General features: G+C 73.4%; 40 protein-coding genes, 1 tRNA gene, 1 other RNA gene and 1 riboswitch (1 of these 43 running past the window's edge). Of the genes, 9 read left to right on the forward strand and 33 right to left on the reverse strand.

Annotation, left to right across the window (positions count from 1 at the left end):
• Window positions 1–133: 133 nt before the first annotated feature.
• Genes ACIPYS_RS36630 through ACIPYS_RS36640 form a run of 3 tightly spaced genes read right to left on the reverse strand, consistent with a single transcriptional unit; the run spans window position 134 to window position 4,751 of the window.
• Window positions 134–2,785 (reverse strand): rhomboid family intramembrane serine protease, encoded by a 2,652-nt coding sequence (locus ACIPYS_RS36630; RefSeq protein ID WP_400754451.1) that lies wholly within the window; start codon window positions 2,783–2,785, stop codon window positions 134–136.
• Complete coding sequence (locus ACIPYS_RS36635) at window positions 2,782–4,110, reverse strand: alpha/beta hydrolase family protein (protein ID WP_093861914.1); 1,329 nt, start codon at window positions 4,108–4,110, stop codon at window positions 2,782–2,784. Before ACIPYS_RS36635 ends, ACIPYS_RS36630 begins: the two co-directional genes overlap by 4 nt.
• Window positions 4,107–4,751 (reverse strand): class F sortase, encoded by a 645-nt coding sequence (locus ACIPYS_RS36640; protein ID WP_231977761.1) that lies wholly within the window; start codon window positions 4,749–4,751, stop codon window positions 4,107–4,109. The genes ACIPYS_RS36635 and ACIPYS_RS36640 overlap by 4 nt, the downstream gene beginning before the upstream one ends.
• 432 nt (window positions 4,752–5,183) lie before the next feature.
• On the opposite strand from ACIPYS_RS36640, the gene ACIPYS_RS36645 reads away from it, so the two are divergent.
• Window positions 5,184–6,428 carry a hypothetical protein gene (locus ACIPYS_RS36645; RefSeq protein ID WP_093861912.1) on the forward strand — a complete coding sequence of 415 codons (1,245 nt, stop codon included), beginning with the start codon at window positions 5,184–5,186 and terminating at the stop codon, window positions 6,426–6,428.
• 38 nt (window positions 6,429–6,466) lie between these two features.
• Here the strand turns inward: ACIPYS_RS36645 and ACIPYS_RS36650 are convergent, their stop codons facing one another.
• Window positions 6,467–7,906: an MFS transporter gene (locus tag ACIPYS_RS36650; protein ID WP_400754456.1), complete on the reverse strand. Its 1,440-nt coding sequence runs from the start codon at window positions 7,904–7,906 to the stop codon at window positions 6,467–6,469.
• Between the two features lie 139 nt (window positions 7,907–8,045).
• Window positions 8,046–8,360 carry a multidrug efflux SMR transporter gene (locus ACIPYS_RS36655; RefSeq protein ID WP_093861910.1) on the reverse strand — a complete coding sequence of 105 codons (315 nt, stop codon included), beginning with the start codon at window positions 8,358–8,360 and terminating at the stop codon, window positions 8,046–8,048.
• Between the two features lie 45 nt (window positions 8,361–8,405).
• A riboswitch (guanidine-III (ykkC-III) riboswitch) is annotated at window positions 8,406–8,470 on the reverse strand.
• Window positions 8,471–8,743: 273 nt separating this feature from the next.
• Here ACIPYS_RS36655 and ACIPYS_RS36660 point away from each other — a divergent pair.
• Window positions 8,744–8,818 (forward strand) — tRNA-Cys (locus ACIPYS_RS36660).
• Between the two features lie 207 nt (window positions 8,819–9,025).
• Here ACIPYS_RS36660 and ACIPYS_RS36665 read toward each other — a convergent pair.
• The 6 genes from ACIPYS_RS36665 to ACIPYS_RS36690 all read right to left on the reverse strand — a co-directional run bounded on the left by ACIPYS_RS36665 (window position 9,026) and on the right by ACIPYS_RS36690 (window position 16,477).
• On the reverse strand, window positions 9,026–11,353 hold the full coding sequence (locus tag ACIPYS_RS36665; protein ID WP_093861909.1) for a xanthine dehydrogenase family protein molybdopterin-binding subunit: 2,328 nt from the start codon (window positions 11,351–11,353) through the stop codon (window positions 9,026–9,028).
• Window positions 11,350–12,609, reverse strand: a complete 1,260-nt coding sequence (locus tag ACIPYS_RS36670) for a (2Fe-2S)-binding protein (RefSeq protein WP_400754461.1) — start codon at window positions 12,607–12,609, stop codon at window positions 11,350–11,352. The genes ACIPYS_RS36665 and ACIPYS_RS36670 overlap by 4 nt, the downstream gene beginning before the upstream one ends.
• Window positions 12,606–13,472, reverse strand: coding sequence for a xanthine dehydrogenase family protein subunit M (locus ACIPYS_RS36675; RefSeq protein ID WP_051742572.1), 867 nt, complete (start codon window positions 13,470–13,472; stop codon window positions 12,606–12,608). The genes ACIPYS_RS36670 and ACIPYS_RS36675 overlap by 4 nt, the downstream gene beginning before the upstream one ends.
• 346 nt (window positions 13,473–13,818) lie before the next feature.
• Window positions 13,819–15,429 (reverse strand): beta-N-acetylhexosaminidase, encoded by a 1,611-nt coding sequence (locus tag ACIPYS_RS36680; protein WP_400754464.1) that lies wholly within the window; start codon window positions 15,427–15,429, stop codon window positions 13,819–13,821.
• A 96-nt stretch (window positions 15,430–15,525) separates the two neighbouring features.
• Window positions 15,526–15,807, reverse strand: a complete 282-nt coding sequence (locus tag ACIPYS_RS36685; protein WP_030394272.1) for a DUF3039 domain-containing protein — start codon at window positions 15,805–15,807, stop codon at window positions 15,526–15,528.
• A gap of 85 nt (window positions 15,808–15,892) precedes the next feature.
• On the reverse strand, window positions 15,893–16,477 hold the full coding sequence (locus tag ACIPYS_RS36690; protein ID WP_030394273.1) for a YqgE/AlgH family protein: 585 nt from the start codon (window positions 16,475–16,477) through the stop codon (window positions 15,893–15,895).
• 318 nt (window positions 16,478–16,795) lie between these two features.
• On the opposite strand from ACIPYS_RS36690, the gene murA reads away from it, so the two are divergent.
• Entirely contained in the window at window positions 16,796–18,169 is a 1,374-nt protein-coding gene (murA, locus tag ACIPYS_RS36695; protein ID WP_093861906.1) for a UDP-N-acetylglucosamine 1-carboxyvinyltransferase, read from the forward strand.
• A 121-nt stretch (window positions 18,170–18,290) separates the two neighbouring features.
• Here murA and ACIPYS_RS36700 read toward each other — a convergent pair whose 3' ends face one another.
• The 8 genes from ACIPYS_RS36700 to ftsE all read right to left on the reverse strand — a co-directional run bounded on the left by ACIPYS_RS36700 (window position 18,291) and on the right by ftsE (window position 27,424).
• The gene (locus ACIPYS_RS36700) at window positions 18,291–18,572 is read right to left on the reverse strand and encodes an HU family DNA-binding protein (RefSeq protein WP_045938702.1); all 282 of its coding nucleotides are present in this window, start codon (window positions 18,570–18,572) and stop codon (window positions 18,291–18,293) included.
• Between the two features lie 558 nt (window positions 18,573–19,130).
• A complete protein-coding gene (locus ACIPYS_RS36705) occupies window positions 19,131–20,603 on the reverse strand; it encodes an NAD-dependent malic enzyme (RefSeq protein WP_093861905.1) in 1,473 nt (490 codons plus the stop codon).
• A 454-nt stretch (window positions 20,604–21,057) separates the two neighbouring features.
• Complete coding sequence (locus tag ACIPYS_RS36710) at window positions 21,058–23,358, reverse strand: UvrD-helicase domain-containing protein (protein ID WP_093861904.1); 2,301 nt, start codon at window positions 23,356–23,358, stop codon at window positions 21,058–21,060.
• Between the two features lie 128 nt (window positions 23,359–23,486).
• Window positions 23,487–23,868, reverse strand: a transfer-messenger RNA (tmRNA) gene (ssrA, locus tag ACIPYS_RS36715).
• Window positions 23,869–23,954: 86 nt separating this feature from the next.
• Window positions 23,955–24,431 (reverse strand): SsrA-binding protein SmpB, encoded by a 477-nt coding sequence (gene smpB, locus ACIPYS_RS36720; RefSeq protein ID WP_043474758.1) that lies wholly within the window; start codon window positions 24,429–24,431, stop codon window positions 23,955–23,957.
• A gap of 44 nt (window positions 24,432–24,475) precedes the next feature.
• Window positions 24,476–25,624, reverse strand: coding sequence for a S41 family peptidase (locus ACIPYS_RS36725; protein ID WP_093861903.1), 1,149 nt, complete (start codon window positions 25,622–25,624; stop codon window positions 24,476–24,478).
• A gap of 122 nt (window positions 25,625–25,746) precedes the next feature.
• The gene (ftsX, locus tag ACIPYS_RS36730) at window positions 25,747–26,658 is read right to left on the reverse strand and encodes a permease-like cell division protein FtsX (protein WP_093861902.1); all 912 of its coding nucleotides are present in this window, start codon (window positions 26,656–26,658) and stop codon (window positions 25,747–25,749) included.
• A 76-nt stretch (window positions 26,659–26,734) separates the two neighbouring features.
• Window positions 26,735–27,424, reverse strand: a complete 690-nt coding sequence (gene ftsE, locus ACIPYS_RS36735) for a cell division ATP-binding protein FtsE (protein WP_030394280.1) — start codon at window positions 27,422–27,424, stop codon at window positions 26,735–26,737.
• A 350-nt stretch (window positions 27,425–27,774) separates the two neighbouring features.
• On the opposite strand from ftsE, the gene ACIPYS_RS36740 reads away from it, so the two are divergent.
• On the forward strand, window positions 27,775–27,969 hold the full coding sequence (locus ACIPYS_RS36740; RefSeq protein WP_045938705.1) for a hypothetical protein: 195 nt from the start codon (window positions 27,775–27,777) through the stop codon (window positions 27,967–27,969).
• 151 nt (window positions 27,970–28,120) lie between these two features.
• Here ACIPYS_RS36740 and prfB read toward each other — a convergent pair whose 3' ends face one another.
• From prfB to ACIPYS_RS36755, 3 genes are all read right to left on the reverse strand, one after another.
• The gene (prfB, locus tag ACIPYS_RS36745; protein WP_093861901.1) at window positions 28,121–29,233 is read right to left on the reverse strand and encodes a peptide chain release factor 2; all 1,113 of its coding nucleotides are present in this window, start codon (window positions 29,231–29,233) and stop codon (window positions 28,121–28,123) included.
• Window positions 29,234–29,336: 103 nt separating this feature from the next.
• A complete protein-coding gene (locus ACIPYS_RS36750; protein ID WP_093861900.1) occupies window positions 29,337–30,596 on the reverse strand; it encodes a serine/threonine-protein kinase in 1,260 nt (419 codons plus the stop codon).
• Between the two features lie 225 nt (window positions 30,597–30,821).
• Window positions 30,822–32,813 (reverse strand): serine/threonine-protein kinase, encoded by a 1,992-nt coding sequence (locus ACIPYS_RS36755; RefSeq protein WP_400754475.1) that lies wholly within the window; start codon window positions 32,811–32,813, stop codon window positions 30,822–30,824.
• Between the two features lie 427 nt (window positions 32,814–33,240).
• Here ACIPYS_RS36755 and ACIPYS_RS36760 point away from each other — a divergent pair, with 427 nt between their 5' ends.
• Window positions 33,241–36,051, forward strand: coding sequence for an FtsK/SpoIIIE domain-containing protein (locus ACIPYS_RS36760; RefSeq protein ID WP_400754478.1), 2,811 nt, complete (start codon window positions 33,241–33,243; stop codon window positions 36,049–36,051).
• Between the two features lie 199 nt (window positions 36,052–36,250).
• Here ACIPYS_RS36760 and ACIPYS_RS36765 read toward each other — a convergent pair whose 3' ends face one another.
• The 7 genes from ACIPYS_RS36765 to ACIPYS_RS36795 all read right to left on the reverse strand — a co-directional run bounded on the left by ACIPYS_RS36765 (window position 36,251) and on the right by ACIPYS_RS36795 (window position 48,038).
• Window positions 36,251–37,339: a CU044_5270 family protein gene (locus tag ACIPYS_RS36765; RefSeq protein WP_400754481.1), complete on the reverse strand. Its 1,089-nt coding sequence runs from the start codon at window positions 37,337–37,339 to the stop codon at window positions 36,251–36,253.
• Complete coding sequence (locus ACIPYS_RS36770; protein WP_231977759.1) at window positions 37,336–37,965, reverse strand: RNA polymerase sigma factor; 630 nt, start codon at window positions 37,963–37,965, stop codon at window positions 37,336–37,338. The genes ACIPYS_RS36765 and ACIPYS_RS36770 overlap by 4 nt, the downstream gene beginning before the upstream one ends.
• A gap of 323 nt (window positions 37,966–38,288) precedes the next feature.
• Window positions 38,289–43,235 (reverse strand): NAD-glutamate dehydrogenase, encoded by a 4,947-nt coding sequence (locus tag ACIPYS_RS36775; RefSeq protein ID WP_093861896.1) that lies wholly within the window; start codon window positions 43,233–43,235, stop codon window positions 38,289–38,291.
• Between the two features lie 333 nt (window positions 43,236–43,568).
• Entirely contained in the window at window positions 43,569–45,194 is a 1,626-nt protein-coding gene (pruA, locus tag ACIPYS_RS36780; protein WP_400754518.1) for an L-glutamate gamma-semialdehyde dehydrogenase, read from the reverse strand.
• A gap of 247 nt (window positions 45,195–45,441) precedes the next feature.
• Window positions 45,442–46,098: an HAD family hydrolase gene (locus ACIPYS_RS36785; protein ID WP_286158582.1), complete on the reverse strand. Its 657-nt coding sequence runs from the start codon at window positions 46,096–46,098 to the stop codon at window positions 45,442–45,444.
• Between the two features lie 119 nt (window positions 46,099–46,217).
• Window positions 46,218–46,727 carry a DUF6912 family protein gene (locus tag ACIPYS_RS36790; RefSeq protein ID WP_030394295.1) on the reverse strand — a complete coding sequence of 170 codons (510 nt, stop codon included), beginning with the start codon at window positions 46,725–46,727 and terminating at the stop codon, window positions 46,218–46,220.
• A 174-nt stretch (window positions 46,728–46,901) separates the two neighbouring features.
• Entirely contained in the window at window positions 46,902–48,038 is a 1,137-nt protein-coding gene (locus ACIPYS_RS36795) for a patatin-like phospholipase family protein (RefSeq protein WP_400754487.1), read from the reverse strand.
• Window positions 48,039–48,437: 399 nt separating this feature from the next.
• Between ACIPYS_RS36795 and ACIPYS_RS36800 the strand changes: the two genes are divergently transcribed.
• Window positions 48,438–48,926 carry an Rv3235 family protein gene (locus ACIPYS_RS36800; RefSeq protein ID WP_400754490.1) on the forward strand — a complete coding sequence of 163 codons (489 nt, stop codon included), beginning with the start codon at window positions 48,438–48,440 and terminating at the stop codon, window positions 48,924–48,926.
• A 152-nt stretch (window positions 48,927–49,078) separates the two neighbouring features.
• On the opposite strand, the gene secA is transcribed toward ACIPYS_RS36800, so the two are convergent.
• A complete protein-coding gene (gene secA / locus ACIPYS_RS36805; RefSeq protein ID WP_093861892.1) occupies window positions 49,079–51,841 on the reverse strand; it encodes a preprotein translocase subunit SecA in 2,763 nt (920 codons plus the stop codon).
• Between the two features lie 251 nt (window positions 51,842–52,092).
• Here secA and ACIPYS_RS36810 point away from each other — a divergent pair, with 251 nt between their 5' ends.
• Both ACIPYS_RS36810 and ACIPYS_RS36815 read left to right on the forward strand, forming a co-directional pair.
• The gene (locus tag ACIPYS_RS36810; protein ID WP_400754495.1) at window positions 52,093–52,701 is read left to right on the forward strand and encodes a GNAT family N-acetyltransferase; all 609 of its coding nucleotides are present in this window, start codon (window positions 52,093–52,095) and stop codon (window positions 52,699–52,701) included.
• A gap of 123 nt (window positions 52,702–52,824) precedes the next feature.
• Window positions 52,825–54,039, forward strand: coding sequence for a winged helix-turn-helix domain-containing protein (locus ACIPYS_RS36815; protein WP_093861890.1), 1,215 nt, complete (start codon window positions 52,825–52,827; stop codon window positions 54,037–54,039).
• Window positions 54,040–54,118: 79 nt separating this feature from the next.
• Here the strand turns inward: ACIPYS_RS36815 and ACIPYS_RS36820 are convergent, their stop codons facing one another.
• Window positions 54,119–54,877: a response regulator transcription factor gene (locus tag ACIPYS_RS36820; protein ID WP_231977758.1), complete on the reverse strand. Its 759-nt coding sequence runs from the start codon at window positions 54,875–54,877 to the stop codon at window positions 54,119–54,121.
• 236 nt (window positions 54,878–55,113) lie between these two features.
• Window positions 55,114–55,809, reverse strand: a complete 696-nt coding sequence (gene hpf / locus ACIPYS_RS36825; RefSeq protein ID WP_093861889.1) for a ribosome hibernation-promoting factor, HPF/YfiA family — start codon at window positions 55,807–55,809, stop codon at window positions 55,114–55,116.
• Window positions 55,810–56,175: 366 nt separating this feature from the next.
• Between hpf and ACIPYS_RS36830 the strand changes: the two genes are divergently transcribed.
• A complete protein-coding gene (locus tag ACIPYS_RS36830) occupies window positions 56,176–56,943 on the forward strand; it encodes a ComF family protein (protein WP_400754500.1) in 768 nt (255 codons plus the stop codon).
• 85 nt (window positions 56,944–57,028) lie between these two features.
• Here ACIPYS_RS36830 and ACIPYS_RS36835 read toward each other — a convergent pair whose 3' ends face one another.
• Window positions 57,029–57,671, reverse strand: partial view of an LpqB family beta-propeller domain-containing protein gene (locus ACIPYS_RS36835; RefSeq protein ID WP_093861888.1) — the 3' end only. The gene runs 1,244 nt beyond the window's last position; the window shows 643 of its 1,887 coding nt (coding positions 1,245–1,887); its start codon lies beyond the right edge, outside the window — the gene reads right to left on this strand; the stop codon is at window positions 57,029–57,031.

A 57,671-nucleotide genomic window follows, 5' to 3' on the forward strand; every position in this document is an offset into this window, starting at 1 on the left:
TGACCCTGGCGCCCGCCCGCCCCCCCCCCCGGTGGCGGGCCGCCCGGGGGCGCCCGGGCGGGGGCCCCCGCCCGGCCGGGGGGCCCCCCCGGGGGGCGGGCCCCCCCGGCGTCCCGCGAGCACGGGCGTCCGGCTAGGAGGACAGCTTGCGCATCAGCCGCACACCCTGCGTCGGCGTGAGGTGCGGCAGGTACGCCTTGCCGATCGCCCGGGTGATGCTGGGCAGCGCCGCCGGGTCCGGGTACGCCATGTACATCGGCCGGTACTCCGGCTGGAACTTCGCCTTGAAGGCGAGCAGCGAGCGGAAGCCGTACACCGGCTCCAGCACCCGGCCCAGCCAGTCCAGGGTCTTCTGCAGCCCGGTGGGCGGCTCCTTCTCCGAGCGGGCCAGCGGCGCGCCGGAGAGCGAGAGGAACCGCGCGCCCTCCTGCTTGAAGCCCAGCGCGGCCGAGGCGATCAGGAACTCGGTGACGCCGCGGAAGCCGTCCGAGCGCCGCCGCATGAAGTCCAGCGTCCAGCCGACCGGCTCGCCGTCCTCGTAGACCGGCATCCAGCTGGTCAGGCCGTGCACGCTGCGGTCCTCGTCGATCGCGATCAGCAGCCGCACCGCCGGGTCGTCCAGCTCCTCGAGACCGCCGAGGGTGAAGCCCATCTCGGGCAGGCCCTTCTCGGAGACCCACTCCTCGGAGATGGCCCGGATCTGCTCCTTCAGCGCCAGCGGGGCCTCGTGGTACGACCACCACTCGGCGGTGATGCCCTGCTTGCCGGCCTTGTTGAGCGCGGTCCTGATGTCCTGCCACTTGCGGCCGGTGAAGGCGAGGTCGGGCAGGGCGACGACGGTGTCCTCGGCGACCTGGAGCGAGCGCCAGCCGAGCTCCCCGGCCGCGGCCCGGGTCTGCGGGGTGACGCTGTAGAAGCACGGCGTCCAGCCCCGGGCGTCGCAGTACCGGGCGAAGCCGGCCACCGCGCGGTCCCTGGCCGCCGGGTCACCGAAGGGGTCGCCGGTGGTCAGCGCCACGGTGTTCAGCACCCGGTAGGCGACGGCGGCCCGGCCCTCCTCGTCGAACCAGTAGTGGTTGCCGTCCCAGGTGGTGATGAAGGACAGCGTGCCGCCGCCGTGCTCGGTGAGCAGCGCCCGGGCCCGGGCGGCGTCCTCGGCGGCGACCTGGACCACCGGCCGGCGGAAGGTCAGCAGCAGCGCGGCCAGCGCGACCGCCCAGAAGCCGAGCCCGCAGTAGGTCTCCAGGGCGCGGGCGAACCTGCCGACCGCGATCGGGTAGTCCGGCAGCAGGTCGTTGTAGGCGGGCGGCAGGAACTGCGCCGGCAGCCCGTGGACCAGGCCGCGGAAGGTCGCGCCCGGCTCGAACTGCCCGGCGGCCAGGACGCCCAGCCCGGTGTAGGCGGCGGAGGCGACGACCAGCGCCCCGCCGACCACGGCGAACAGCCGGACGAGCACCGGGCGCGGCAGCCGCAGTGTGAAGCGCTTGCGGGTGGCCAGCAGCAGGCCGACGGTGACCATCGGCAGCAGCAGCGCCTCGACGAAGTACTGGAGGACGTCGCTCGAGCCGGTGCTGGTCTCCACGAACAGGACGACCAGCATCACGGTCCAGAGCAGCTCGGTGGCGACGGTGATCCGCCAGGCGAACCGCAGGCCGCGGCGCAGGCCCTCGGCGAGCACCAGCAGCAGGGCCGGGAAGAGCGTGGCCATCAGCCGGGCCGGGGTGTCGAAGATCCGCTGCACGGCGTGCGCGCGGGCGCAGTCGTGGGCCGAGACCGAGCAGAAGTCGGCGACCTCGTCCGGGGTGAGCCGGTGCGAGAGGTAGATCTCCGAGAAGGTGTTGAACGGGCCGGCCGCGTTGTCGTACAGCGAGGCGATCATCGGGCCGAGCGCCGCGGCGACCAGGCAGAGCGCGACCAGCACCCGGGTCTCGGTGTGGGAGGAGCGGTGCGAGCGCAGGTGCGGGCGGCGGCGGAACAGCAGTGCGCCGGCGGCCAGACCGACCAGCGCCCCGCTGAACCGCTGCACGCTCTGCAGGTGTCCCACGTACAGCGCCATCACCAGCGGCACCAGCAGCACCAGCAGGTGCAGCCGGCGGCGCCAGAGCACGGTGAGCCGGTATCCGAGCACGCCGGCCAGCGCGAACAGGCCGACGCCGGGGCCGACGGCGGTCTGGCCGGCTATGGAGACGGTCCACTGCTCGCCGAGCCGGGCACCGACCGCGACCACGACGGTCCCGGCCATGACGCCGACCAGCTGGCCGGCGACCAGCACCCCGACGGTGCGCAGCCGGCCGAGGCGGCGCTCGGCGGCCGGGCCGACCAGGAGCAGCAGCAGGCTGGTGAAGACGTAGGCACCGATGCCGGAGCACCAGAACAGCGAGGTGAGCGGCGTCCACCAGCGGCCCGCGTGGAGGGTCGGCCGCCCGATGCCGACGTGCTCCAGCAGGGCGTCCGACGGCCCCCGGGTGAGGCTGCCGGTGGCGGCGCCGACGGCCCACAGGCCGACCAGCAGCACCAGGGTGAGCGGGGCCTCGCCGAGCCGGGCGGCCAGCCGGGTGACGAGACCCGCGGCCGCGCGGACGGCCCGCTGCCGGGGCCTCGGCGCGGGCGCGCCGGGGCCCGGGGCGCCGCTGTCGGGCCCGCCGGAGTCGGCGGGCGCGGCGTCGGCGCGGCTGGATCCGGACCCGGTGCGGAAGGGCCGGGGCACGAGCAGGCGCGACGCTCCACCGCCGCGGCTCTGCTCCTGCTCGGCGGCGACTCCCGGGGAGGCGCCGAGCAGGGTCACCGGATCATCCCGGTCTGCTGTGCCAGCCAGGGCAGCTGGTCGGCGATGCCGGGCCGGAAGATGATCCAGCCGTGCCCGCCGGGCATGAGGTCGAACTTGGCCTGCATTCCCGCCTCCACGACCGCGCGGTACACCTTCTCCTGCTGCGGCCGGAACTCGTCGTCGTCGCGGCCGACCACGATGGCCCCCGCGGTGTCCGGGAACTTCTTCCGCGCCATCACCTGGAGCGGGTCGACAGCGGCGAACTTCGCCGCGTCGCCGTCGTAGGCCGCCTGGACGGTCTCCTCACGGGTGCCGAGGGTGGGCTCGTCCTGACCGGACATGTCGAGGAACGAGCCGTAGACCTCGGGCGCGTTGACGGCGAGCTGGAGCGCGCAGGTGCCACCCATCGAGGCACCGGCGATCACCCAGTTCTTGCGGCCCTCGGCCGTCTGGAGGTTGGCGTGCACCCAGGCCGGCACGTCCTCGGCCAGGAAGGTCTGGACCTTGGCGATCTTGGAATCGAGGCAGAGCGTGTTGTTCCAGGTCGAGCCCAGCTGGTCGACCATGACCACGATCGGGGCCAGCCCGTGGTGCTCGGCCGCGAAGGCGTCGAGGGAGTCGGCGATCTGGCCGCCGAACACCCAGTCGCCCGGAGTGCCCGGCTGGCCGGCCAGGAGCACGACCACCGGCAGCAGCGGCCTGGGGTTGGCCTGGTAGGCCGGCGGCAGGTACACGTACCCGTCGCGGGACTCGAAGCCGGACTTGGTGCCCGGAACCGCGACGGACGAGACGGTGCCCTTCGCCGGGAGGTCGGCCGGCGGCTGCCAGACCTCCTCCAGCACCTTGCCGGGCGGCCGGCCGATGGTGGCGGCGGCCTTCCCGGTGGTCAGCTCCTGGGTCTTCTCCAGCCACGGCGCGAGCATCACCCGGCCGGTCGGGTACTGGTCGAAGCCCCGGTTCACCTGGGAGGAGGCCATCAGCAGCACCAGGGCCCCGGCACCGACCGCCAGCAGCCGGCGGCGCAGCGTGCTGCCGCGCATCCGGAAGGCGACCAGGGAGAGCCCGAGCAGACCGACCGCGATCCACCAGGTGACGTAGTGCGGGGTCCCCTCGGGGAAGGGGTGCCACCAGTCGTCGACGGCGGTGTCGAGCAGCAGGCTGAGCGCCGCCGCCGTGACCAGGGCCGCGGGCAGCCGGAGGCGCCACCACCCGCGGGTGCGGGACCAGCAGGCGAGGAACAGCAGCGAACCCCAGCCGGCCAGCAGGACGGCGCGCGGGATCGGGCCGCGGGTCAGCGGCCAGTCGATCGGGTTCCAGCTCAGGGCGAGAGAGACGGTGGTCATACGTTCGTCCCCGAACGCCTGGTGTCGGCCAGGAAGCCGTAGGCGACGACGTTGCCGTCGTAGCCCCGCTCCTCGCTGTAGCCCCCGCCGCAGGTGATCACCCGCAGCTGGGCGTCGGCGGCCTGGCGGTACACCCGGTCGTCCGGGAAGTCCTTTCGGTCGTGCACTTCGATGGCGTAGAGCTGGTAGACCGCGGTGCGGCCGTCCTCGCGGAGGATCTCGATCCGGTCCCCGCGGTGCAGCGCGCCCAGGTCGTAGAAGACGGCGGGCCCGCTGTGGTTGTCGACGTGGCCGGCGATGATCGCCGTGCCCCGCTGGCCGGGGGCGGCACCGTCCCGGTACCAGCCGGCGAGGTTCCGGTCCTCCTCGGGAGGGGTCTGGAGGTGGCCGTCCCGGTCGAGGCCGAGGCCGGTGACCGGGGCGTCGAGCCGCACGGCCGGGATCCGGATCCTGGTCGGCCGGGAGGGCCCGAGCGGCGGCACCACGGAGACCGGCGCGAAGCCGGTGAGGGCCTGCCCGCTGCCGGGGGCCGGGGGGAGCACGACGTGACCGCCGTCGGTCAGCAGCCACGCACCCAGCACGAGCGCGGCGCCGACCGCCAGGGTACCCGGCCACGGGCTCCTGCTCTGCTGGGCGCCCACCGGCGCTCCCCTCTGCTGACGTCGTACGGTTGCCGGTTTCTGGGAGATGTCTGAGAACAATGCAACCGGATCGGACCTTATGCCACATCCATACGATGGTCGTACTCGCTCCCCCCGTTCGGCAGGGCCCGGGTGGCCCGACATGGTCCGAGCGAGTGAAGCGTCACCGTGACGCCACGCTCCGGTCACCTGGCGGACGCCCGATGTCGCGACAATCTCTTCATCTGACACTCAGGAACGTCATCCCGGTTGCATCCTTCGGGCGATGAGTTCCGACCGTTCGTGGTGAAGCACTGACCGCTTCCGATCACATGCCATGCTGACCCCGTTCACAGGCCTATCACCGCACTTGTCCCACCGGACCCCGGTCCGGCGGACGGTCGCGCGCCTGCCGTGCCCCGCCCCCGCGCACGCCCCACGAACGGAGTGACCATGGACGCCCTCTCCCGCCGCACCCTGCTGGCCGCGGGTGCCGCCGGCGCCGCCAGCCTCGCCGCGGGCTGCGCGAGCCGGACCGACCCCGACGGCGGACAGGCGACCACTCCGGCCCCGGTCCCGGCCACCCCGGCCGAGGACCACGCCGGCACCCCGACCGAGGCCGCCAAGCCCCCGGTCACCCTGATCGGCGACGGCTCCACCTCGGACACCGGCCCGCAGCCGAACCAGCCCACCCTCGAACCGCTGCGGCCCGGCCAGCGTCCGCCCCAGTTCGTCGTCTTCTCCTGGGACGGCGCCGCCGAGCTCGACAACGGCCTGTTCGCCCGCTTCCGCCGGCTCGCCCGGGAGCACAACGCGTCCATGACCTTCTTCCTCAGCGGCTCCTACCTGCTGCCCGAGGGGAAGAAGGACCTCTACCGCCCGCCGCAGCACAAGGTCGGCGCCTCCGACATCGGCTACCTCAGCGACCAGCACATCCACGACACCCTGGAGAACCTGCACGCCGCCTGGATGGAGGGGCACGAGATCGGCACCCACTTCAACGGCCACTTCTGCGGCCCCAACGGTGTCGGCCAGTGGTCCGCCGAGGAGTGGGACAGCGAGATCGAGCAGGCGATGGGCTTCGTCATGAACTGGCGGACCAACACCGGCTTCACCGACCTGCCGGCGCTGCCCTTCGACTACCGCAAGGAACTGATCGGCAGCCGCACCCCCTGCCTGGAGGGCCAGCGCAACCTGCTGCCCACCGCCGTCCGGCGCGGCTGGCGCTACGACAGCAGCGGCAACGGGACCCAGGTGTGGCCGCAGAAGATGCAGGGCGGCGCGCTCTGGGACCTCCCGCTGCAGTCCATCCCCTTCCCCGGTCACACCTTCCAGGTGCTGTCGATGGACTACAACATCATGTTCAACCAGTGCGGCAGCAACACCAAGGCGGACCCGGCGCTCCACCCCGGCTTCCAGACCCAGGCCCGGGAGTCCTACCTGATGGGCTTCGAGCGCGCCTACACCACCAACCGCGCCCCGTTCGTCATCGGCAACCACTTCGAGGAGTGGAACGGCGGCATCTACATGAACGCCGTCGAAGAGGTGATCAAGGCGATCGCCGGACGGCCCGAGGTGCGGATGGTGTCCTTCCGCCAGCTGGTCGACTGGCTGGACGCCCAGGACCCGGCGCTGCTCCGCAAGCTGCAGGGCCTCGCCCCCGGCCAGGCACCGGCCGGGGGCTGGGAGACCTTCTGAGTCTTCGCCCGCTCGCCTCCGGGGCGCTTTTCTCCGGCTCAGGCGGCCTTGCGGACCCGGCCGGAGACCAGGGCGCCGAGCAGCGCCACCCCGGTCATGGCCAGGAAGATCACCGTGAAGGCCCCGGTCGTCCCGGTGCCCGCGGCGCCGTCGTGGGCGGCGGCCACCGAGCCGCCGCCCAGCGCCGCGAACAGCACCCCGGCCAGCCCCACCAGCAGCACATTGCCCAGCGCGTCGCTCACCTGGAGCGAGGCCGAGTTGGCCCCGGCGTCCTCGGGCGTGGACAGCTTCATCATCAGCACGCTGATGCTGGCCACCGCCAGGCCCATGCCGATGCCACCGACACCCCAGGCCACCGCCGCCACCCAGGCCGGCACGGCCGGGACGAGCACCAGCGCCGCGCCCGCGATGGCGACCGCGGTCAGCACGAACCCGCCGCGGATCATCAGCGCCCGGTGGCGCTCCGCCCCCGGCCGGCCCTGGATCCAGGAGCCGAGCGCCCAGGACAGGCCGCCGCTGGTCAGGGTGAGACCCGCCAGCGTCGGCGAGAGCCCGCGCTCGGTCACCATCATCAGCGGGATGAACGCCTCGGCCGCGAAGAACGCCCCGGCCGCGACCCCGCGCAGCAGGATCACCGTCGGCAGTCCGCGCCCGGCCCGCAGCGTCCCGGCCGGCAGCAGCCCCAGCACCGCCGGGACCAGCAGGGCCGCACCCGCGACGGCCGGCAGCAGCCCGGGCAGGTCGCGCCGCTGGCCCGCGTACTGCAGCAGGCCCGCGCCCAGCGCGGCCATCGCGGCCAACCCGGTACGGCGGCGGTCGAACCCACCGCCCCGGAGCACCGGCTGCGCCTTCTCCGAGCGGCGCAGCGCCGGGCCCATCACCGCGAGCGGCAGCAGGATCAGCACCGGCACGGCGAGGAACACCCAGCGCCAGCCGAGGTGCTGGGTGACCGCCCCGGAGACCACCGGGCCGATGATCGAGGGCAGCACCCAGGCCGAGGAGAAGGCCGCGAAGACCGAGGGCCGCAGCCGTTCGGGGTACGCCCGGCCGACCACCACGTAGAGCGCGACGATCACCAGACCGCCGCCGAGGCCCTGGATCGCCCGGCCGCCCACGAAGATCCACATCCCGGGCGCCGCGCCGGCCACCAGCAGGCCGGCGCCGAACACCGCGATGCCGGTGAACAGCGGCTGCAGCGGCCCGCTGCGGTCGCACCACTGGCCGGAGACGACCAGCGCGAACAGGGTGGTGGTGAAGTAGCCGGAGAAGGCGAAGGCGTACAGCCCGAGCCCGTCGAGCTCACGGGCGGCGACCGGCATCGCGGTGTTGACGGCCGTCGCCTCGAAGGCGATCACCAGGACCACCGAGACGATGCCCAGGGTCAGCGCCCGGAAGCGGTCGCCCATGACCCCTCCGCCGGGGTCGGTCGATATCGGAACGGAGGCGGTGTCGGCCGACACGGGGGAGGCTGTGGTCATACGTATGATCGTAAGGCGCATCTGGCCCGATGGCCCCTGACCGTGGTCGGGAACCGCCTCGGCCTCCGGCCCTAGGACCGGAGGCCGAGAGAGCGGCGCGGGACCTCCGGGACAGCGCGACCCGGCCCGTTCGGGCAGCTCAGTGCAGCACCTTCAGGCCCACCACGCCGGAGACGATCAGGAGCAGGCAGCCGATCCGGGCCAGGGTCGCCGCGTCACCGAGCACGGTCATGCCGTAGAGCGCCGTACCCACCGCGCCGATGCCGACCCAGACCGCGTAGCCGGTGCCGATCGGGATCGAGCGCATCGCGTACGCCAGGCCGCCCATCGAGAGCGCCAGCGCCACCCCGAACACCACCGTCGGGACCAGGCGGGAGAAGCCCTTGGAAGACTCCAGGGCCACCGCCCACACCGTCTCCAGGACACCGGAAATGATCAGAACGAGCCAAGCCATGACGGTCGTACCTCCGCAGTCGGCAGCGGCACGGTTGCCGCTGTCACTGCGCCGTCTTGTCGTGACCGGGTACGACGCGCTCGTCCGGGGCGGCCGCGAGGACCACCTGTTCCCGACCGTAGCACACCCGGCCGGGAATCCCGCCACACAGAATTTACAAAGGGATATTGACGCTCCGCGCGCCGTTCGGCCAGACTGAATTCACCAACACGGCGAACGACGACAAGGAGTCGGACATGGACAGGAGGACGGCGGCCCTCGCGCCCCGCACCTGCACCACCGCTCCCCGCTGTTGTCGCGCCTGTCGCTGCTGCCGCTGCGCCTGAGCGCACCCGCAGTTCCAGCCGCACCACTGCTCCCGCCCCACCCAAGCCCCACCCCACGGCCGTGTGCCCGAGTGGATCAGGGAACCGCCTGCAAAGCGGTGTACACGGGTTCGATTCCCGTCATGGCCTCCACGAAGACGAATTGCCGGTCCGGCCCCGAAAAGGGCCGCCCGGCAATTCTTCGTGCTTTCCCGTCGCCGGGCTTCCCCCTCGCGCGCTTTCCCGTCGTCGTGCTTTTCCGTCGCGGGATTCGCGGGATTTCGCGTCGCCGGATTTTCCAGGAAAAGCGCCGGTCCGGGTGGTTCCGCGGAACCCGCGGAACCACCCGGCGGCACCGGCTCAGCCGGTGACGGCGTCCTCCGGGCGGATCGGCAGCCGGCCCACCGGCAGACCGGTCGCGGCCCGGACCGCCGCGGCCACCGCCGCCGGCGCGGTCACGGCCGGCACCGCGCTGACCGCCTTGGCCCCGAACGGAGCCACCACGTCACGCTCCTCCAGCAGGGCGGCGACCCGGATCTCCGGGGTGTCCAGCGCGGTCGGCAGCCGGTACCCGGTCAGCGAGGGGTTGGCCAGCACACCGCCCTCGGTCCGCAGGTCCTCCAGCAGCGCCAGCCCGACGCCCTGGGCGACCCCCGCCTCGATCCGGTCCTCGATCTGCCGCGGGTTCAGCGCCCGGCCGACGTCCTGGGCCACCGTCACCTCGACCACCCGGACCGCGCCCAGCTCGATGTCCACGTCCACCACCGCGCGCATCGCGCAGAACGCGATGGAGACGAAGGCGTCGCCCTGCCCGGCCTCGTCCAGCGGCTCGGTCGGGTGCGGGCGGCACTGCGCGGTCGCCCACAGCTCCTTGCCCTCCAGCGCCTCGGCCACCGGCATGCCGAGCACCCCGTCGTACGAGGTGATCTTGCCCTCGGCGATCTGCAGCAGCTCCACCGACATCCCGAAGTCGGCGGCGATGGGCTGGAGCAACTGGTGGCGAACCATCAGCGCGGCCCGCTCGACCGCACCGCCGGACACCCAGGTGTGCCGGCCCCGGGCCGACGGCCCGGCCACCGCCTGGTCGCTGTCGGCGGGCGCGATGTACACCTCGCTGACGCCCAGCACGCTCTGCACGATCTGCCGGGCCAGCGTGGCGAAGCCCTGGCCGGCGTCGACGGCGGAGCAGATCACCGTGGCGTGGTCGCCACTGACCCGCACCGTCGCGGTGGCGACCTCGTCCTCGCCCTCGGCGCCCAGCATGTGCACCATGCCCAGCGCGTAACCGATCCCGCGCCGCACCGCGGCCGGGTCGCCCGCGCCGCCGGGCCCGCCCGGCAGCAGCCATTCGGCGTCCGGGTCGTCCACCGGCAGCGCGGGCAGCGGCTCGGCGGCCACGGCGTCCAGCAGCGCGGCCACCGGCGCCGGGCAGGTGACGGCCTGCCCGGTGGGCAGCGGGTCCCCGGTCGCCATCACGTTGCGCCGGCGGACCTCCACCGGGTCCACGCCGATCCGGGCGGCCAGCTGGTCCAGCTGCGACTCGTAGGCGAAGCACGCCTGCAGCGCGCCCTCGCCGCGCATCCGGCCGGCCGGCGGGTTGTTGGTGCGCACCGCCCAGGCGTCCACGAAGACGTTGGGGCAGTTGTACGGGCCGACCGAGAAGGCGGTGGCGGCGGCCAGCGCCTCGGCCGAGACGTCCGCGTAGGCGCCGCCGTCCAGCAGGATCTGCGCCTCGACCTTCACCAGCGTGCCGTCGGCGTCCGCGTGGTGGCGGTAGCGCAGCAGCGCCGGGTGCCGCGAGGTGTGGGTGTGGAAGGACTCCTCGCGGGTCAGCGTCATCTTCACCGGACGGCCGGTGCGCAGCGCCAGCAGCGCCAGGGTGACCTGGAAGGAGAGGTCCTCGCGGTCGGAGGTGGCGCCGGGCACGCCGGTGACCACCAGCCGGACCCGGTCCGGCTCCAGGCCCAGGCAGGCCGCGGTGCGGTCCCGGTCGCCGTGCGGGTCGGTGGAGGAGAGGTGCAGCTCGACCCCGCCGTCCGGGCGCGGCACGGCGAGGCCGGCCTCGGCACCGAGCGGGGCAGGGTCCTGGCGGCCCACCTGGTACAGGCCCTCGACGATGATCTCGCCGGCCGCCTCCGGGTCGCCGGTGCGCAGCGGCAGATGGCGGAACAGGTTGCCGTCCGGGTGCAGCGGCGGGGCGGTGAAGGCCTGCTCGGGGTCGGTGACGGCCTCCAGCGGCTCGTACTCGACGACGATCAGACCGACCGCGAGCCGGGCGGTGTCGGGGTGGTCGGCGGCCACCGCGGCCACCGGCTCGCCGTGGTGGCGGACCACTCCGGCGGCCAGCACCGGGCGGTCGGCGACGATCGGCCCGGAGGGCGCGCCGTCCGGGCTGCCGTCCGGACCGGCCGGCAGGTCGGTGGCCGTGACCACCGCATGCACACCGGGCAGGGCCAGCGCGGCCGAGGTGTCGATGCCGAGGATCCGGGCGTGCGGGTGCGGCGAGCGCAGCACCGCGCCCCACAGCAGGCCCTCGGCCCACAGGTCGGCGGCGTACGGGTAGATGCCGAGCGCCTTGGGCAGGGCGTCGCTGCGCAGCGGGGAGCTGCCCAGCCCGAACGGCTCCGCCGCGCCGCCCGCGTCGCCGTCCTGCTGGAGTGCTGCGCCGATGTCGGTAGGCGACGTCATGATGCGTGGTCGTCCTCGGGGAGCCGGATGCCGTGGGCGGGGGTGGCGCCGTACGGGACGCCGGCCTGGGCGTTGCCCTCGGCCGGGGCACCGTGCGGGGGTGCGGGATCGTACGGCGTGCCGTGCGCGGGGGTGGCGGGGGTCTCGTAGACCGGGCCGTCGTACGCCGAGGCGGTGTCGTAGCCGGGCTGCTGCGGGTAGCCGCCCTGGTCGGGGTAGCCGGTCCCGGGCAGGTAGGTGCCGTGCGCCGGGGTCGCGCCGGGGTACGGCTGCTGCTCGGGGTAGCCCTGGGCGGGGTAGTACCCGGTTGACCCGTCGGCCTGCTGCGCCGGGACGTCCCGGACCGGGGCCAGCACCGTGGTGTCGTACACCCCGCTGTCGTAGCCGCCCGGCCCGTCGTAGCCGCCCCGGTCGCCGGGAGCAGCGGGGGCGCCGGGAGCACCGGGCCCGTCCGGGGTGCCGTACCCCGGGCCCGTTCCGGCGCCGGCCGCGGTCCCGGGCTGCTCCGTGCGCGGCTGGGGGACGTGCTCGATCCAGGCGTCCTCGGTGTAGACCGGCAGGTCGGCGGTCGGCGGTCCGGGGTCCGCGGGGGCCGCCGCGGGCACCTGCTCGGGAGCGGCCGCGGCGGGTGCGGCGGCCCGGTCCGCGGCGGTGGCCGCGGCCTCCTCGGCGGCCGCCTCCGCGGCCCCGGCCACCGCGGCCCGCGCGTCGGCGACGGTCTGCACGGCGGCCAGCGCGCCCCGGTAGCCGGTGCACCGGCAGAGGTTGCCGCACAGCGCCTGGCGCGCCTCGACCTCGGTGGGCCGGTGGTTGCGCTGGAGCAGGTCGTGCACGGCCATCGCCAGGCCGGGCACGCAGTAGCCGCACTGCACCGCACCGGACTCGGCCAGCGCCTGCTGGACGTCGCTGGCGCCGCCGCCGGCCGACAGTCCCTCGACGGTGTTGATCTCGCTGTCCTGGGCCAGCGCGGCGGGCACCAGGCAGCCGGCCACCAGCTGGCCGTCGACCTGGACCGAGCAGGCCCCGCACTCGCCCTGCTCGCAGCCGTCCTTGGCGCCGGCCAGGCCCAGCCGCTCGCGCAGCACGTAGAGCAGGCTCTCGCCGATCCAGGCGTCCGAGACCGGCCGTTCGAAGCCGTTGACCCGCAGGGTGTACGAGGTGGTCGGCCGCAGCTCCCGGCTGACCTGCGGCGCGTGGTCGTGCGCGTGGTCGAGCAGCCCCGCGTCCAGGGCCTCGATGGGGTGGTCTGTGGTCACTTGAGCGCCCTTCCCAGTGCCCGGCGGGCCAGCACGGCTACGGTACGCCGCAGACGGACGGCGGCCGCGCTCGGCCCCTCGGTGACGGCCTCCCAGGCACCCTCCGCGCCGTAGCCGTCGGGGACGCAGGCCGCGGCCACGTACTCGCCGAAGGCCGCGGTCGCGGCGGGGTCGATCTCCCGCGAACCGTCCCAGTCGATGCAGCCCGCCACCCAGGCCTCGGCCTCCAGGGGCCGCAGCGGCACCGGGGCGACGGCGCCGACGGCGCAGCGGACGGCGCGCCGGGCCGGGTCCAGGACGAGGGCGACGGAGGCGGTGGCGCGGGCCGGGCCGCTGCGGCCGGTGGCTTTGAGGAAGACCTGCGGGGCGTGCAGCAGCGGGACCCGCACCCAGGTGAGCAGTTCGCCGGGCCGCAGCGGGTCGAGTCCGGTCAACAGGTGGCTGACCGGGACCTCGCGGGTGGCGCCGGCCCGGGCCAGGGTGACGCTGGCCTCCAGCGCCGCGAGCACCGGCAGGGTGTCCCCGGCCGGGGCGGCGGTGGCGATGTTGCCGCCGAGGGTGCCGACGTTGCGGACCTGCGGGGGTCCGGCGGTGCGGGCGGCGTCGGCGAGCGCGGGGATCAGGGCGGCGAAGTCCGGGCGGTCCATCCGGGCGTGGGTCAGCCCGGCGCCGAGGACGGCGGTGCCGCCGTCCTCGTAGCGCCAGCCGCGGAGTTCGGTGATCCGGCCGAGGCCGACCAGCGAGGCGGGGCGGAGGCGTCCGGCGTTGACGGCCTCCATCAGGTCGGTGGCGCCGGCCACCGGCACCGCGGCCGGGTGAGCGGCCAGCGCTTCGACGGCCTCGTCGAGGGAGGCCGGCAGCATGATCGTCCGGTTCACCTGGGTCCCACCGTGCTCCACTTGCTCATCGATCGCCTGCCGCCCGCGGCCCCTGACCGGGGTGTCCGCTCCGGCAGCCCGGCCTGGCCCGTAGGGTACGGGCGATCGGGCCGGGTTGGGCAACTCTGGCACACAATGCTCGATGATCATTTCGGGACAGGCGAACGGTACTGCCCGATTGGGACCGATACCGGGCGGTATCCGCCCCGGTCCGGTTCGGACCGGGGCGGATGTTCATCTGTTCTTGACGTCCGACGGCCGCCCGGAAGTTCCCGCGGGCCGTCCGGCCCGGGCCGCGGGCGAGGTCCGGACCGGACCGGACGGGCCCGGCTCAGACCGCCGGCGGGGGCCCTTCGATCGGCCGGCCCACCACTCCCGGCCGGGTCTGCCACGGGTGCGGCCCGCCCGCCGGGCGGTACTCGACACCGAGCGCGTCCAGCACCTCCAGATGGCCGGCCAGCCGCTGTTCGAAGCCGGCGAAGTCGCGGGCGGCCGGGTCCGCGGGCAGCGCGGACCAGGCGACCTCGGCGAAGGCCGCGAGCCGGGGGAAGGCCCGGTAGTCGACGTCCCGGGCGCTGTCCATGAACTCGCTCCACAGGTTCGCCTGGGTGCCGATCACCCGGCGCGCCGCCTCCTCGTCCAGCTGGGCCGGCACCGGCTCGAACCGGTAGACGTCCTCCAGGGTGCGCACGAAGCCGACCGGGACCGGCTCCTGCTCCCCCGGCGCCTGCCGGTGGTCCAGGTAGACGTGCTGCTCGGGGCACATCACCACGTCGTGCCCGGCCTGCGCGGCGGCGATCCCGCCGCCGTAGCCGCGCCAGGAGGACACCGCGGCGCCCGGGGCGAGGCCGCCCTCCAGGATCTCGTCCCAGCCGATCAGCCGGCGGCCGCGCTCGGCCAGCCAGCGGTCGAAGTGCCGGATGATGTGGCTCTGCAGCTCGTCCTCGTTGCTCAGGCCCAGCTCGCGGATCCGCGCCTGCGCGGCCGCGCTGTCCTTCCACTGCTCCTTGGGGCACTCGTCGCCGCCGAGGTGGACGAACTCGGACGGGAAGATCTCCAGGACCTCCTCCAGCACGCCCTCGAAGAACCGCAGGGTGGCCTCGGAGGGGTTGAGCACGTTGTGGCTGACCCCCCAGTCGGTCCACACCCCGAGTGCCGCGGTGTCCACCACATCGGTGTTGCCCAGCTCGGGGTAGGCGGCCACGGCGGCCTGGGTGTGGCCCGGCAGGTCGATCTCGGGCACCACCGTGACGGCCCGTTCGGCCGCGTAGGCGACGATCTCGCGCAGGTCGTCCTGGGTGTAGAAGCCGCCGTGCGGGCGGTCGTCGCGGCGCCCGGCGGAGCGGTAGCCGACCATCGAGCGCTCGCGCCAGGACGCCCGCTCGGTGAGCCCGGGGTAGCGCTTGATCTCCACCCGCCAGCCCTGGTCGTCGGTCAGGTGCAGGTGCAGCACGTTGAGCTTGTGCGCGGACAGCTGGTCGACGAAGCGCAGCACGTCGGACTTGGGCAGGAAGTGCCGGGCGACGTCCAGCAGCGCACCGCGCCAGCCGAACCTCGGCTCGTCCGCGAGGTCGACACCGGGCAGCACCCAGCCGGACGGGCGCAGCGGCGCGCGCCGGTAGGCGTCCGGGCCGAGCAGCCGGCGCAGCGTCTGGGCACCCCAGAGCGCGCCGGCCGGACCGCCGGCGGTGACCACCGCGTGGCCGGGGCGCACCGAGAGCCGGTACGCCTCCCCGGCGAGCGCCGGGTCGAGGAGCAGTTCGACGCCCTCGCCGGGCCGCCCCGGGGCGAGCGGCAGGCCGGTGGCGGCGGTCAGCGAGGAACGCAGCCACCGTTCGGCCCCGGCCAGCTCGGGCGGCGCGGTCAGGGTGGTCGTCCGGTCGAGCGGGAAGTCCTGGTCCGGGAGGCGGACGGAACTCACGGGGGCAGGGATGAGGTCCATTGCGCCATCCTGCCCCGCCCCCGACCAGTGGCATAGACCACTCGGGAAACGCGGCACCATGCAAAACGGTGATGTGCGGAACGGGGGGACGCGGGGCTACTTGCCCTTGTCGCCGTCCCCGTCCTGCGGCTTGCCGATGCCGTCGTAGATCTCCTTGCACATCGGACAGACCGGGTACTTCTTCGGGTCGCGGCCGGGCACCCACACCTTGCCGCAGAGCGCCACCACGGGGGACCCGGAGAGCGCGCTCTCCATGATCTTGTCCTTCTGGACATAGTGCGCGAAGCGCTCGTGGTCGCCGTCCCCGTGGGACACCTGCGGGACGGGCTCGACCAGGGTGCCGGTGCCGAGGCCGCGCTCGGGCTCAAGAGTGCTCATGAGTGCCAAGTCTATGGGCGCCCCGGAGAAGCGGGCCAGTGTCGCGGCGGCGCCGTGACGGCGCACCGTCGGTTCCGGGCCGGATTCAGTTCAGGGTGGGATCGTCCGGATAGGTCGCCAGCAGCGCCAGCGGCCCGCGCTGGCGCCGCAGCACCGCCCGCCACAACCGCTCCGGCTCCGGGCTGGAGATGTCCCCCGGCTCGCAGTCCACCAGGTACCAGGCGCCGGTGGAGATCTCCGACTCCAGCTGCCCGGGCGCCCAGCCCGCGTAGCCGGCGAAGATCCGCAGCGCCCCCAGCTCCCCGGCCAGCACCTCGGGCGGCGCCTCGAGGTCCACCAGGCCGATCGCGCCGTGCACCCGGCGCCAGCCGAGCGGCTCCCCGGTGCCCGGCTCCCCCGGCGCCACCGCCAGGCCGAGCGCCGAGTCCAGCGCCACCGGACCGCCCTGGAACACCACCGCGGGCAGACCGACCAGCACCCCCCAGCCGTCCAGCACACTGCCGACCTCGACCGGCGTCGGCCGGTTCAGCACGACACCGAGCGCCCCCTCGGCATCGTGGTCGAGGAGGAGCACCACCGCCCGGGCGAAGTTCGGGTCGGTGAGCACGGGCGTCGCGACGAGCAGACGGCCGGTGTGGGACCGGCCTCCGTGCGAATGGGCCGCCGTCATGCCTCACATGATCCCGCAGAACCCCCGGCGGCGGCACCCGAAACGGCGACCGCACCGGCCACCCGGCCCTGCCCGGCCCGCCCGCCACGAACACCCGTACGGACGCACCGGCGCGCGCCCCGGGGCCCGGGGAGAGCACCATCACGGGAGAGGCTCACAGGAACCATCGGCACGACCACTACCATCTACTGATGGTGGACGCCCCTCCACGGTGCCGACTCGGTCACACCGGGGGCCCGACGCGCCCGTGAAACGCTCCACCGCCTGGCTCGTCGCCGAGCCCGCCCCACTCCTCTGGCACCCCGGATTGCGAGAACGATGACCGACGACGTCCTGCTGGTCCACGGCGGAAACCCGCTCGAAGGCGAGATCCGCGTCCGCGGTGCGAAGAACCTGGTCCCCAAGGCCATGGTCGCGGCCCTGCTCGGCCAGGGCCCCAGCAGACTGCGCAACGTCCCGGACATCCGCGACGTCAAGGTGGTCCGCGGCCTGCTGCAGCTCCACGGCGTGACCGTGCGCACCGGCGACGAGGACGGCGAGCTGATCCTCGACCCCTCGCACGTGGAGAGCGCCAACGTCGCCGACATCGACGCGCACGCGGGCTCCTCCCGCATCCCGATCCTCTTCTGCGGCCCGCTGCTGCACCGCCTCGGCCACGCCTTCATCCCGGGCCTGGGCGGCTGCGACATCGGCGGCCGTCCGGTCGACTTCCACTTCGAGGTGCTGCGCCAGTTCGGTGCCACCATCGAGAAGCACCCGCAGGGCACCTACCTGGTCGCCCAGCAGCGGCTGCGCGGCACCAGGATCGAGCTGCCCTACCCCTCGGTCGGCGCGACCGAGCAGGTGCTGCTCACCGCCGTCCTCGCCGAGGGCGTCACCGAGCTGCGCAACGCGGCCATCGAGCCGGAGATCGTCGACCTGATCTGCGTGCTGCAGAAGATGGGCGCGATCATCACCCTGGGCACCGACCGCACCATCCTCATCACCGGTGTCGACGAGCTCGGCGGCTACAACCACCGGGCACTGCCGGACCGGCTGGAGGCCGCCTCCTGGGCCTGCGCGGCGCTGGCCACCAAGGGCGACATCTACGTCCGCGGCGCCCGCCAGCTGGAGATGATGACCTTCCTCAACACCTTCCGGAAGGTCGGCGGCGCCTTCGAGGTGGACGACGAGGGCATCCGGTTCTGGCACTCGGGCGGCGAGCTCAAGGCGATCGCCCTGGAGACCGACGTGCACCCCGGCTTCCAGACCGACTGGCAGCAGCCGCTGGTCGTCGCGCTGACCCAGGCCACCGGCCTGTCCATCGTGCACGAGACGGTGTACGAGTCGCGGCTGGGCTTCACCGGCGCGCTGAACCAGATGGGCGCGCACATCCAGCTCTACAGCGAGTGCCTGGGCGCGACCCCCTGCCGCTTCGGCGCCCGGAACTTCCAGCACTCCGCGGTGGTCTCCGGCCCGTCCAAGCTGATCGGCTCCGAGCTGGTCATCCCGGACCTGCGCGGCGGCTTCTCGTACCTGATCGCGGCGCTGGCGGCCGAGGGCACCTCGACCGTGCACGGCATCGACCTGATCAACCGCGGCTACGAGAACTTCATGGACAAGCTGCGCGACCTCGGCGCCCACGTCGAGCTGCCGGGCGAGCTGCCCGCGGTGGCCGCCGGCGAGCCGAGCGGCGAGCTCGTCGACGCCTGACCGGCGCGTCCGTCCGGCGGCCCTCCGGGGCCGCCGGACCCGCCGGACCCCCGGAACGACAACAGGAGGCCGGGTCCCCACGAGGGGGACCCGGCCTCCCGGGCGTTCAAGGGGTGGTCGTTCAGACGCCCTTGGCGGCTTCCTTCAGCTTGGAGCCGGCGCTCACCTTGGCGCTGTAGCCCTCGGGGATCTGGATCGGCTCGCCGGTCTGCGGGTTGCGGGCGGTGCGGGCCGCGCGGTGGGTGCGCTCGAAGGTCAGGAAACCGGGGATGGTGACCTTCTCGTCGCCCTTCGCGACGACCTCGCCGACGATCTCGGCGAAGGCGGCCAGAACGGCGTCGGCGTCCTTGCGGGTCACCTCGGCGCGCTCGGACAGCGCGGCCACCAGCTCACTGCGGTTCATGTGTACTCCTGTGGTCTGTTCGCTTGCGGTGTGCCGGGGCCCGTCGGTACTCCCACCGGGAGGCACCCCGATGGGCCGCGGGTCCGCACACTGTGCTCATGCAGGCAATGCGTGGTCGCGGGCCGGGTCCGCACCCAGTGCCGCGCGCCGTGCCTTCGAAGGCCCGCCTGCCTGCCCGGATACGAATCCTGCCCCGACCGGCCCCGAGAAAGCCAATCGGGCCCCGGCGGAACGACCCGAACAGCGCCCGCCCGCCGGAGGTGTGACGCTCCGTCGGCTCCGGCGGACCGGGCGCGGGCGGCGGTCGGGACGACGCGCCGGAAGACCAGGGGGACGTTCCGTACTTGTCGGACACGCCTGCCCCGTGCAGGGCTACCGTACGCCCTAGGTCCGACAAGCCCAAACACGCCCCTCGCCCTTGTGTCGCAAGGGTTCGGGGCGGGAATGGGCGGGTACGACCGTTAATCGGTCATTTGATCGATCCACGTCACCGCGCGGGCACCGCCGCGGAAGCCGGATGCCGGGCCCGGCGCAGGGGCCCGTCGACGGATTCCGAGGTCAGAGCCGCACGGCGGGGAAGGACGCGGTGTCGAGCGTGCCGACGATGCCCGGGGTCGGGCGGGACGGCGCGGGCGCCTCCGAGGTGGCGGCCAGGGCGGCGTCCCGGACGGCGGCGGCCACCGTCTTGGCCACGTCCTTGTGGAACACGCTGGGGATGATGTAGTTCGGGTTGCGCTCGTCGTCGCCGACGGTGGCGGCCAGCGCCCGGGCGGCGGCGATCATCATCTCGGTGTTGACGGTGCGGCTCTGCGCGTCCAGCAGACCGCGGAAGACGCCCGGGAAGACCAGCACGTTGTTGATCTGGTTCGGGAAGTCGCTGCGGCCGGTGGCGACCACCGCGGCGGTCTGCCGGGCCACCGCCGGATCGACCTCCGGGTCCGGGTTGGCCAGCGCGAAGACGATCGCGTCCCCGGCCATGGTGGCCAGGTCGTCGCCGTCCAGCAGGTTCGGGGCCGAGACGCCGATGAAGACGTCGGCGCCCGCCACGGCCTCCTTGAGGCTGCCGGTGCGGCCCGAGCGGTTGGTGTGGTCGGCGATCCAGCGCAGGTTGTCGTTGAGGTCGTCGCGGCCCTGGTGGACCACGCCCCGCACGTCCGCCACGGTGGCGTGCTCGACGCCCGCCGCCATCAGCAGCTTGAGGATCGCGGTGCCGGCGGCGCCGGCGCCCGACATCACCACCCGGATCTCCGAGATCTCCTTGCCGACCACCTTGAGCGCGTTCATCAGCGCCGCCAGCACCACGATCGCGGTGCCGTGCTGGTCGTCGTGGAAGACCGGGATGTCGAGGGCCTCGCGCAGCCGGGCCTCGATCTCGAAGCAGCGCGGCGCGGAGATGTCCTCCAGGTTGATGCCGGCGAAGCCCGGGGCGATCGCCTTGACGATGGCCACGATCTCGTCGGTGTCCTGGGTGTCCAGGCAGATCGGCCAGGCGTCGATCCCGGCGAAGCGCTTGAACAGGGCCGCCTTGCCCTCCATGACCGGCAGCGCGGCGGCCGGGCCGATGTTCCCCAGGCCCAGCACGGCGGAGCCGTCGGTGACCACGGCGACGCTGTTGCGCTTGATGGTGAGGCGGCGGGCGTCCTCGGGGTTCTCGGCGATCGCCATGCAGACCCGGGCGACACCCGGGGTGTAGATCATCGAGAGGTCGTCACGGTTGCGGATCGGCAGCTTCGAGGACATCTCGATCTTGCCGCCGAGGTGCATCAGGAAGGTGCGGTCCGAGACCTTGCCGATGGTGACCCCGTCGATGGTCCGGAGCTTCTCGACGATCTCCTCGCCGTGCGCCACCGAGGTGGCGGCCACGGTCACGTCGATCCGGAGCGCCTCGAGCCCGGAGGCCGTGACGTCGAGGCCGGTCACCGAGCCGCCGGAGGACTCCACGGCCGTGGTGATCGCGCTGACGGCGTTGCCCGTGGCCGGGACCTCCAGCCGCACCGTGATCGAGTTGGAGACACTGGGCACCGTCGCCATCGACGTTCCTTCTTCCGTCTGTCCGTCCGCGAGTTCAACAGTTTGTTGAAGTCCCTCGCCTGCGCATGCTAGACCTCGATCGTCGCACCTACCAGGGCGTAGTCAGAAATAACGTTCATTGAGTGTGCGGACCCGACAACTTCTTGCCTCCGGCGCCCGATGCGTTACATTGGACGGGACACCGGCTCGATCCAAGCCCCCGGGCCCAACCTTCGTCCCTTCGAGGGACCACTTGCCGCGAGGCGAGCATGGCGGGTCGGTGTCGTAGCTTCTGAAGGCCCCTCACCCACCGGGCGAGGGGCCTTCGTCGTGCTCACCCGGCGCTCCCCCGCGGTACTTCCCCCGGCACTTCCCCGGTGCTCGGCACGCCTGTCCGGCGGCCGTGCGACGGCCGGCCCCGGCGGGCCGGCCGTCACGCTCCGTCAGACCCCGGGTCGGGCGGACGGCGGCGCGCTCAGCCGCGCAGCAGCGCGGGCGTCCCGGCCGCGTCGGGCAGGTCGTCCGGCCCGGACAGCACGGTCAGCCGCTGGGTCGCCCGGGTGAGCGCCACGTACAGCACCCGCAGGCCCGCCTCCGACTCGCCGGCGATCCCGGTCGGATCGGCGACCACGGTCGCGTCGTACTCCAGCCCCTTGGCCTCCAGGCTGCCCAGTGTCACCACCCGCTCGCCCAGGCCCTCGGCCCAGCGGGCCGCCTCGGCCCGCCGGTCCATCGGCACCACCAGCGCCACCGTGCCGTCCACCTCGCCCAGCAGCAGCTCCAGTTCGGCCCGGGCGGCCGCGCCGAAGACCTCCGGCGAGGGGTCGGTGACGGCCGCGAACCTCGGCTCGACGCCCACGTGCCGCACCGCGCTCGGCGACGGCGTGCCCGGCGCGGCCAGCGCCAGCACCTTGGCCGCCACCTCGGCGATCTCGGCCGGGTTCCGGTAGTTCACGGTCAGCGTGTAGCGGCGGCGCGGCTTGCCGGACAGCACCTCGTCCAGCGCGGCCTGGGCCTCCTGCGGGAACGGCCAGGAGGACTGCGCCGGGTCGCCGACGATGGTCCAGGTGGCCATCCGGGCCCGGCGGCCGATCATCCGCCACTGCATCGGGGTGAGGTCCTGCGACTCGTCCACGATCACATGGGCGTACTCGGTGCGCTCGGCCGGGATCCGCTCCCGCTGCCGGGCGTTCCGGTCGGCGAAGGTGGTGACCTCGTCCAGGCCGGTCAGCAGGTCCGCCGCGTCCACCTCGCGGAACTTCGGCCGGGCCGGCTCGCCGAGCAGCAGCTGGAGCTCGTCCACCAGCGCCACGTCGTGCGCCGACAGCGCGCCCTCGCCGTGCTCGGACAGGTGCCGCCAGGAGGCGGCCAGCACCTTCGACTCCTCCGGCGTGACCGCGCCGCGGGCGATCCGGTTGGTGTGCCGGGACTGCTTCAGGGTGCCGAGCACCGAGCGCGGGGTGACCGCGGGCCACCAGGCGTCCAGGAAGGCCAGGAACGGCGCCTCGTCGGAGACGTACTCGTCGAAGGCCTCCTTCTCCTCCTGGCGCCGCTCGCGGGCGTAGTGGTCGGACGGCTTGGGCAGGTCGCGGACGGCCTCCTGCCAGAGCGCGTCCAGCAGCAGCCGGCGGGCGCGCGGGCGGAGCAGGTTGAGCGGGGTGCCGCCGGAGCCGACGACGTTGCCGCGCACCGTCCTGAGCCGCCCCGCGTCCAGCCGCAGCACCTCGCCGCGGGCGACCACCTTGAGCTCCTGCGGGGCGCGCAGCTCCAGGGTCGCCCGGGCGGCCCGGCGCAGCAGCTGGACCATCCGGGCCGAGCCCTTGATCCGGGCCGCCCGCGGGGTGTCGTAGGTGCCGGCCTCGATGCCGTCGACCAGCGAGCCGACCGCGCGGATGGCGACCTGGCCCTCCTCGCCGAGCGAGGGCAGCACGCCCTCGGTGTAGGAGACCAGCAGCGGGGTCGGCGAGACCACCAGGATGCCCCCGGCGTACCGGCGGCGGTCCTGGTAGAGCAGGAACGCGGCACGGTGCAGCGCGACGGCGGTCTTGCCGGTGCCGGGCCCGCCGGTGACCAGGGTGGCCCCGGCCGCGGCGGCACGGATGACCTCGTCCTGCTCCTTCTGGATGGAGGAGACGATGTCGCGCATCGAGTGGCTGCGGGCGCGTCCGAGCGAGGCCATCAGCGCCCCGTCGCCGACCACCGGCAGTTCCTCGCCGTCCAGGGTGGGGGTGAGGTCGGGGCGGAGCAGGTCGTCCTCGACCCCGATCACCTTGCGGCCCTTGGAGCGGATCACCCGGCGGCGCAGGACCCGGCCGGGCTCCAGCGGGGTGGACCGGTAGAACGGCGCGGCGGCGGGCGCCCGCCAGTCGATCACCAGCGGGCCGAACTCGGCGTCCAGCACGCCCAGCCGGCCGATGTGCAGGGTCTCGGCGACGGTCGGGTCGGCGGGGTCGAGCGGGGTGTTCGAGGGGATGCCGTGCTCCTCCGGGGCGTCGGCCTCCTGGAGGTCGACCCGGCCGAACAGGAAGTCCTCGAACTCGTTGTTGAGCCGCTGGAGGTGCGCACCGGCCCGGTACACCTGGGCGTCGCGCTCGGCGAGCGCGCCCGGAGTGCCGACGTGCACCCGCTTGGCGGCGTCCTCGAGGATGTACTCGGCCTCGGCGAGCTTCTCCTCCAGACGGTGGTAGACGTTGTCGAGGTGGCGTTGCTCACCGGCGATCTCGCGCGCGCGCACGGTCTCGTGGTCGGTGGCGGTGGTGTCCGTGTTGCTCTGCATGGCCTCGGTGGTTGCGGCGGAATCCCGCTCCGGGATACGAGCGGACGGACGATCCTACGCCCAGGCCGGGGGAAACGTGAAGGCCGCCCTCCGCAACGCGGTGGACGGCCTTCACTGTGAACATGGGGTGGTGGAGATGCCGGGAATCGAACCCGGGTCCAGTGGAGTCAATTCAGGGCTTCTCCGAGCGCAGTCCGCTGTGAGTTTCTCGGCCCTGGCAGTCACGCGGACAAGCCGCCAACAGGCCCAGCTGCTGTTTGATTTCCCATCCACCCCCGCAGCCCGGGCGGACGGTTGAGTTCCCTAGATTATGCCAGGGTCCGGGTCGGGAACCCCCCGGTCTGACACCCAAGCGCTATCGGTGCTTATTAGGCAGCGAGAGCGAACTGCTGGGAATCGCGCTTAGAGTTGGCGATTATTTTTTTGCGACACGTGGTTAACGAGATCATTGCCGCGTTCCTCGGCTCGCTTCCCCTGTTTCAACATCCCCTGTCGAAACCGATCATCCCCATGTTTTTTTGAGAAACAGCTCGGACGGTGACCGTCCTTGTTGCTGGCGCCATACTACGCGAGGCGACCAGCGGGGGTCCAGCCGATTAACTCTGGCGCCGCCGGGCGGCCGCCACGGCGCGCGCCGTCTCGCGGGTGTCCTGCTTCTCGCGCAGGGTCTGCCGCTTGTCGTAGAGCTTCTTGCCGACCGCGAGCGCCAGTTCGAGCTTCACCCGGCCGTCCTTGAAGTACAGCGAGAGCGGGACGAGGGTGTGGCCGGCGTCGCGGACCTTCGTCTCGATCTTCTGGATCTCCATCCGGTGCAGCAGCAGCTTGCGCTTGCGCCGGGCCGCGTGGTTGGTCCACGTCCCCTGGGTGTACTCGGGGATGAAGACGTTGTCGATCCACGCCTCGTGGTTCTGGATGTAGGCGTAGCCGTCGACCAGGTTGGCCCGCCCCTCGCGCAGCGACTTCACCTCGGTCCCGGTGAGCACGAGGCCGCACTCGTAGGTGTCGAGGATGGTGTACTCGTGTCGCGCCTTCTTGTTCTGCGCGATCAGCTTGTGTCCGGTTTCCTTTGCCATAGCGCCGTCATTCTCGCACCTCCGGCCCCGTTCCAGCAGCCCCTTTACGTGCGGCTGCCGAGACCGGCGAGCACCCGCAGGGCGAGCGCGTCCGCGTCCTCCTCGGCACCCGCCGGGACGTCCGGGGCCAGCCCGGCGCCCTCCGGCGAGCGGCCGGCCGGGGTGTAGTAGCGGCCGACGGTGAGTTCCAGCACGGCGCCGTCGGCGAGCCGGCTGGGCTGCTGCACGGTGCCCTTGCCGAAGGTCCTGGCGCCGGCGACCACGGCCCGGCCGCGGTCCTGGAGGGCGCCGGTGAGCAGTTCGGCGGCGCTCATGGTGCCGCCGTCCACCAGCACCACCAGCGGGGTGCGCTGGTCGCCGCCGGGCGGGGCGGTGAGTTCGCGGGTGCCGCCGCGGTCCTGGTAGGAGCCGACCGGGCCGCCGTCCAGGAAGACCCCGGCGGTGCCGACGGCCTCCTCGACCAGTCCGCCGGAGTTGCCGCGCAGATCCAGCACCACCCCGGCGTGCGCGCCGCGCACGGCGGCGCGCACCTGCTCGGCCACGCCGGAGGTGAAGGCCCGGACGGCGATCCGCACCACGCCGCCGGCCAGGTGCTCGACGGTCACCTGCTGGCTGTCCAGCAGCGCCCGGCGCAGCCGGACCTCGCGGACCCCGCCCTCGCCCCGCCGCAGCTCCAGCACCACCTCCGAGCCCGCCTGCCGCTCGGCGCCCTCGCGCCCGCGCAGCCGGGCGACCACCTCGGTGACCGGCAGCCGGTCGGCCTCGTCCTCGCCGATCCGCAGCAGCCGGTCGCCGACCGCGATCCCGGCGGCGGCCGCCGGACCGGCGGGCAGCACCTGGGAGACGGTGGTGACGCCGTCCTCGCCCCGGCCGACCGACAGGCCCACGCCCAGGTAGCGGCCGTCCAGGCCCTGGCTGAACTCGGCGTACTCCTGGGCGCTGTAGTAGGCGCCCCAGCGGTCCCCGGTGGCGCCGATCAGATGCTCGGCCTGCTGCTGGGAGAGGTTGGCGCCGGCCGGGTCCTGGCCGGCCCCGAGGGGCGCGGCGACCGCCCGGGCGGTGTCCACCGACGGCGGACGGGCCGCCGCGCCCGGCTCGCCCCAGGCGCCGGTGGCGGCCCCGGCCAGCAGGACCGCGCCGAACACCAGGCCGAGAGTGGCCGCCTGACGGGTCGCACGGGGAGAGACGGACATGGCACCGGAGTCTAGGCGCAGCCCCGGAGCACGCGGGCCGCAACGGACTGCGGCGGAACGCGGGCGGCCCCGGACGGCGCAGTGCCGTCCGGGGCCGCCCGGTCGTCCGGAGCGTGGTCCGGTCAGACCTTCAGGTACTTGCGGAGGGTGAAGAAGGCCGCGATGCCGGCCATGCCCATACCCACCACGACCAGCAGCGGTATCACCGCGAGCACCGAGGAGAGGCCGATGAAGTGGATGAACTGCACCCGCTCGGCCAGCCAGCCCTGGACGAAGAAGTGCCCGCCGAGCAGCAGGCCGGAGGCCATCACCGCGCCCAGCAGCGCGGAGAACGCGGCCTCCGCGATGAACGGCATCTGCACGTAGAAGTTGGAGGCGCCGACCAGGCGCATGATGCCGGTCTCGCGCCGCCTGCTGAACGCCGACACCCGGACGGTGTTGACGATCAGCAGCAGGGCGACGAAGAGCATCAGCACCATGATCACGAAGGCCGCCGTCTGGAGACCGTTCAGCAGGCCGAAGAGGTTCTCCAGGATCTTCCGCTGGTCCTCGACCGACTTCACGCCGGGCTTTCCGGCGAAGGCGCTCTGGATGACGTCGTACTTGGTCGGGTCCTTCAGCTTAACCCGCCAGGACTGCGGGATGGCGTCCGGGCCGAGGACGGAGATGAGCGGGTTGTCCGGGTTCATCTCCTTCCAGTGCTTGTACGCCTCGGTGGAGTTCTCGAAGGTCGAGGACTGGACCACCGAGTCCATCTTGTCCAGCTGGGTCTTGATGTCGGCGATCTGCTGGTCGGTGGCCGCGCCCTTGTCGCACTGGGGCGAGTTCCGGGCATCGGCCTTGGTGCAGAAGTAGATGCTCACCTCGACCTTGTCGTACCAGTACCCCTTCATCGAGTTGACCTGGTCGCGGACCAGGAGGGAGGCACCGGCGAGGGCGAGGGAGAGCGCGACACTGACGACGACCGCGATGGTCATCGTCAGGTTGCGGCGGAGACCCACACCGATCTCCGACAGGACGAACTGCGCGCGCATGCGTTCAACAACTCCAGGGTCGGTACTGCTGGTCGGAGGAGGCGGGCGGACGGCCCACGGGTTCAGCGCCGAGCGGTCAGTGCTGGTACCCGTAGACGCCGCGGGCCTGGTCGCGGACCAGCAGCCCCTTGTCGAGCTCGATGACGCGCTTGCGCATCTGGTCGACGATGGCCTGGTCGTGGGTGGCCATCAGCACCGTGGTGCCGGTGCGGTTGATGCGGTCGAGCAGCTTCATGATGCCGACCGAGTTCTGCGGGTCGAGGTTGCCGGTGGGCTCGTCCGCGATCAGCAGCATCGGGCGGTTGACGAACGCCCGGGCGATCGCGACGCGCTGCTGCTCACCGCCGGAGAGCTCGCCGGGCATCCGGTCCTCCTTGCCGCCGAGGCCGACCAGGTCGAGCACCTCGGGCACCACCTTGCCGATGGCGCTCTTCGGCTTCCCGATGACCTCCAGCGCGAACGCGACGTTCTGCGCGACCGTCTTGTTCGGCAGCAGCCGGAAGTCCTGGAAGACGGTGCCCAGCTGGCGGCGCATGTGCGGCACCTTCCAGTTGGACAGCTTGCCCAGGTCCTTGCCCAGGACGTGCACCTCGCCGGTGCTGGGCCGCTCCTCGCGCAGGCACAGCCGCAGGAAGGTGGACTTCCCCGAGCCGGACGAGCCGACCAGGAAGACGAACTCACCCTTCTCGATCTCCAGCGAGACGTTGTCCAGGGCGGGACGGTTCTGCTTGGGATAGGTCTTGGAGACGTTGTCGAATCTGATCACGGCTGCATCACGGAGGCCATCCTAGGCGGCGCCAGTCCTCGGTCGGTCCGCCCCCCGGCATGCCCGGCCCGGGGCGGGCGAGGGGAGCGGAACGGCCGCTCCCGGCTTGGGACCATACGCGAAGGCCCGCCCGGCCCGCAGGTTCAGGGAGTGACAGCGGCAGAAAACTGGGGGAGAATGCCCGGTTATGCCCTGAAAATTGGGAGCCATCTCACAGCCCGGGGGCCGGAACGGCCGGAACCTGGCAGAGTGGAGGTTGCGGTCGGGCCCGACCGCTCCGCCGCACAGGGCACAACGAGGAACCAAGGCCCGCTCCGGTGCGTTGGCAGTAGCAGCGAGGAGGAGATCGCATGACCTGCGACCATCTGGTGTGCGCCAACTGCAACGGCCGCGTCAGCGAGGGCCGCTGCCCCGCCTGCCGGGCCACCCGGGCCAGGCTGCAGGAGCAGCAGGGTCCGTTCGCCGCGCTCTCCCCCGCGATGCTGCTGGCCGTCCTGGCCGGACTGCTCGCGGTGGTGCTGCTCGCGCGGCAGGCACTGGCCTGAGGAAGGTACCGGCGGTACCCCGAACCACCGGCGGACGTACACGGTGGACATGCACGAACGGGAAGGGCCCCGACCGGAGTTCCGGTCGGGGCCCTTCCCGTTTCGGCCGCTGCCTGCGCCGAGCACCGCGCGTACCGACTACTGCGCGCGACTACTGCGCGGCGGTCTCGCGCTGCTTGCGCCAGCGGATGCCGGCCTCGATGAAGCCGTCGATGTCGCCGTCCAGCACGGCCTGCGGGTTGCCGGCCTCGAACGCGGTCCGGACGTCCTTGACCATCTGGTACGGGTGCAGCACGTAGGAGCGCATCTGGTTGCCCCAGGAGCTGCCGCTGTCCTTGAGCGCGTCCATCGCGGCGCGCTCCTCCTGGCGGCGCCGCTCCAGCAGCTTGGCCTGGAGGACGTTCATCGCGGACGCCTTGTTCTGGATCTGCGAGCGCTCGTTCTGGCAGGAGACGACCACACCGGTCGGGATGTGCGTGATGCGCACCGCCGAGTCGGTGGTGTTGACGCCCTGGCCACCGGGGCCGGAGGCACGGTAGACGTCGATGCGCAGCTCCGACTCGTCGATGTCGACGTGGTCGGACTGCTCGACGACCGGGAGCACCTCGACACCGGCGAACGAGGTCTGCCGGCGGCCCTGGTTGTCGAAGGGCGAGATGCGGACCAGGCGGTGGGTGCCCTGCTCGACCGAGAGGGTGCCGTAGGCGTACGGGGCCTTCACGGTGAAGGTCGCGGACTTGATGCCGGCCTCCTCCGCGTACGAGGTGTCGTAGACCTCGGTCGGGTACCCGTGCCGCTCGGCCCAGCGCAGGTACATGCGCATCAGCTGCTCGGCGAAGTCGGCGGCGTCCACGCCACCGGCCTCGGCGCGGATGTTGATCAGCGCCTCGCGGGCGTCGTACTCGCCCGACAGGAGGGTGCGGACCTCGAGCTCCTCCACCGCCTTGGCGACGGCGGCCAGCTCGACCTCGGCCTCGGCGCGGGTGTCCGCGTCGTCCTCGGCCTCGGCCAGCTCGAACAGGACGCCCAGGTCGTCGATGCGGCCGCGGAGGCCCTCGACCCGGCGCAGTTCGCCCTGGAGGAAGGAGAGCCTGCTGGTCACCTTCTGCGCGTTCGCGACGTCGTCCCACAGGGTGGGGGCGGCTGCCTCCTCCTCCAGGACCGCGATGTCGGCCCGGATCTTGTCCAGGTCGAGGACGGCCTCGATCGACCCCATGGTCGTATCGAGGTTCTTGAGCTCTTCGGAAGGATCGACGGCTGCCACGCCCCCAGGGTAATGGTTCCCGGGGTGCACATGACGCCCCCGGGGGTCCCCGAGGCCCGGAGTGCGCCGTCGGGGCGGCCACCCGGGGCGCGGACGGCGCCGGTCAGGGAGCCCGCGGAGCCGTCGCGGAGGTGGCCGGGCGCGGGCCGGGACCGGCGTCCGGCACGGTCGCGGCGAAGGCGGTCCAGGCCGCCGCGGCCCCGGCCAGCAGCAGGATCGTGGCCAGCAGCACGGCCAGCATCCGGCGGCGGCGCAGCAGCGCCTGGCGGTCGCGGCGGTGGGCGCTGCCCGGGGCGGTCCGCTGGGCCCGCGACTCGGCCGCGTACGAGGCCAGCTCGTGCGCGGAGGGGCGGCGCAGGCTGGTGTGGGTGTCCCGGGTGGAGTCCGGGGCGGCGCCCGGCACCAGCGGGACGGCCGGGCCGCGGCGGCGCTTGTGGGCGCCGGGGGCGGCGTCCACCTCGGCGTAGACCGCCTCGCCCGGGGTCAGCTGCTCCTCGGCCGGGGCCCGGCCCTGCTGCGGGACTGCCAGCACCGGCAGTCCGGCCAGGGCGGGCAGCTGCTCGCGCAGCCGGGCCGCCAGCTCGGCTGCGCGCAGCCGCGAGGCCGGGGCCTTGGCCAGGCACTCGGCGATGATCCGCCACAGGCCGTCGGGCAGGCCGGGGATCGGCGGCACCTGTTCGGTGACGTGCCGGCGCAGCACCGCCCCGGTGTGGCCGCCGCCGAACGGGGTGAAGCCGGCCAGCAGCTCGTAGAGCACGGTGGCGAGGGCGTAGATGTCGACGGCGGCGCGCGGCTCCAGGCCCTCGATGATCTCGGGGGCGAGGTAGTCGGGGGTGCCGATGATCCTGGTCGCCCGGGTGCGGCGGGGGGCGTCGACCAGCCGGGCCACCCCGAAGTCGGTCAGCTTGGCCCGCGGGGCGCCGCCGGGGCCCGGGGCGGCGGCCAGGTCGAGCAGGACGTTCTCCGGCTTGACGTCGCGGTGCACGATTCCGGCCGCGTGGGCGGCGGCCAGGCCGTCGGCGACGTCCGCGATGATCGAGGCGGCGGCCTGCGGGGGCAGCGCGCCGTCGCGCTCCAGCCGGGAGCGGAGGTCGGTGCCCTGGACGAGTTCCATCACCAGGGCGAGGTCGCTGCCGTCCACCACCATGTCGCGCACGCCGACCACCCGGGGGTGGTCGAGGCTGGTCAGCGCGGCCCGTTCCTGGACGAAGCGCCCGACCAGCACCTGGTCGGCGGCCAGGTCCTCGCGGAGCAGCTTGACCGCGACCGGACCGTCCGGGCCCTCGCCGAGCCAGACCGTCCCGGCCGAGCCCCGGCCGATCACCTGGTGGACGGTGTAGCGGCTGCCGATCTTGCGTGCCAATGCTGCTCCGTGGGCGGCGGGAGCGCCCCGGGAGGGTCCGGTGCACTCGGTGGGGCGGGACAACAGCGACCAACCTACGCGCCCGGACACCCTCCGCGGGCCGCCTGAGGCCGCTCGGCGGGCGGGAAAAGGCAAGAATTCCCGGGAAGTGTCGACAAAACGTCAATTCCACCGGCCGGAGGCGGCGCCGGGCCCCGGCACCGCCCCTCCCTCAGCGCGCGGCCGTCATTTCTTCGAGTTGAAGACGTCGCCCACCCAGTCCTTCGCGGTGGTGAACCAGTCCTGGACGTTGGCCCAGTACTCGGGGAGCGGGGTGAAGTTCCACAGCGCCACCGCTGCCACCGCCAGCACCAGCAGCACCATCAGGCAGCCCTTGAGACAGCCCAGGCCCGGGATGTACATCCGGTTGCGGCTGCGCGGGCGCGGCTCGCGGCGCGGCGTCTCCCGGGGCGCCTCGCGCGGCGGCTCGGCCCGGCGCTGCGGGGGCTCGCGGTGCTGCGGCGCGGGCGGCTCGGCCCGGCGCGGCGGAGCGGCGGGGGCGGCGGCCTCCCGGCGCGCGGCCGACCGGGACGGCGCGGGGGCCTGCGGCTGCTGCTGCCCGTACGGCTGGCCCTGGCCCTGCTGCGGCTGGTTGTAGCCGCCGGGCGGCTGCGGACGCCCGGCGGCGGGCTGCTGCCCGCCCGGGCCGCCGCGGTACGGCGGCGGGGCGACCGGCGGGCGCTGGGCGTAGCCGGGCGGGGCCTGGTGGTGGCCGCCGCCCTGCGGCTGCTGGCCGGGCTGCGGGTAGCCCTGCGGCTGCTGGCCGGGCTGCGGGTAGCCCGGCTGGTAGCCCTGCGGGGGCCGGTACCCCGGCTGCTGCTGGTGCTGCTGCGGGTAGCCCTGGTGGCCCTGCTGCTGGTGGCCCTGCCCGGCCTGGTAGGGCGCCGGGGCGACCGGCGGGGCCTCGAAGTCCTCCGGCTCGAAGTAGCCGATCTCGGTCTGCTGGTTGCGGTCCCGGGCGGCCCGCAGCTGGGACTGCCACGGGTGCGGCGCGTCGGCCTGCGGCGGCCCGGCCGGGGGCGGCGGCACCGCGGCGGGCGGCATCACCCGGGTCGCGGCCGCGGGGTCGTACGGTGGCGGCTGGGTACCCATCACCCGGGTGGCCGCCGCCGGGTCGTACCCCTGGCCGGGCTGGGCGGGGGCGCCCTGGCCCGCCGGGAGCACCTGGGTGCGGTCCTCGGCGTCGAACGGCAGGCCGGCCGCGCCCGGACCGCCCAGCGGGCCCTGGCCCGCGCCGTCCGCGCTGCCGGGCACGACCGTCGGCCGCGGATCGGGCACCAGCAGCGCGCCCACGGCCAGCGCCGCGTCCACCGCCGCCGGGGAGGCGTGCACGCCCACCCCCGCCGCGACCACCCGCAGCGCGCGCGAGAGCGAGACCGCGCCGGGCCGCTGCGCCGGGTCCTTGCGCAGGCAGCGCTCGATCACCGTCCAGAGCGGCTCGGGCATGGTGGACGGCCGCTGCGGCTCCTGGGCGAGGTGCGCCTGGAGGATCGCCAGCGGGTTGTCGCCCTGGAACGGCTGGCGTCCGGTGACCAGCTCGTACAGCATGATCCCGGCACCGTAGACGTCCACCGCGGAGGTCTGCGGACGGCCCTCGGCCGACTCCGGCGCCACATAGGCGGGAGTGCCGACGAACTCGTGGCTGCGGGTGATGCCCGGGGAGTCGGCGAGCCGGGCGATACCGAAGTCGGTCAGCATCGGGTGCATCTGCTCGGTGCCCTCGACGACCGCGGTGGCGAGCAGCACGTTGGCCGGCTTGAGGTCGCGGTGGACGATGCCGTCGTCGTGGCTGGCGGCCAGCGCGTCGGCGACCTGGGCCATCAGCAGGGCGCCCGCGATCGGGCTGAACGGACCGTTCTCGCGCAGGTAGCGGGACAGGTCGGGGCCGTCGACGAGGTCCATCACCAGGGCCAGCAGCTCGCCCTCGACGACCAGGTCGCGGACCTTGACGATGTTCGGGTGGGTGAGCCGCAGCAGCAGCGAGCGCTCGCGCAGGAACCGCATCACCACATCGGGGTCGGCGGCGAGCTCCTCGCGCAGGATCTTGATCGCCACCTGCTGCCCGGGCGCGGTACCGGGGACTTCGACGTCGGCGCGCACCTGACCGCGCCAGACGGTGCCGGTGGCCCCTCGTCCGAGGGTCTCCTCCAGCAGATACTTGCTCCCGACTGGCCGCACCTGTCGCACTCCTCGCCGTGCCGCCCGCGCGGGCGGCTCCTCCGCCGGTGCGGTGAGCCTGCCGGGCCCGTGTTTCCGGCCACTCTAACGGGGCCCGTTCACGTTTTTGGGTCGACCGGCAGGGCGTTCGCCCGGGTTGGGGGACATCCCCTACGGGAAGACCCGCAGGGCCCGCCGGCGGTTCCACCGGGGCCGCCGGGCCTGCCTTCCCGGGCACCGGTTGACCTGACTCTCCGTCGCCCCCGAACATGGCGATGATCGCAAGATCGTCAAATCCGGTACCGTGCGCGGACTGTCCGTGACGGATGGCAGGATGACACTCGCCACTCTTGTGGCCCAACCGGTGTCGCGGCCACCCCCGCTCCCCCGCGGCGGCCCCGCGCAGCGGCACAACGGCGTCACACCAGCAGAAGGGACCGCGGGCGAGATGCAGATCCGGCTGACCGTCCTCCGACCGCGCAGCGGCCCGGCAGTCGCCGGCACCGCCATCCCGTACGTGGACGTGCTGGTCACCGCACCCGTGGGCACCGCGCTCGGCTCCCTCGCCGGGGCGCTCGCGGGCGCCGTCGGCGTGCGCGGACCGCGGGCCGCCACCCATGTGCACCTCTACGCCGGGGCGCGCCGGGTGGACGAGCACACCCTGCTCGGCCATCCCCCGCTGCTCGACGGCGCCGTCCTCTCCCTCAACGAGCCGGACCCGACCGCCGACGACCCGGACGACACCCCCGCCGCCGCCGAACTCCGCGTCGTCGGCGGCCCCGACGCCGGCGGCGTGCACCGGCTGCACGGCCGGGAGATCCGGGTCGGCCGCTCCGGCGAGGCCGACGTCCCGGTCGACGACCCCGACGTCTCGCGGCTGCACCTCGCGCTGCACCTCGCCGAGGACGGCACGGTCACCGTCCGCGACCTCGGCTCCACCAACGGCACCACCGTGGACGGGCGGATCGTTCCGCCGGGTGCGCCGGAGGAGGCCGTCCCGCTCGACGGCACCGGCCTGCTGCGACTCGGCGAGACCACTCTGCGGGTGACCGTGCCCGACCCCCGGGACGGCTCCGGGCCGTCGGCCCGCGCCGCACTCCCCGACGGCCACGGCCACCTCCAGCTCGCCGCCCCCGCCCCGGCCCGGACCGCCCCGCCGGTCACCGAGCCGCCCAGCGCGCCCGAACCGCCCACCGGGCGCGGCCGCGGCCTGCTCTCGCTCCGGCTCGGCCGCTCCGCCGCCGAACCGCCCGAGGAGAGCGCCGAGCGCCACCACGCCGCCGTCCGCACCCGGCAGGCCGCCGCCCAGCGCGAGCGCTGGCCCGACCTCGCCACCCTCCTGCTCAACGCGGTCGGCCGCGGGCCCCGGCTGTGGGAGCGCGGCCCCGGCCACCCCGACGCGCTCACCCTGCGGCTCGGCACCGCCGACCGGCCCGGCGGCCCCGGCACCTCGCCCGGCACCGTGCTCCCCGCCGTCCCGGTCACCCTCGACCTGCAGACCGCCGGCAGCCTCGGCCTCAGCGGCCCGCGCGAGCGGCTGGACGCGCTGACCCGCGCCGTCGTCGCCCAGCTCGCCGCCCTGCACCCGCCGACCGGACTCAGCCTGGTCGTGGTCGACGCCGACCCGGCGCGCACCCCGCAGGACCGCGTCGACACCTGGGCCTGGGCCCTGTGGCTGCCCCACCTGCGCCCCGCCGAGGGCCAGGACTGCCGGCTGCTGCTCGGCCTCGACGACGAGCAGGCCGCCGCCCGGCTCACCGAGCTCACCACCCGGCTCAGCGGCCCGGTCGGCCTCGGCGGCCACCCCGCCACCGTGGTCGTGGTCGACGGCCGCCCGGCCACCGAGGCCGCCCGGCAGGCCCTCGACCTGCTGCTGCGCCAGGGCCCGGCGGTCGGCATCTTCCCCGTCTGCCTCGCCGAGCAGCCGGAACTGCTGCCCCGAGGCCTCGGCGCCACCGCGCTGATCACCGGCGAGGTCGGCACCCAGCTGTCGCTCGACCGCCCGGGCCCGGTCGCCCGCGGCCGCGAGACCCTGCACGAGATCTCCCTGGACGCCGTCTCCGACGCCTGGGCCGAGCGCCTCGCCCGGGTCCTCGCCCCGCTGCGCGAGGCCACCCCGGCCAACCGGGGGCCGCTGCCGGACGCGCTGCGGCTGCTCGACCTGCTCCAGCTGGACACCGTCACCCCGGCCAAGCTCTCCGCCCGCTGGGACGCCCACGCCGGCGGCATCGGCGCCGCCACCGCCCTGCTCGGCACCACCCGGGACGAGCTGTGCGTGCTCGACCTCGCGGACCCCGAACTCACCCTCCCCTCCCCCGACCCGGGCGGCCCGCACCTGCTGATCGGCGGCGCGCGCGGCTCCGGCAAGACCGAGCTGCTGCGCACCCTGATCGCCTCGCTCGCCGTCTCCGAGCGGCCCGAACGCCTCGCCGTCAGCATCGTCGAGGGCCGGGCCACCGAGGACGGACTCGCCGGCTGCACCGAACTCCCGCACGTCACCGGCCTGGTGAACGCCGGTACCGACCCGCGCGCCGCGCTGCTCGCCGCCGAGGCGCTGGAGGACGAGCTCGCGCTGCGGGAGCGGCTGTTCGACGGCCTGGACTTCGCCTCCTGGCACGCGGCCCGCATCCTCGACGGTGAGCCGGTCCCGGTCCCCGCCACCGTGGGCGCGCCCTCGGCGGCGAGCACCGCGCGCATCATCCAGCCGCGCAGCCCCGAGGCCGTGGTGGCTCCCGCGGCCGCCGCCGGGCCCTGCCCGCCCCGGCTGGTCGTCGTCGTCGACGACTACGACGCCCTGCTCGCCCCGACGTCCCCGGCCGGTCGCCCGCTCGCCCGGGCCCTGGCCGCCGTCGCCCGCCGCGGCGGGCCGCTCGGCGTGCACCTCGCGGTCACCACCGGGCGCCCGGAGGAGACCACCGGCACCGAGGTCGACGACGCCGCCCTGCTGCGGATCGCGCTGCGGACGGACGACCCGGCCGACTCCGACCTGCTGATCCACCTCGGCGACGCGGCGGCCCTGCCGGACTCGACCCCGGGCCGCGGCTACCTGCGCCTGCCGGACGGCGGCGTCACCGCCTTCCAGACCGCCCGCATCAGCGGCCGGATCCCGCGGACGGCGACCCTGCGCCCCACCGTCGTCGCCATAGACCCGCTCACCCTCGGCGCCCCACCCGCCCGCCGCCCCGTCCGCGAGCTGGGCAACGGCCCCACCGACCTCGCCCTCCTCGCCAGCGCCCTCCAGCGCGCGGCGGCCCGCTGAACCGTCGGACTCGGTGATGGAGGACGGTCGGGAGACGGACTCCACGCGTACGGACACCGGGCGGCGAGTTCCGCACGCAACGAGACTTCCCGTGCCAAGGACCGATTGTGCTCCTGAAGCTATATTCGTTGCCGCAGGAGCCCGAAACGGCCGTGGGGCCCGCTTGCACCGGGCCCCACGGCTTCGTTCCGTGCTGTGATCAGGCGTTGTTCTGCTTCGGCTCGTCGCCCGGCTTGTCGGTGATCGAGCGGCCCAGGACCGCCGTGTGGCCGACCACCGTGCCCGCCTTGCCGAAGTCGCCGTCGGCGACGACGACCTCGCGCTCACCGAGGAACTCGTGGGTCTTCGGCTCGAAGATCCACTCGGTCCGGAGACCGCTCTCCTCGTGCGCCACGGCCACGCCGTGGCGGCCCGAGGCGTCCACCGAGTCCGCGGCCGCGGTGACACCGGGGATCTTCGCCGCCGCCCGGTAGAGGGCGGCGCTGACGGCCGGCGGGGCGATCTGCTCGCGCAGCAGGTCCCCGATGGTCGCGAACGCCTGCTGGTCAGGGGTGCGGCCCTGGCCCTTGGTCTCGGCGTAGATCTTCTTCAGCAGCGCGTCCGGGTCGGTCGGCAGAGCCGCCAGGTACTTGTAGGTGGGCGCGCTGATGGTCGGCTTCTTGGTCGGGTCGAGCCACAGCCCGCCGTCGGGACGCGGCGCGGGGCGCTTGTCCCCCTCCTTGGCGGCGGCCTCGCCGGCCTTGCCGGCCTTGCCCTCCTCCTTCAGGACGCCCCACTGGCTGCCGTCCACCGACAGCCAGATCTGGCGGCGGTGCGGCGCGTCGACCTTCGCCTCGCCGGTGGCCAGGTTGTAGCCCGCGAAGGACACCAGGCTGTCCACGTAGACGAACTGGTTCTTGCCGGGCTTCGGGTCGGGCTTGCCGGCCGCGGTGTCGGCGGCCTGGGTCAGCAGCTCGACGGCGGCGACCGGGGCGGCGTTCAGCGTGGTGCCGCCGCTCTCGGCCGGCTGCCCGCCCTGGACCTGCTGCCCGCTCTGCTGCTGGGCGAGCGGGGCCCTGGAGGCCGCGCCGTCACTGCCGCCCGGCAGGACCATCGCCAGGGCCAGACCGCCCGCCAGGGCCGGAATCGCCACCCAGCCGAGCTTGCCCCGCCGGACCCGCGCGGGCTTGGTGTCCCGGATCTCACTCATCAGATGTCCCCTCAACAGCCGGTGGCGGTCGGAGGAGAGTTCGGGCCGTGCCGGCGGCGGCAACAGCCGGGCCAGCTCGGCACGCTCGTGCTCGTTCATCGGTTCGTCTCCCGTGTCGACCGGGCCGCATCGGTGCGGCCAACCCGTACCTGTCCGGGCTCGGAGCGGAGTTCCCGCCCTTTTCGCAGTTCTTCCTCGGCGAGCGCCCGGAGCTTGGTGCGGGCGCGCGAGAGCCGCGAACGCACCGTTCCGACCGGCACCCCGAGCGCCTCGGCGGCACTCGCGTAGTCGAGCCCGGCCCAGACGCAGAGGCCGAACACCTCCCGCTCCGCCTTCCGCAGGCGCTCCAGCGCCCGCCGCGCGGCGACCAGCTGGGCGCTGTCGTCGAGCCGCCCGACGAGCTCGTCGGCGAAGTCCGGCACCACGTCCCTGGCCGGCAGCCGCTCCATCGCGGCCCGGTGCCGCCGGGCCGCCCGGGCGGTGTTCCGCAGCACGTTGGCGGCGACCCCGAACAGCCAGGGGCGGACCGGCTCGTCGCTCTCGCGCAGCTTGTGGCGCAGCCGCCACGCCTCCAGGAAGGTCAGCTGGACGATGTCCTCCGCGACCGCCCAGTCCCCCGAGACCCGCACCGCGTACCGGTACAGGTCGTCCGCCGCCTCGTCGAACAGCTCCCCGAACGCCCATTGGTCCCCGTTCCGTATCCGTCCCCGCTGTGACAGCTCCACACCTCCACCTGTCCGCAGCGTCGAAGCGGTTCCGACGTGGTTCCGACGGGTCTCGGGAACGGCTCAGGAGCAGTAGGTGTCGCGGTCGGCCAGGGCGAGGCCGGTCACCCGCTCGGCGTCGACGGTGAACTCGTACCGCCGCCCCGCTCGATCCGGCCGGTCCCGGCCCACAGGGTGTACTTGCCGTCCTTGCCGGGCTGGAGCCCCTGGGCCTCGATCAATCCCCTCGTTCGGGGGTCACCGTATCGAACACGGGTGCACACGAAGCGGCGGGCCCGCGTCCACCAGGGACGCGGGCCCGCCGTCGAACCGCTACCGCCTCGTCAGCGCATCGAACCCGTGCGGAGCAGGGTCCGGATGACACGCATCGCGACGGAGAGGCTGGACAGCTCGTAGTTGTCCGAACCCCTTATGTCGTCGAGGGTGCTCTTGGCGCGGTTCAGCAGGGTCGCGTTGAGCTCCGCCCAGGCGGTGTACCGCTCCTCCGGGCTGGCGCCCTCGGGGCCGCAGGCCAGGATGTCGGCGGTCAGCGCCGCGTGGGCCGCGAAGAGGTCCTCGCGGATGGCGGCGCGGGCCATGGACGACCAGCGGTCGGTGCGGGGCAGCTCGATGATGCGGTCGAGCAGGTGGGTGATCTGCAGCCGGTCGGCGAGGTCGTAGTAGAGCTCGGCGACCTGGGCGACGTCCTTGCCGGACCGGTCCGCGACCTCGGTGATGTCCAGGGTCGGGAAGGTCGAGGACAGGCCCGCGATCCGGGTGGCGAGCTCCTCCGGCACACCGGCGCCGGCGAGCTCCCCGTAGACGTGCTCGAACCAGGCCAGGTCCTCGCCGCGCAGCGGCTTGGGCAGCGAGCCCCACACCTGGTTGACCCGGTCGTGGAAGAACTCGATGGTGCCGGCGATGTCCAGCGGCTGGCGCCGGTTGTTGAGCATCCACCGGGTGGCGCGCTCGACCAGACGGCGCGAGTGCAGCCGCATCTTGGTCTGGGCCCGGGCGGGGACCCGGTTGTCCAGGCCCTCGATCTCGGACCAGATCTCCTCGAGGCCGAAGACGGCCCGGGCGGCGGTGTGGGTGCGGGCGACCTCTTCGTAGGTCGCGCCGGTCTCCTCCTTCAGGCGGAAGGCGAAGGTGCAGCCACCGCGGTTGATCGTGTCGTTGACGATCAGCGTGGTGATGATCTCGCGGCGCAGCGGGTGCCGGTCGATCTGCTCGGCGAACCGGACCCGCAGGGCGCTGGGGAAGTACTCGTGCAGCGCGGTGCGGAAGAACGGGTCGTCGGGCAGGTCGGTGGCGAGCAGCTCGTCGGCCAGGGTGATCTTGGTGTACGCGAGCAGCACCGACATCTCGGGCTGGGACAGGCCCCGGCCGTTCTGCTGGCGCTCGCGGATCTGCCGCTCGGTGGGCAGGAACTCCAGGCCCCGGTCGAGCTGGCCGGCCGACTCCAGGCGGTTGATCATCCGGGAGTGGACGTTGACCATGCTGTGCGCCTGGGCGACCGCGTTGGCCAGCACCACGTTCTGCGCGTAGTTGTTGCGCAGCACGAGGTGGCCGACCTCGTCGGTCATCTCGGCGAGCAGGGTGTTGCGCTGCTTGACCGTCATGTCGCCGTCGGCGACCACCTGGTTGAGCAGGATCTTGATGTTGACCTCGTGGTCCGAGGTGTCCACACCGGCCGAGTTGTCGATGGCGTCGGTGTTGATCCAGCCGCCGGTGTTCTCCGGGCCGCCGGAGGCCGCGTACTCGATGCGGCCGAGCTGGGTGCAGCCGAGGTTGCCGCCCTCGCCGACGACGCGGGCGCGGACCTGCTCGCCGTTGACCCGGATGGCGTCGTTGGCCTTGTCGCCGACCTCGGCGTTGGTCTCGGTGGAGGCCTTGACGTAGGTGCCGATGCCGCCGTTCCAGAACAGGTCGACCGGCGCCTGGAGCACGGCCTTCATCAGCTCGGCGGGGGTGAGCCGGGTGTCGGAGACGCCCAGGGCGGCCCGGACCTGCGCGGTGAGCTGGATCGACTTGGCGCTGCGCGGGAAGATCCCGCCGCCGGCCGAGATCAGCGACCTGTCGTAGTCGTCCCAGGAGCTGCGGGGCAGCTCGAACAGGCGGCGGCGCTCGGCGTACGAGGCGGCCGCCTCCGGGTTCGGGTCCAGGAAGATGTGGCGGTGGTCGAAGGCGGCGACCAGGCGGATGTGCTCGCTGAGCAGCATGCCGTTGCCGAAGACGTCGCCGGACATGTCGCCGATGCCGACGACGGTGAAGTCCTCGGACTGGGTGTCGACGCCGAGCTCGCGGAAGTTGCGCTTGACGGACTCCCAGGCACCGCGGGCGGTGATGCCCATGCCCTTGTGGTCGTAGCCGGCCGAGCCGCCGGAGGCGAACGCGTCGCCCAGCCAGAAGCCGTAGGACTCGGCGACACCGTTGGCGATGTCGGAGAAGGTCGCGGTGCCCTTGTCCGCGGCGACGACCAGGTAGGTGTCGTCCTCGTCGTGGCGGACCACGTCGGCCGGGTGGACGACCTCGCCGCCGACCAGGTTGTCGGTGATGTCCAGCAGCGCCGAGATGAAGGTCTTGTAGGACGAGATGCCCTCGGCCAGCCAGGCGTCACGGTCCACCGACGGGTCCGGCAGCTGCTTGGCGACGAAGCCGCCCTTGGCGCCGACCGGCACGATGACGGTGTTCTTGACCATCTGCGCCTTGACCAGGCCGAGGATCTCGGTGCGGAAGTCCTCGCGCCGGTCGGACCAGCGCAGACCGCCGCGGGCGACCTTGCCGAAGCGCAGGTGCACACCCTCGACCTGCGGCGAGTAGACCCAGATCTCGAACGCCGGGCGCGGGGCCGGCAGGTCCGGGATCGCCTTCGGGTCGAACTTCATCGACACGTAGGAGTGCCAGGCGCCGGTGCCGTCGTGCTGGAAGAAGTTGGTCCGCAGGGTGGCCTTGATGAGGTGCAGGAAGGAGCGCAGGATGCGGTCCTCGTCCAGCGAGACGACCTCGTCCAGCGCGCCGTCCAGCTCCTCCAGGATGCCCTCGGTCAGCTCGAGCGCGCCCTGCTGGTGGCTGGGGCTCAGCCGGGCCTCGAAGAGGTTGACCAGCAGCCGGGTGGTGTGGGTGTTGTTGCGGAGCGCGTCCTCCATGTAGTCCTGGGAGAACGTGGAGCCCGCCTGGCGCAGGTACTTGGCGTACGCGCGCAGCATCATCGCCTGGCGCCAGGTCAGCCCGGCGGTCAGGACCAGCTCGTTGAAGCCGTCGTTCTCGGCCAGGCCGGTCCAGGTGGCGGCGAAGGTCTCCTGGAAGCGGTCGCGGGCCTCGTCGGTCAGCTCGACGGCCTCGCGCAGCCGCAGGCCGAAGTCGTACACCCAGGCGGTGGTGTGGTCGGAGCGGGTCAGCGCGTACGGGTGCTCGTCGAGCACCTCGACGCCCAGCCGCTGGAGGACCGGCAGCACCTCGGTGAGCGAGATCGGGCCGCCCACCCGGTAGATCTTGAAGCGGCGCTCGTCGTCACCGGCGCCGACCGGCTGGTAGAGGTTCAGCCGGAAGTCGCCCTCGCCGTGCAGCGACTCGATCTGCTTGAGGTCCGCGACCGCGGTGCGCGCGGTGAAGTCGGCGCGGTAGCCGTCGGGGAAGGCGTTGGCGTACTTGCGGGAGAGCTCGGCCGCCTTCTCCTCGCCCAGCTCGACGTGCAGCTGGTCGTTGAACCCGTCCATCCAGAACCGGGCGGCCTCGGCCAGCTTGGCCTCGATCCGCTCGATCTCGGCGTCCGTGAGGTGCGGGAGTTCGCTGCCGGGGGTGACCCGGACGACGAAGTGCAGCCGGGTCAGGACCGACTCGGTCGACCAGACCGTGTAGTCGATCGAGGCGCCGTTGAGCTCCTGCATCAGGATGTCCATGAGGCGCAGCCGGATGCGGGTGGTGTAGCGGTCGCGCGGCAGGTAGACCAGCGCGGAGAAGTAGCGCCCGTACTCGTCCTGGCGCAGGAACAGCCGCAGCCGGCGGCGCTCCTGGAGGTAGAGCACGCTGGTGGCGATCTGCAGCAGCTCGTCGGCCGGGGTCTGGAAGATCTCGTCCCGGGGGAAGGTCTCCAGGATCTGGAGCAGGTCGCGGCCGTCGTGGCTCTCGGTGGAGAAGCCGGAGTCGACGATGACGTCCTGGACCTTGCGGCGGACGACCGGGATGCGGTTGACCGACTCGGTGTAGGCGGCGGCCGAGAACAGGCCGAGGAAGCGGCGCTCGCCGATGACCTCGCCGTTGGCGTCGAACTTCTTCACGCCGACGTAGTCGAGGTAGGACGGGCGGTGCACGGTCGCCCGGCTGTTGGCCTTGGTGAGGACGAGCAGCTTCTTCTCGTGGGCCTTGGCGCGGACCGGCGCGGACAGCCGGCCGAAGGCCTCGCTGACGGCGTGGTGCTGGTCGTCGTGGCCGATCGGGTCGGAGCGCAGGATGCCGAGGCCGGTCCCGGCGACGGCCTTGAGGACCTCCTCGCCCTCGTGCTCGACCAGGTCGTACTCGCGGTAGCCGAGGAAGGTGAAGTGGTCGTCGGCGAGCCAGCGCATGAGCTCCCAGGCCTCGCCGACCTCCTGCTCGGGCAGGCCGGCCGGGGGCTGCTCGGCGAGCTCGTCGGCCAGACGCAGCGCGGAGTCGCGCATCTTGGTCCAGTCCTCGACGACCTCGCGGACGTCGCCGAGCACCCGGCGCAGGCCGGTCTCGATCTCGCGCAGGTCGTCGCGGTCGGTCTCGCGGTCGACCTCGATGTGCATCCACGACTCGACGGTCGCGTCGGCCGGCCACTCGGTGCCGGCGGCCTGGCTGCGGGCGCAGGCGTCGACGTCGAGGATCTCCAGCAGCTTGCCGGTGATGTCGCGGCGGACGACCAGCTGGGGGTGGATGACGATGTGGATCGCGCGGTCCTGGCGGGACAGCTCGTTGGTCACCGAGTCGACCAGGAACGGCATGTCGTCGGTGACGACCTCGACCACGGTGTGGCCGCAGGACCAGCCGTTCTCCTCGACCGAGGGGGTGTGCACCCGCACCTCGGCGGTGCCCTGGGGGCGCTTGAGGCCCAGGCGGTAGTGCGAGGCGGCCGCGCCGTAGACGTCGACCGGGTCGCGGTCGACCAGGTCCTCGGGCGCCGTGTGGAGGTAGTAGTGGTGCAGGTACGCGGACAGAGCGCCGTTGCTCAGTCCCTCCCCCGGCGCCGCTCCCCCCACCTGGCTGTTCTCAGCGGCTGCTGCTGCCTTCCTGAGCAGTTCGGCCTTGGCTGCGTCCAGCTTGGTCTGCATGACTTCTTGGCTCCTGTCGCGCGCCGTTGCGTGACTCGGTGGTGGTCTCGGTGTCCACCGCCGGGGTCTTCCGCAATCCTGCCGCACCATCCAGCTGAAAAGGCCCCATGGCGCGCATGGAACACCTCTGCAGCGGGTAGGACGCAACGTTCGGCCTGCGGAGCCACCCGACGACGCCAGCCAGCCTAACGGGATCAATCGAAGGTGTCAGGGGACAAGCAGGCGCAAACCTGCAGGAAGATCGGGCCGTCCTGGACAGCTTGTCCAATCAGCCTGCCGGTTTGCGCCGAAAGCCGGAACTTCGTGCGGAGCACGTGTGCGGACCGTCGGCATTCAGCCCATGTGCGGGTGAACGTGGGTGGTCGGCGGCACGAACGTCTCCTTGATCGACCTCGCCGAGGTCCAGCGCAGCAGGTTCTGCGGCGCGCCCGCCTTGTCGTTGGTGCCGGAGGCCCGGCCGCCGCCGAAGGGCTGCTGGCCGACCACGGCACCGGTCGGCTTGTCGTTGATGCAGAAGTTCCCGGCCGCGAACCGCAGCGCCTCCAGGGCCTGCGCGATCGCGTAGCGGTCCTGGGCCACCACCGCGCCGGTCAGCCCGTACGGGGCACCCCCGTCGACCCGGCCGAGCACGTCCTCCCAGCGGGAGTCCTCGTAGACGTGGACGGCCAGGATCGGACCGAAGTACTCGGTGCGGAACATCTCGTTGCGGTGGTCCGAGGAGACCAGCACGGTCGGGCGGACGAACCAGCCGATCGCGTCGTCGTACTGGCCGCCGGCCACCAGCTCCACCGTCGGATCGGCCTTGGCCCGCTCGATCGCGTCCCGGTTCCGCTCGAACGCGCGCCGGTCGATCAGCGCGCCCATGAAGTTCGACAGGTCGGTGACGTCGCCGACGGCCAACGCGTCCACCTCGGCGAGCAGGTCGTCCTTGATCCGCTGCCAGATGCTGCGCGGCAGGTACGCGCGGGACAGCGCCGAGCACTTCTGGCCCTGGTACTCGAAGGCGCCCCGGATCAGCGCCGCCTTGAGGATCTCCGGATCGGCCGAGCGGTGCGCCAGCAGGAAGTCCTTGCCGCCGGTCTCGCCGACGATCCGCGGGTACGTCCGGTAGCCGCCGATGTTGGCACCGATGGTCTGCCAGAGCGACTGGAAGGTCGCGGTGGAACCCGTGAAGTGCAGCCCGGCCAGCGCCGGGTCCGCCAGCGCCACCGCGGACAGCTGCTGCCCGTCGCCGGTGACCAGGTTGATCACCCCCGGCGGCAGCCCGGCCGCCTCCAGCAGCCGCATCAGGTGGTGGGCGGCCAGCGTCTGGGTCGGCGCCGGCTTCCACACCACGGTGTTGCCCATCAGCGCCGGCGCGGTCGGCAGGTTCCCGGCGATCGCGGTGAAGTTGAACGGGGTGACCGCGTAGACGAAACCCTCCAGCGGGCGGTGGTCGACGCGGTTCCACACCCCGGGCGAGGAGACCGGCTGCTCGGCCAGGATCCGCCGGGCGAAGTGCACGTTGTAGCGCCAGAAGTCGATCAGCTCGCAGGCCGAGTCGATCTCCGCCTGCTGGGCCGTCTTGGACTGGCCGAGCATGGTCGCCGCGTTGAGCGTCTCCCGCCACGGCCCGGCCAGCAGGTCGGCGGCGCGCAGGAAGACCGCCGCCCGGTCGTCGAAGCACAGCCCGCGCCAATCGCGCCCGGCGGCCAGCGCGGCGTCCACGGCGGCCCTGGCGTCCTCCCGGGTGGCGTTGCCCAGCACACCCAGCTTCGCCGCGTGGTGGTGCGGCTGGACGACGTCGATCCGCTCGCCGCCGCCGAACCTCTGCTCGCCGCCGACGGTCATCGGCAGCGGGACCGGTTCGGCCGCCAGTTCGTCCAGCCGGCGCACCAGCCGCTCCCGTTCCGGGCTTCCGGGCGCGTAGCCGAGCACCGGCTCGTTGCCCGGGACCGGGACGTCGGTGACTGCGTCGATGGGCATGGGCGGGCTCCGCTCCTGGTGGGGCGGCCGGCCCGTTCCGACGACGGGCCCGGCACCCGTCCAGCCTGACCAGCCCGGGGGCGCCGCGCCCGCCCGGACACGCCAACGGTGGAGTGGCGCGCGCCACTCCACCGTCGAACGGCGGGGCCGGTACCGGTGCGGTGCCGGTCCGGGCTCTGTCCGCCGCGGGGCCGCCGCCGGTCCGGGGCCGGGAGACGCCGGTCCGGGGCCGGGGAGCGCCTCAGCCGGCGATCCGGCCCGCCAGCTCCACCGCCTCCGCCAGGCTGTCCACCACCGGCACGCCGACCGGCTCCAGCTTCTCCCTGGTGTGCGAGCCGCCGGTGTAGAGCACGGCGTGCGCGCCCGCCTCCAGCGCGGCCAGCGCGTCGTCCGCCGCGTCCCCGATCAGTACGGTGCGGGCCGGGTCCACCTGCGTGCCGAGCGCCGCCAGGTGCCGGACCAGGTACTCGGCCTTCTGCCCGCCGGCCGGGCCGCTGCGCCCGTCCACCCGCAGGAACTGGCCGGTCAGACCGAAGCCCTCGACGACCGGCAGCAGCCGGTCGTGCTCGTACATGGACAGCAGCGACTGGCTCCGCCCGGCCGCGCGCCAGTCGTCCAGCAGCTCGCGGGCGCCGTCGGTGAGGCCGCAGGCGACGCTCAGCTGGCGGTAGCGGTCGTGGAACGCGTCGTCCAGACGCAGCCACTCGGCCTCGGAGGGCAGCCGGCCGAGCAGCCGCTGGTAGAACCGGGGGATCGGGATCTCGTACTGCTCGCGGTACTCCTGCAGCGTCATCGGCCCGACACCGATGGTCGCGAAAGCGGCGTTGCTCGCCCCGAGCACCGCTTCCATGTCGTGGAAGAGCGTTCCGTTCCAGTCCCAGACGATATGAGTGCGCACGTCTGAACGGTAGCGCCGCGCCCGGCCGGACCGGTAGGACGGGGCTCACGGTGCAGGGGGGCCGGACGCCGGGGCACGGTGTGCCCGGGGCGGGCCCGGGCACACGACCCGGCGCGGTCTCAGGCCAGCAGACCGGCGATCTCCTGGGTGGCGAACCACAGCAGGTCGTGGTCCTCGGCGCCGTCCACGGTGAACTGGGCGTCCTGGTCGCCCGCGTCCGCGGCCGCCACCGCCCCGACCGCCGCCGCCACGTCGGCCACCACGTCGCGGTCCGCGACATCGGCGTGCACGGCGGCCGCCTTGGCCAGCTTCAGCGGCCCGGCCAGCACCACCCGGCCCAGCGAGGCCTGGTCCTGGTACTCGTCGCCGGGGAACGGCGTCACGGCCGAGTCGGCGACGTCGAGCGCGATCACGACCCGGCGGCGCGGGGCGTCCGGCTCGGCGGCCAGCAGCCGGAGCGAGGACTGGGCGGCCCGGTTGAGCGCCGCGTACTCCAGCTCCTCCAGGTCGTCGCTGACGTACCACTCGCGCAGCGCGGGCGTCACGGCGTACGCCGCGGACTGCTCCAGCGCGCCGCCCGAGTGCGCCGCCGCCAGGCCGGTCAGGGTGGTGGGCACGTACACGCGCATCGGTGGCACTCTCCGGTTCGTCCAGCGGCACAGCTTCCAGCGTCCCCAAGAATAAGCTCCGGACGCGGCTCCGCGATCACCCGTGCACCCGTCGGCCGTCCCGGCGGGCCCGCGCGCGCCCCCGCGGGCCCGCCGCCCCGCCGTTCCGGGGCCCGTCCCGCCGGCCGTCCCGGGTCAGCGGGCGGCCTCCAGGGCCCGGCGGCAGGTGGTCAGCGCGCTCTCCAGGACCGGGCCCCGACGGGACGGATCCATCATGTTCGGCCCCATCACGGCGAGGTCCGCGGGGGCGGGCGCGAGCAGGTGAACCCGGACGCCGCCCGCCCGCAGCAGCCCGGCCTCGCGTTGCAGCTGCCGGGTCACCGCCCTGCGGTAGCGGCCGACCACCTGGGCGAGCACCCCGCGCGGGAGGTCCAGCCCGCGCCGGGCGCGCGCGAATACGGACGCGCCCGGGACGGACTCCGCGTGCCCCGGTTGCGCACGGCCCGGCGGGTCGCCCCACAGCGCCATCGGCGCCAGGACGTACACCTCGTCGAGGCCCCGGTCGAGCAGCAGGTCGGCGTTGGTGGCCGACCAGCAGCCGCCGTCCACGTAGTCCGCGCCGCCCACCCGGACGGGGGCGAACCAGCCCGGGATCGCGCAGGAGGCCATCACCGCCTCGCCGACGCCGGCGGGCGGGGCGTCCGGGTCGCCGAAGACCACCCGGTGGCCGCTGCGGTAGTCCACCGCGACGACCCGCAGCGCCGGGGCCCGCCCGGCGAACCCGGGCGGCGCGAGCCCGTCCGCCCCTGTCGTCGCCGTCGTTCCCGTGCCCCCGGCCGCCCCGGTGCCGCCGAACAGACCGCCGACCAGCGCGCCCACCGGTTCCAGCGAACCCCGGCCGTGCGGGGCCATCGCCGAGACCAGGGTGAGCAGCGGGTACTCGCGCGGGTGCCGCACGGCGTCCCGCAGCAGCCCCGGCGAGCCGATGCCCGCCCGGGGCCGCGGCGGCAGCGCGCCACCGACCGCCGTGTCGTAGTCGAAGTCGACCCCGGCCAGCGGCCCGGACGTGATCGGCAGTCCCCGCTGGTGGTCCCGGAGCTGCTCGGCGCCGACCCCGGCGGCCAGCAGCGCGCCCAGGATCGCCCCGGCCGAGGTGCCGAGCACCACCTCCGCGTCACCGGCCCGGCGGCCGGTGGCCTCCTCCACCGCGCAGAGCGCGCCGACCGTCCAGGCCGCGCCGAGCATGCCCCCGCCGCCCAGCACCAGACCGCGCCGGGGAGCGCCGGCGGCCCGCGGTGCCGTCGGCCGTGACCCGGATACCCATGTCGTCATGCCGGCCGCCTGTCCTCGTCGGGGCGGTACTGCTCCGGAGCGGGCGCGCGACGGACGGCCCGCCCCGGCTCCGGTCTCCGATCCTGCGCGCCGACCGGCCCGGGCCGCAACGCCCGTCCTGGCGAAACCGACCGTCCTCTTTCGGGCTTTCCCGCCCTTCCCGGTGCGTCAACCCGGTGCCGACCGACTCGGCCCGAACCCGTTCCCGCAGGGGCCGACTCACCCGGATAGGTGAATTTTCCGGAGGCGGGAGCACCCCGCGCAAAGCCGTTGCCGCCCGCTGCGGACGGCCGCTAACAAGGAACCCGTCCGCACCCGCACCACCCCCACCGCACCGCAGCACCCCGGCCCGCAGCAGCAGCCCGGGCCCCGACCCGCCCGCCGCCCCGAGGAAGGCCCATGACCTCGTGTCCGAACCGCGCCGCTCCCCCGCCCGCGCCGCCCGCCGTCCTGTCGGCGCGCCCGTACCGCCCGCGCGGCACCGCCCGGGACCACCGGGCGCCCGCCGAACCGCGGCGACCCCGCCACCCCCGGGCGGCCTGTGCCGACCCGCCGGGCCACGACCCGCGGAGCGGCCTGAGTACGCGGTTCGCACACCGGCTGGTGGAGGTGCTGACCGGCTCCCGGCCGTCCGGGCAGCTGCTGCGCCACACCACGCTGGACTGCTACGGCCAGCTGTCGGCCCTGGTCCGGGCCGGCACCCTACGCGGGACGCGGGGCGGCGAGCGGCCGCGGCTCGGCCCGGTGCACGACCGTTCGCCGGCGCCGGGCGCGGTCGAGGCCTGTGTCCGGGTCGACCTCGGCGGCCGGCACCACATGGTGGCGTTTCGGCTGGAGCCGCGAGGGCCCTCCGGCCAGTGGCAGTGCACCGCCGTGGAGGCCCGATGAGCCGCCCCGGAGCGTACCCGCCGCCGCAGCCCCATCCGTACGCTTACGCGGCAGCGCCCCCGGCCCCGCCGGCCCCGGGAACGACGCCGGGCGCCACCCCCGTACGGGAATGGCGCCCGGCACGGCGGCCGACCGGACCGGTCGGCCCCGCCTCAGCTCTTGCGGCGGCGGCCCTTGGCCGACTTGGCGGCCTTGCGGCGCTCGGCGCGGGTCAGACCGTCGCCCTCGTCCTCGGCACCGAGGTCGTCGAACTCGCCCTCGACCACACCGCCGCCGACCTCCTCCGAGGGGGCCGTGTAGTGCAGCCGCTGCGGCTTCGGGGCCTCCAGGCCCTTGGCCTTGATCTCCGGACGGGGGGCGTCCTTCTCCAGCTTGTCGAGCATCACCTGGGCGTCCTCGACCGGGACCTCCTCGACCTGCTGCTCGACCTGGACCTCCAGGTTGAACAGGTAGCCGACGGACTCCTCCTTGATGCCCTCCATCATCGCGGTGAACATGTCGAAGCCCTCGCGCTGGTACTCGACCAGCGGGTCGCGCTGCGCCATGGCCCGCAGACCGATGCCCTCCTGGAGGTAGTCCATCTCGTAGAGGTGCTCGCGCCAGCGGCGGTCCAGCACCGAGAGGACGACCCGGCGCTCCAGCTCGCGCATGATCTCCTCGCCGAGCTGGTCCTCACGGGCGCCGTACTGGCCCTGGACGTCCTCCTGGATGGCCTTGGTGAGGAACTCCGGGGTGAGGCCCGCGGCGCCGCCGGCCTCCTCCTCCAGCTCGGCCAGGTCCAGGGTGACCGGGTAGAGCTGCTTGAGCGCGGTCCAGAGCTTCTCGAGGTCCCAGTCGTCCTCGAAGCCCTCGCCGGTGGCGGCGTTGACGTACGCCTCGACGGTGTCGTCCATGAAGTGGCCGACCTGCTCCTGCAGGTCCTCGCCCTCCAGGACGCGGCGGCGCTCGCCGTAGATGACCTCGCGCTGGCGGTTCAGCACCTCGTCGTACTTGAGGACGTTCTTGCGGATCTCGAAGTTCTGCTGCTCGACCTGGGTCTGCGCGGAGGCGATGGCCCGGGTGACCATCTTCGACTCGATCGGCACGTCCTCGGGCACGTTGGCCATCGAGAGCACGCGCTCGACCATGCCGGCCTTGAACAGACGCATCAGGTCGTCGCCGAGCGACAGGTAGAAGCGGGACTCGCCCGGGTCGCCCTGACGGCCGGAGCGGCCGCGCAGCTGGTTGTCGATCCGGCGGGACTCGTGCCGCTCGGTGCCGAGGACGTAGAGGCCGCCGGCCTCCTTGACCTCGTCCTGCTCCGTCTTCACGGCCGCCTTGGCCTTCTCCAGCGCGGCCGGGAACGCGGCCTCGTACTCCTCCGGGCTGTCCTCCGGGGTGAGCCCGCGCTGCGCCAGCTCGGCCGCCGCGAGGTGGTCGGCGTTGCCGCCGAGCATGATGTCGGTGCCTCGGCCGGCCATGTTGGTGGCGACGGTGACGGCGCCCTTGCGGCCCGCCTGGGCGACGATCTGCGCCTCGCGCTCGTGGTGCTTGGCGTTCAGCACCTCGTGCGGGATGCCGCGCTTGCGCAGCTCCTGCGACAGGTACTCGGACTTCTCGACCGACACGGTGCCGACCAGCACCGGCTGGCCCTTCTCGTGCTTCTCGGCGATGTCCTCGACCACGGCCGCGAACTTGGCCGGCTCCGACTTGTAGATGAGGTCGGGCTGGTCGATGCGCAGCGGGTTCTTATTGGTGGGGATCGGCACCACACCGAGCTTGTAGATCTGGTGGAACTCGGCGGCCTCGGTGGTACCGGTACCGGTCATACCGGCCAGCTTGTCGTACAGGCGGAAGAAGTTCTGGAGGGTGATGGTGGCCAGGGTCTGGTTCTCGTTCTGGACCTCCACCCCTTCCTTGGCCTCGATCGCCTGGTGCATGCCCTCGTTGTAGCGGCGGCCGGCGAGGATACGACCGGTGTGCTCGTCGACGATCATGACTTCGCCGTTCATGACGACGTAGTCCTTGTCGTTCTTGTACAGCTCCTTGGCCTTGATGGCGTTGTTCAGGAAGCCGACGAGCGGGGTGTTCACCGACTCGTAGAGGTTGTCGATGCCGAGGTAGTCCTCGACCCGGGTGACGCCCTCCTCGAGAATGCCCACGGTGCGCTTCTTCTCGTCGACCTCGTAGTCGCGGTCGATCTTCAGGCGCAGCACCAGCTTGGCGAAGTCGGCGTACCACTTGGTCGCCTGGTCGGCCGGGCCGGAGATGATCAGCGGGGTCCGGGCCTCGTCGATGAGGATCGAGTCGACCTCGTCGACCACCGCGAAGTTGTGGCCGCGCTGGACGAGCTCGTCCTTCGACCAGGCCATGTTGTCGCGCAGGTAGTCGAAGCCGAACTCGTTGTTGGTGCCGTACGTGATGTCCATCGCGTACTGGCGCTTGCGCTCGGCGGGCGTCATGTTGCCGAGGATCACGCCGACCTCGAGGCCGAGGAAGCGGTGCACCCGGCCCATCCACTCCGAGTCGCGCTCGGCGAGGTAGTCGTTGACCGTGATGAGGTGCACGCCCTTGCCGGTCAGCGCGTTCAGGTACGCGGGCAGGGTGCCGACGAGGGTCTTGCCCTCACCGGTGCGCATCTCGGCGACGTAGCCGTGGTGCAGCGCGGCGCCGCCCATGATCTGGACGTCGTAGTGCCGCTGGCCGAGCACGCGCTTGGCGGCCTCGCGGACGGTGGCGAAGGCCTCGGGGAGGATGTCGTCCAGCGACTCGCCGTCGGCGAGCCGCTGCCTGTACTCGTCCGTCAGGGCGCGAAGCTCGGCGTCGGTGAGGTTGACGAAGTCCTCTTCGATGGAGTTGACCTGGGCGGCAATCCGCTGCAGCTTGCGAAGGATCTTGCCTTCGCCGGCGCGCAGGATCTTGTCGAAGACGGACACGTGAGCGGGCTCCTTGCCTGTATTGGCACTGGACGACTGCACGGCGGATCCACCCCACCGCACGGGCCATCGTATGCGAGGAGCCCAATGCCTCGGGAGGTGCGTCAGCACGGTATTCCCGTGTCACCCCTGCGAGCACATGCCCCGATAGCATTCCCCACCGGGGCAAACCGGGCGGCCGTCCGGAGAGTTGGGCGCCCGGGACCGTTAATCGGATGCTCGGATTCATCTCTGGACGAAATAATCCGCCCATGGAAGAAAGCCCCGAACCCCGCCCCGGGGAGCAGCCCGGCCCGCCCGCCGCCGGGCCCGGCCGCGAACCGGTCGTCCTCACCACCGAGCGCCTCGTCCTGCGGGCTCCGCACGAGTCCGACATCGACGCGATCGAAGCCGCCTGCCAGGACCCGGAGATCCAGCGCTGGACGGTCGTCCCCGTTCCGTACCTGCGCGGCGACGCCGAGTACTTCGTGTCCGACCTGGCCCGCAACGGGTGGCGGACCGGCGAGAACCCGATCTGGTGCGTGTTCGAGCGCGAGTCCGGCGCACTGGTCGGCACCCAGGGGCTGACCCTCCCCGCCGGGCGGCCCGGCGTCGCCGAGATCGGCTGGTGGGCGACCAAGGAGTTCCGCGGCCGCGGCTACACCGCGGAGGCGGCCACCGCGGTCGCCCGCTACGGGCTGGCCGAGCTCGGCCTGCGCCGGCTGGAGTGGATCGCCTACGTCGGCAACGAGGGCTCCCGCGCGGTCGCCGCGAAGGTCGGTTTCCGGTTCGAGGGCACCCTGCGCGCGTACGCCCAGCAGCGCGGACAGTTCCACGACTCGTGGATCGCCTCCCTGCTGCCCGGCGACCTCGCCGACTGATCGGGCCCCGCCGCCGCCACGCCCCGGCCGGACTCCGTCCCCTGCCGACCGAACCGCCGCCCGCCCGGAGCCCCGGCACTCCGGGCGGGCGGATTGTCGGTGCCCACCTCTAGGCTCGCCGGCATGACCGCCTCGACCCCCGGCCCGGCCCCGGCCCCGTCCTCCCTCCCCGCCCCGGTGACCGCGCTCGGCGCCGACGACGCCCGCCGGATCGCCCTGCGCGCCCAGGGCCTGCTCGGCGCGCCCGACCGCCGCGGCGGGGTGCCCGGGGTGCTGCGCCGGCTCGGCTCCGTCCAGCTCGACACCATCTCGGTGCTGGCCCGCTCGCACGAACTCGTGCCGTACGCAAGGCTCGGCGCGGTCGGCCGCCCGGCGGTCGAGGCGGCGTACTGGGGTGCCGGCGCGACCTTCGAGTACTGGTCGCACGCGGCGTGCATCCTGCCGATGGAGGAGTGGCCGCTGTTCGCCTTCCGCCGTCGCCGCTACCGCGCGAAGGACAACGTCTGGGGCAAGCAGAGCGAGGCGGCGACCTACCGCTCGGTGCTGGACCGGCTCCGCGCCGAGGGCCCGCTCACCTCCACCGAGCTGGGCGGCGCCAAGAAGACCGCCGAGTGGTGGGACTGGTCGGACACCAAGATCGCGGTGGAGCGGGCCCTGGCCTTCGGCGATGTGGTCTGCACCGAGCGCAGGAGCTGGAAGCGCGTCTACGCGCTGGCCGAACAGGCCGTCCCGGCCGAGCTGTTCGCCGCCGAACCGGACGACGCCGAGTGCCTGCGCACCCTGGTCGCCCAGTCCGGTGCGGCCCTCGGCGTCGGTACCCGCGCCGACATCGCCGACTACCACCGGCTGCGCGCCGACCAGGTGGACGCGGTGCTGCCGGACTCCGGACTCGTCCCGGTCACGGTGGCCGGCTGGGGCCCGGACGGCACCCCCGGCGCGGCCTGGGCCGACCCGGAGGCACTCGCCACCACGCCGCGCGGCCGCCACCGCACCACCCTGCTGTCGCCGTTCGACTCACTGATCTGGGAACGCCCGCGCACCGAGCGGATCTTCGGCATGCTCCACCGCCTCGAGGCGTACACCCCCAAGCACAAGCGGGTGCACGGCTACTTCGCGATGCCGGTGCTGACCGGCGGCCGGCTGGTCGGCCGGGTGGACCCGGCCCGCGAGGGCCGGACCCTGGTGGCGCGTCAGGTCTCGCTGGACTCCCCCCGCCACCTGGAGGCGCTGGCCGACGCGCTGCGCGAGGCGGCCGGCTGGGTGGGCTGCGACACCGTCCGGGTCGAGGCACTGCAGGACGACTCGCTGCGCCCGGCACTGGAGCGGCTGTTGGCCTGACCGGGGTGCCCCGCCGAACACCCCGACTCCCCCGGGCACCCCGGCCGCCACGGCGGCCGGGGCCCACCGGGCCCCGCGGTCACCCTATTTCGAGGATCTTCTCCCGCATCGCGTACACCACGGCCTCCATCCGGGAGTGCAGCTGCAGCTTCTCCAGGATGTTGCGCACATGGTTCTTCACGGTGTTCTCGCTGATGAACAACTCCTTGGCGATCTCCCGGTTGTTCATCCCGGTGGCCACCAGCTTCAGCACCTCCAGCTCCCGGTCCGTCAGCCGCGGCGCGGGCACCAACTCCCTTTCGTCGGAGCGGCGCTGGATCATCGACTTGAACTCGGTGAGCAGCTTGGACGCCATCGACGGGCTGATCTGGGACTGCCCGTCGGCGACCGCGCGGATCGCGGTGGCGACCTCGTCGGTGGAGATCTCCTTGAGCAGGTAGCCGGTGGCCCCCGCCTTGATCGCCTCGTAGAGGTCGGCCTCCTCGTCGCTTATCGTCAGCATGATGATCTTGGTGCTGGGTGCGACGTCCTTGATCGCGGTGCAGGCCTCGATCCCGCTGCGGCGCGGCATCCTGACGTCCATGAGGATGATGTCGGGCAGCAGGTCGGCTGCCTTGAGCACCGCCTCCGCACCGTCCCCGGCCTCGCCGACGACGGTGATGTCCTCCTCCTCGGCCAGCACGATCTCCAGGCCGCGGCGGAACAGCGCGTGGTCGTCCACCACCAGGACGCGGATCGGCTCCCCCCGGCGCGGCGCGTAGTCGGACTCGGCCCCGGGGCCGGACGACACCCCCACGACCGGCACTGTCGCGGGCCCCAGCCCGAAGTGATCCCCCATCCGCTCCTCCCCCGTCGCCGGTCGTCGTCGGCCAATCATTCCACGGCCGGGGGCCCTCGCGGTCACCCTCCGGTGCCGATTGCCCCGCATCGGGTGACCTGTCCGGTGACCGCTGTCCGCGGACCGGCCCCGGAACGCCCCGCACCTGCCCCGGAGTGCGGCGTCCCGGCCCCGGAACGCCAGTGACCCCGGCGGCGGTCGCCACCGGGGTCACCCCTCTCCTGCTGTCCGGACGGTCAGTCCTCGTCGTCGCCCGCACCGATCGCACCGCCGGCGCCGCCGCCCTCGACCGACGAACCGTCGGCCTTCAGGTGGATCACGCCGTAGTGGTAACCGTGCCGGCGGTACACGACGCTCGGCAGGCCACTGTCCTTCTCCACGAAGAGGTAGAAGTCGTGGCCGACCAGCTCCATCTCGTAGAGCGCCTGGTCGAGCGCCATCGGGGCGGCCGGGTGGGTCTTCTCCCGGACCACCAGCGGGCCTTCGCCCTCCACTTCCAGGGATCCCATCATGGTCTTGCGGACGGCCCCGTTGGTGCCGCTCTCCGACGGCTTCGCCTCGGGCAGCGCGGCCAGGGCCGCGGTCGCCTCGGCGACGCTGATCGGGGTGCGGCTGCCGCTGCCGCCCTTGTGGACCCGACGCCGGTCCGCGGACTTGCGCAGTTGGGCGTCGAGCTTCGCCGAGGCCAGATCGAGCGCCGCGTAGGGGTCAGCGGCGGCGGCCTCGGCCCGGATCACCGGGCCACGGGTACGGAGGGTGATCTCCACGCGGTCGGACCGGTCGGCCTGCCGCGGGTTGTGTTCCTTGGACACCTCGACATCGAGGCTGATCGCCTTGGTGTCGAACTTCTGGACCTTCTCCAGCTTCTCGGCCACGTGATCCCGGAACCTCTTCGGCACCTCGGTCTTGCGGCCCTTGACGACGATGTCCACGCAGAACTCCGATCCCTCGTTCTGTCGCCGGCCCGGGTGCTACCGGACCGGACTGAGACCAGCCGGACCAGCCGATACATCCGCCGGCCCTCCGCCCCACCGGCAACGGTGGGAACGACTGGCCCTCACTGCACTTCCTCCCCACCAGGGACGGTTGAAACCCCCTGGAGCCTCATCGAACACCTCACACGGGGTTTTCGCCTCTCCGGCGGAGACTTCGGGTATGACGGAGTGATGGGCCGGCGGTCAAGCTGCTGCACCCCTGTCTACCCTCTCGCGAGTGAAACACAGGTAAATACCTGGACAACACCCCCCGTACGGCGCATTCTTTGCTCACTCTCCGTGCCCCACCCGCGAGGAGCGGCCGTGCCCCGGACCTCCGCAGCACCCCGTCGGCAGTCCCACCAGGGTCCCTTCGCCCACACTCTGACCGGCCTCCTCGACGCGCTGCTCCCGGCCCCCTGCACGGGCTGCGGGGCCGACCTCGGCCACTTGTGCCCGGATTGCCGCGACCTACTCGCCACCACCCCTCCGGCGCCCGTCGCGGCCCTCCCCCGGGCGTACGCGGCCGCGCCGTACGACGGCCCGGTCCGACGGCTGCTGCTCGCCCACAAGGAGCGCGGCGCGCTGGGGCTGGCCGGACCGCTCGGCGACGCGCTCGCCCGGGCGGTGCGCTCCGCACTCGGCCCCTGCCCGGGGCCGGCGCCTCTGCTGCTGGTCCCGGTCCCCTCCGCCCGGGCAGCGGTCCGCGCCCGGGGGCACGACCCCACCCTGCGGCTGGCCCGCGCCGCCGCCGGGGCCCTGCGCCGGGAGGGGCTGGAGGCCCGCGCCGTGCCGCTGCTGCGCCACACCAGGCCGGTCGCCGATCAGGCCGGCCTCTCGGCCGCCGAGCGTCACCACAACCTGCGCGACGCGCTCACCGTCCGACCGCCCGGCCGCTTGCGCCGGTCCGGCCGCCCCGGCCCGACCGGGTACCGGCCGGTCCTGGTCGACGACCTGGTGACCACCGGCGCCAGCCTGATCGAGGCAGCCCGGGCGCTGTCCGCCGCCGGCCTGCCGCCCGCCGCGGCCGCCACGGTCGCGGCGGCCGTCCCGCACCACCACCGGCACCGCCCGGACACCCCCGGCCGGTGACGGACACCCGGCCCCCGGTGACGGACACCCGAGGGCCCGCCGGTGACGGACACCCGAGGCCCCGGCCCGCGCCGAGCGCCCGGCCTCAGCCCGGGTAGACGAACGCGGAGGCCTTGTACGGCAGCACCAGCTCCCGCCACTGGTTGTTGACCAGCCGGTAGGGCTTGCCGGTTTCCTTCTCCAGCGCCAGCACGGGCGGCACCGGCACCCCGTTGGTCCCCCGCGACTCCGACGCGGCGGCGGCGACCATCTCCCCGCCGCTCAGCAGCCTCGCGTCCCGGTTCTGCGACCCGTCGGTGCTGATGTACTGCAACTGCTGGGCTTTGTCCTTCTCCTTGCCCAGCACCAGCAGCTGGTCGGCCTCCGCCCAGGACACCGCCAGCACCTCCTGGAACGCCGGGTTGGCCAGCCGCAGCCCGGTGATCCTCGCGGTCGGGGCGTCCTTGGTCCCGCCGTGGACGAGCAGCCCCAGCCAGAGCCGCTGGTCCTTGCTGTCCTTGCCCTCCTTCAGCAGCAGGGCGACTCGCACGCCGTCCGAGGACACCTTGACGCCCTGCACCGAGCGCCCGAGCAGGTCGTCCACCGCGACCGGGACGGCCTGCTTGTCCCGCACCATCAGCACCCGCGGCCCGGCCGGGTCGCGGTCCACCACGTACAGGTCGCCGCGCCCGTCCCAGGTCGGCGAGGTCAGCCCGTCGTCACCCTTCGAGCCCGGACGGCTCGGGGTG

Source organism: Kitasatospora sp. NPDC089913 (assembly GCF_044748625.1).
Taxonomy (GTDB): domain Bacteria; phylum Actinomycetota; class Actinomycetes; order Streptomycetales; family Streptomycetaceae; genus Kitasatospora.

Bases quoted from the DNA above. Each gene is read 5' to 3' on its own strand.
- ACIPYS_RS36680 (WP_400754464.1), bottom strand. From the start codon at position 15,429: ATGGACCTCATCCCTGCCCCCGTGAGTTCCGTCCGCCTCCCGGACCAG.
- ACIPYS_RS36765 (WP_400754481.1), bottom strand. From the start codon at position 37,339: ATGAACGAGCACGAGCGTGCCGAGCTGGCCCGGCTGTTGCCGCCGCCG.
- ACIPYS_RS36810 (WP_400754495.1), top strand. From the start codon at position 52,093: ATGGAAGAAAGCCCCGAACCCCGCCCCGGGGAGCAGCCCGGCCCGCCC.
- ACIPYS_RS36645 (WP_093861912.1), top strand. From the start codon at position 5,184: ATGGACGCCCTCTCCCGCCGCACCCTGCTGGCCGCGGGTGCCGCCGGC.
- ACIPYS_RS36705 (WP_093861905.1), bottom strand. From the start codon at position 20,603: ATGGCGACGGTGCCCAGTGTCTCCAACTCGATCACGGTGCGGCTGGAG.
- ACIPYS_RS36675 (WP_051742572.1), bottom strand. From the start codon at position 13,472: ATGCTGCCGGCCTCCCTCGACGAGGCCGTCGAAGCGCTGGCCGCTCAC.
- ACIPYS_RS36635 (WP_093861914.1), bottom strand. From the start codon at position 4,110: ATGACCACCGTCTCTCTCGCCCTGAGCTGGAACCCGATCGACTGGCCG.
- ACIPYS_RS36795 (WP_400754487.1), bottom strand. From the start codon at position 48,038: ATGACGACATGGGTATCCGGGTCACGGCCGACGGCACCGCGGGCCGCC.
- ACIPYS_RS36700 (WP_045938702.1), bottom strand. From the start codon at position 18,572: ATGAACCGCAGTGAGCTGGTGGCCGCGCTGTCCGAGCGCGCCGAGGTG.
- ACIPYS_RS36690 (WP_030394273.1), bottom strand. From the start codon at position 16,477: ATGACGGCGGCCCATTCGCACGGAGGCCGGTCCCACACCGGCCGTCTG.
- ACIPYS_RS36760 (WP_400754478.1), top strand. From the start codon at position 33,241: ATGCAGATCCGGCTGACCGTCCTCCGACCGCGCAGCGGCCCGGCAGTC.
- murA (WP_093861906.1), top strand. From the start codon at position 16,796: ATGACCGACGACGTCCTGCTGGTCCACGGCGGAAACCCGCTCGAAGGC.
- ACIPYS_RS36800 (WP_400754490.1), top strand. From the start codon at position 48,438: ATGACCTCGTGTCCGAACCGCGCCGCTCCCCCGCCCGCGCCGCCCGCC.
- ACIPYS_RS36655 (WP_093861910.1), bottom strand. From the start codon at position 8,360: ATGGCTTGGCTCGTTCTGATCATTTCCGGTGTCCTGGAGACGGTGTGG.
- ACIPYS_RS36775 (WP_093861896.1), bottom strand. From the start codon at position 43,235: ATGCAGACCAAGCTGGACGCAGCCAAGGCCGAACTGCTCAGGAAGGCA.
- ACIPYS_RS36815 (WP_093861890.1), top strand. From the start codon at position 52,825: ATGACCGCCTCGACCCCCGGCCCGGCCCCGGCCCCGTCCTCCCTCCCC.
- ACIPYS_RS36790 (WP_030394295.1), bottom strand. From the start codon at position 46,727: ATGCGCGTGTACGTGCCCACCACCCTGACCGGCCTGGCGGCGGCGCAC.
- ACIPYS_RS36740 (WP_045938705.1), top strand. From the start codon at position 27,775: ATGACCTGCGACCATCTGGTGTGCGCCAACTGCAACGGCCGCGTCAGC.
- ACIPYS_RS36685 (WP_030394272.1), bottom strand. From the start codon at position 15,807: ATGAGCACTCTTGAGCCCGAGCGCGGCCTCGGCACCGGCACCCTGGTC.
- ACIPYS_RS36665 (WP_093861909.1), bottom strand. From the start codon at position 11,353: ATGACGTCGCCTACCGACATCGGCGCAGCACTCCAGCAGGACGGCGAC.
- ACIPYS_RS36710 (WP_093861904.1), bottom strand. From the start codon at position 23,358: ATGCAGAGCAACACGGACACCACCGCCACCGACCACGAGACCGTGCGC.
- ftsX (WP_093861902.1), bottom strand. From the start codon at position 26,658: ATGCGCGCGCAGTTCGTCCTGTCGGAGATCGGTGTGGGTCTCCGCCGC.
- ACIPYS_RS36725 (WP_093861903.1), bottom strand. From the start codon at position 25,624: ATGTCCGTCTCTCCCCGTGCGACCCGTCAGGCGGCCACTCTCGGCCTG.
- ACIPYS_RS36820 (WP_231977758.1), bottom strand. From the start codon at position 54,877: ATGGGGGATCACTTCGGGCTGGGGCCCGCGACAGTGCCGGTCGTGGGG.
- smpB (WP_043474758.1), bottom strand. From the start codon at position 24,431: ATGGCAAAGGAAACCGGACACAAGCTGATCGCGCAGAACAAGAAGGCG.
- ACIPYS_RS36650 (WP_400754456.1), bottom strand. From the start codon at position 7,906: ATGACCACAGCCTCCCCCGTGTCGGCCGACACCGCCTCCGTTCCGATA.